This window comes from Mesorhizobium sp. M4B.F.Ca.ET.203.01.1.1, assembly GCF_004791025.1.
Classification (GTDB): Bacteria; Pseudomonadota; Alphaproteobacteria; order Rhizobiales; family Rhizobiaceae; genus Mesorhizobium; species Mesorhizobium abyssinicae.
This window is the reverse complement of the sequence record NZ_SRUO01000019.1, coordinates 1-57,671: the sequence shown is the minus strand read 5'-3', so window position 1 is coordinate 57,671 and position 57,671 is coordinate 1. Positions and strand designations below refer to the sequence as shown.

Annotated in this window: 48 protein-coding genes and 5 pseudogenes (1 of these 53 running past the window's edge); 40 read left to right on the top strand and 13 right to left on the bottom strand. The window is 60.5% G+C overall.

What is annotated here, in order from left to right; translation table 11 throughout:
• From EN846_RS28700 to EN846_RS28685, 4 genes and pseudogenes are all read left to right on the top strand, one after another.
• A protein-coding gene (locus tag EN846_RS28700) for a lytic transglycosylase domain-containing protein (RefSeq protein WP_024505647.1) crosses the window boundary here: on the top strand, positions 1-659 show its 3' portion. Its footprint begins 25 nt before the window's first position; 659 of the gene's 684 nt are visible here — the last part of the coding sequence; the start codon falls outside the window, past its left edge; it ends in the stop codon at positions 657-659.
• Positions 660-838: 179 nt separating this feature from the next.
• Complete coding sequence (gene rlxS, locus EN846_RS28695) at positions 839-2,809, top strand: relaxase/mobilization nuclease RlxS (RefSeq protein WP_095521267.1); 1,971 nt, start codon at positions 839-841, stop codon at positions 2,807-2,809.
• A gap of 356 nt (positions 2,810-3,165) precedes the next feature.
• Positions 3,166-4,152 carry an ATP-binding protein gene (locus EN846_RS28690; RefSeq protein WP_095488552.1) on the top strand — a complete coding sequence of 329 codons (987 nt, stop codon included), beginning with the start codon at positions 3,166-3,168 and terminating at the stop codon, positions 4,150-4,152.
• Positions 4,153-4,169: 17 nt separating this feature from the next.
• Positions 4,170-6,637: pseudogene (locus tag EN846_RS28685) on the top strand (S8 family peptidase).
• Between the two features lie 214 nt (positions 6,638-6,851).
• On the opposite strand, the gene EN846_RS28680 reads toward EN846_RS28685, so the two are convergent.
• The 4 genes from EN846_RS28680 to EN846_RS28665 are packed head-to-tail and all read right to left on the bottom strand — an operon-like array spanning position 6,852 to position 9,806.
• On the bottom strand, positions 6,852-8,411 hold the full coding sequence (locus EN846_RS28680; protein WP_091595803.1) for an E2 ligase fold family C protein: 1,560 nt from the start codon (positions 8,409-8,411) through the stop codon (positions 6,852-6,854).
• A gap of 3 nt (positions 8,412-8,414) precedes the next feature.
• Positions 8,415-8,903 (bottom strand): Mov34/MPN/PAD-1 family protein, encoded by a 489-nt coding sequence (locus tag EN846_RS28675; RefSeq protein WP_091595801.1) that lies wholly within the window; start codon positions 8,901-8,903, stop codon positions 8,415-8,417.
• Positions 8,900-9,517, bottom strand: coding sequence for a putative metal-binding protein (locus EN846_RS28670; protein ID WP_091595799.1), 618 nt, complete (start codon positions 9,515-9,517; stop codon positions 8,900-8,902). Before EN846_RS28670 ends, EN846_RS28675 begins: the two co-directional genes overlap by 4 nt.
• Positions 9,510-9,806: a DUF2604 domain-containing protein gene (locus tag EN846_RS28665; RefSeq protein WP_024505654.1), complete on the bottom strand. Its 297-nt coding sequence runs from the start codon at positions 9,804-9,806 to the stop codon at positions 9,510-9,512. The genes EN846_RS28670 and EN846_RS28665 overlap by 8 nt, the downstream gene beginning before the upstream one ends.
• Before the next feature lie 922 nt (positions 9,807-10,728).
• On the opposite strand from EN846_RS28665, the gene EN846_RS28660 reads away from it, so the two are divergent.
• The 13 genes from EN846_RS28660 to EN846_RS28600 all read left to right on the top strand — a co-directional run bounded on the left by EN846_RS28660 (position 10,729) and on the right by EN846_RS28600 (position 26,274).
• Positions 10,729-14,193 carry a Ulp1 family isopeptidase gene (locus tag EN846_RS28660; protein WP_236370632.1) on the top strand — a complete coding sequence of 1,155 codons (3,465 nt, stop codon included), beginning with the start codon at positions 10,729-10,731 and terminating at the stop codon, positions 14,191-14,193.
• A 218-nt stretch (positions 14,194-14,411) separates the two neighbouring features.
• The gene (locus EN846_RS28655) at positions 14,412-16,436 is read left to right on the top strand and encodes a conjugal transfer protein TraG (RefSeq protein ID WP_095520376.1); all 2,025 of its coding nucleotides are present in this window, start codon (positions 14,412-14,414) and stop codon (positions 16,434-16,436) included.
• Between the two features lie 116 nt (positions 16,437-16,552).
• Entirely contained in the window at positions 16,553-16,966 is a 414-nt protein-coding gene (locus EN846_RS28650) for a CopG family transcriptional regulator (RefSeq protein ID WP_095488561.1), read from the top strand.
• Positions 16,963-17,931 (top strand): P-type conjugative transfer ATPase TrbB, encoded by a 969-nt coding sequence (gene trbB, locus EN846_RS28645; RefSeq protein ID WP_095520373.1) that lies wholly within the window; start codon positions 16,963-16,965, stop codon positions 17,929-17,931. Before EN846_RS28650 ends, trbB begins: the two co-directional genes overlap by 4 nt.
• A 12-nt stretch (positions 17,932-17,943) precedes the next feature.
• Positions 17,944-18,252: a TrbC/VirB2 family protein gene (locus tag EN846_RS28640; protein WP_024502851.1), complete on the top strand. Its 309-nt coding sequence runs from the start codon at positions 17,944-17,946 to the stop codon at positions 18,250-18,252.
• On the top strand, positions 18,252-18,524 hold the full coding sequence (locus tag EN846_RS28635; protein WP_024502852.1) for a VirB3 family type IV secretion system protein: 273 nt from the start codon (positions 18,252-18,254) through the stop codon (positions 18,522-18,524). Before EN846_RS28640 ends, EN846_RS28635 begins: the two co-directional genes overlap by 1 nt.
• Positions 18,518-20,968 carry a conjugal transfer protein TrbE gene (trbE, locus tag EN846_RS28630; protein WP_095520372.1) on the top strand — a complete coding sequence of 817 codons (2,451 nt, stop codon included), beginning with the start codon at positions 18,518-18,520 and terminating at the stop codon, positions 20,966-20,968. Before EN846_RS28635 ends, trbE begins: the two co-directional genes overlap by 7 nt.
• Positions 20,965-21,690: a P-type conjugative transfer protein TrbJ gene (gene trbJ / locus EN846_RS28625; RefSeq protein WP_095520371.1), complete on the top strand. Its 726-nt coding sequence runs from the start codon at positions 20,965-20,967 to the stop codon at positions 21,688-21,690. Before trbE ends, trbJ begins: the two co-directional genes overlap by 4 nt.
• 33 nt (positions 21,691-21,723) lie before the next feature.
• Positions 21,724-23,046 (top strand): P-type conjugative transfer protein TrbL, encoded by a 1,323-nt coding sequence (gene trbL / locus EN846_RS28620; RefSeq protein ID WP_135913939.1) that lies wholly within the window; start codon positions 21,724-21,726, stop codon positions 23,044-23,046.
• Positions 23,047-23,778 (top strand): conjugal transfer protein TrbF, encoded by a 732-nt coding sequence (gene trbF, locus EN846_RS28615; RefSeq protein ID WP_095520370.1) that lies wholly within the window; start codon positions 23,047-23,049, stop codon positions 23,776-23,778.
• Positions 23,768-24,793, top strand: a complete 1,026-nt coding sequence (trbG, locus tag EN846_RS28610; protein ID WP_029354945.1) for a P-type conjugative transfer protein TrbG — start codon at positions 23,768-23,770, stop codon at positions 24,791-24,793. Before trbF ends, trbG begins: the two co-directional genes overlap by 11 nt.
• An 11-nt stretch (positions 24,794-24,804) precedes the next feature.
• Positions 24,805-26,019 (top strand): TrbI/VirB10 family protein, encoded by a 1,215-nt coding sequence (locus EN846_RS28605; protein WP_091595787.1) that lies wholly within the window; start codon positions 24,805-24,807, stop codon positions 26,017-26,019.
• Between the two features lie 12 nt (positions 26,020-26,031).
• Entirely contained in the window at positions 26,032-26,274 is a 243-nt protein-coding gene (locus EN846_RS28600; protein ID WP_029354949.1) for a DUF2274 domain-containing protein, read from the top strand.
• A gap of 236 nt (positions 26,275-26,510) precedes the next feature.
• On the opposite strand, the gene hemN is transcribed toward EN846_RS28600, so the two are convergent.
• On the bottom strand, positions 26,511-27,860 hold the full coding sequence (gene hemN / locus EN846_RS28595) for an oxygen-independent coproporphyrinogen III oxidase (protein WP_091595897.1): 1,350 nt from the start codon (positions 27,858-27,860) through the stop codon (positions 26,511-26,513).
• Between the two features lie 151 nt (positions 27,861-28,011).
• On the opposite strand from hemN, the gene EN846_RS28590 reads away from it, so the two are divergent.
• From EN846_RS28590 to EN846_RS28530, 14 genes are all read left to right on the top strand, one after another.
• Entirely contained in the window at positions 28,012-28,755 is a 744-nt protein-coding gene (locus EN846_RS28590; RefSeq protein ID WP_091595785.1) for a Crp/Fnr family transcriptional regulator, read from the top strand.
• Between the two features lie 499 nt (positions 28,756-29,254).
• Positions 29,255-30,874: a cytochrome-c oxidase, cbb3-type subunit I gene (gene ccoN, locus EN846_RS28585; protein ID WP_095520369.1), complete on the top strand. Its 1,620-nt coding sequence runs from the start codon at positions 29,255-29,257 to the stop codon at positions 30,872-30,874.
• Positions 30,874-31,605: a cytochrome-c oxidase, cbb3-type subunit II gene (ccoO, locus tag EN846_RS28580; RefSeq protein ID WP_091595781.1), complete on the top strand. Its 732-nt coding sequence runs from the start codon at positions 30,874-30,876 to the stop codon at positions 31,603-31,605. Before ccoN ends, ccoO begins: the two co-directional genes overlap by 1 nt.
• Positions 31,606-31,616: 11 nt before the next feature.
• Positions 31,617-31,766, top strand: a complete 150-nt coding sequence (locus EN846_RS28575; protein WP_024502864.1) for a cbb3-type cytochrome c oxidase subunit 3 — start codon at positions 31,617-31,619, stop codon at positions 31,764-31,766.
• A gap of 2 nt (positions 31,767-31,768) precedes the next feature.
• Positions 31,769-32,632 (top strand): cytochrome-c oxidase, cbb3-type subunit III, encoded by an 864-nt coding sequence (gene ccoP / locus EN846_RS28570; RefSeq protein ID WP_029354960.1) that lies wholly within the window; start codon positions 31,769-31,771, stop codon positions 32,630-32,632.
• 166 nt (positions 32,633-32,798) lie between these two features.
• A complete protein-coding gene (gene ccoG / locus EN846_RS28565) occupies positions 32,799-34,358 on the top strand; it encodes a cytochrome c oxidase accessory protein CcoG (protein ID WP_135913940.1) in 1,560 nt (519 codons plus the stop codon).
• On the top strand, positions 34,355-34,852 hold the full coding sequence (locus tag EN846_RS28560; protein ID WP_091595779.1) for a FixH family protein: 498 nt from the start codon (positions 34,355-34,357) through the stop codon (positions 34,850-34,852). The genes ccoG and EN846_RS28560 overlap by 4 nt, the downstream gene beginning before the upstream one ends.
• Positions 34,849-37,137 (top strand): cation-translocating P-type ATPase, encoded by a 2,289-nt coding sequence (locus tag EN846_RS28555; protein ID WP_095520368.1) that lies wholly within the window; start codon positions 34,849-34,851, stop codon positions 37,135-37,137. Before EN846_RS28560 ends, EN846_RS28555 begins: the two co-directional genes overlap by 4 nt.
• On the top strand, positions 37,134-37,289 hold the full coding sequence (gene ccoS / locus EN846_RS28550; protein WP_084831491.1) for a cbb3-type cytochrome oxidase assembly protein CcoS: 156 nt from the start codon (positions 37,134-37,136) through the stop codon (positions 37,287-37,289). The genes EN846_RS28555 and ccoS overlap by 4 nt, the downstream gene beginning before the upstream one ends.
• 238 nt (positions 37,290-37,527) lie before the next feature.
• Positions 37,528-38,256: a hypothetical protein gene (locus EN846_RS35370; protein WP_128344425.1), complete on the top strand. Its 729-nt coding sequence runs from the start codon at positions 37,528-37,530 to the stop codon at positions 38,254-38,256.
• Positions 38,253-39,434, top strand: coding sequence for a 5-demethoxyubiquinol-8 5-hydroxylase UbiM (ubiM, locus tag EN846_RS28545; protein ID WP_189350574.1), 1,182 nt, complete (start codon positions 38,253-38,255; stop codon positions 39,432-39,434). The genes EN846_RS35370 and ubiM overlap by 4 nt, the downstream gene beginning before the upstream one ends.
• 646 nt (positions 39,435-40,080) lie before the next feature.
• A complete protein-coding gene (locus EN846_RS28540; RefSeq protein ID WP_245518752.1) occupies positions 40,081-41,511 on the top strand; it encodes an EAL domain-containing protein in 1,431 nt (476 codons plus the stop codon).
• Positions 41,417-41,899 (top strand): transposase, encoded by a 483-nt coding sequence (locus tag EN846_RS35365; RefSeq protein WP_329609615.1) that lies wholly within the window; start codon positions 41,417-41,419, stop codon positions 41,897-41,899. The genes EN846_RS28540 and EN846_RS35365 overlap by 95 nt, the downstream gene beginning before the upstream one ends.
• 933 nt (positions 41,900-42,832) lie before the next feature.
• Complete coding sequence (locus EN846_RS28530) at positions 42,833-44,089, top strand: site-specific integrase (protein WP_128346188.1); 1,257 nt, start codon at positions 42,833-42,835, stop codon at positions 44,087-44,089.
• On the opposite strand, the gene EN846_RS28525 is transcribed toward EN846_RS28530, so the two are convergent.
• Positions 44,043-44,339 carry an AlpA family phage regulatory protein gene (locus tag EN846_RS28525; RefSeq protein WP_127399894.1) on the bottom strand — a complete coding sequence of 99 codons (297 nt, stop codon included), beginning with the start codon at positions 44,337-44,339 and terminating at the stop codon, positions 44,043-44,045. The two genes, EN846_RS28530 and EN846_RS28525, sit on opposite strands and share 47 nt — an antisense overlap.
• Positions 44,340-44,846: 507 nt before the next feature.
• Between EN846_RS28525 and EN846_RS28520 the strand changes: the two genes are divergently transcribed.
• From EN846_RS28520 to EN846_RS35360, 5 genes and pseudogenes are all read left to right on the top strand, one after another.
• Positions 44,847-46,037 (top strand): DUF932 domain-containing protein, encoded by a 1,191-nt coding sequence (locus EN846_RS28520; protein ID WP_128346187.1) that lies wholly within the window; start codon positions 44,847-44,849, stop codon positions 46,035-46,037.
• 166 nt (positions 46,038-46,203) lie between these two features.
• A complete protein-coding gene (locus tag EN846_RS28515; RefSeq protein WP_128346186.1) occupies positions 46,204-48,300 on the top strand; it encodes a ParB/RepB/Spo0J family partition protein in 2,097 nt (698 codons plus the stop codon).
• A gap of 60 nt (positions 48,301-48,360) precedes the next feature.
• Positions 48,361-49,410, top strand: a complete 1,050-nt coding sequence (locus EN846_RS28510) for a toprim domain-containing protein (protein ID WP_128346185.1) — start codon at positions 48,361-48,363, stop codon at positions 49,408-49,410.
• A gap of 354 nt (positions 49,411-49,764) precedes the next feature.
• A pseudogene (locus tag EN846_RS28505) lies at positions 49,765-50,687 on the top strand (DUF2493 domain-containing protein).
• A gap of 356 nt (positions 50,688-51,043) precedes the next feature.
• Positions 51,044-51,211 (top strand): hypothetical protein, encoded by a 168-nt coding sequence (locus EN846_RS35360; RefSeq protein WP_187331533.1) that lies wholly within the window; start codon positions 51,044-51,046, stop codon positions 51,209-51,211.
• A gap of 259 nt (positions 51,212-51,470) precedes the next feature.
• Here the strand turns inward: EN846_RS35360 and EN846_RS28500 are convergent, their stop codons facing one another.
• The 3 genes from EN846_RS28500 to EN846_RS28490 all read right to left on the bottom strand — a co-directional run bounded on the left by EN846_RS28500 (position 51,471) and on the right by EN846_RS28490 (position 53,000).
• Entirely contained in the window at positions 51,471-51,779 is a 309-nt protein-coding gene (locus EN846_RS28500; protein ID WP_127282183.1) for a hypothetical protein, read from the bottom strand.
• A gap of 640 nt (positions 51,780-52,419) precedes the next feature.
• On the bottom strand, positions 52,420-52,638 hold the full coding sequence (locus EN846_RS28495; RefSeq protein WP_127282182.1) for a hypothetical protein: 219 nt from the start codon (positions 52,636-52,638) through the stop codon (positions 52,420-52,422).
• 53 nt (positions 52,639-52,691) lie between these two features.
• Positions 52,692-53,000, bottom strand: coding sequence for a hypothetical protein (locus tag EN846_RS28490; RefSeq protein WP_128346184.1), 309 nt, complete (start codon positions 52,998-53,000; stop codon positions 52,692-52,694).
• Between the two features lie 249 nt (positions 53,001-53,249).
• On the opposite strand from EN846_RS28490, the pseudogene EN846_RS36055 reads away from it, so the two are divergent.
• From EN846_RS36055 to EN846_RS28475, 3 genes and pseudogenes are all read left to right on the top strand, one after another.
• Positions 53,250-53,481: pseudogene (locus EN846_RS36055) on the top strand (hypothetical protein).
• A 123-nt stretch (positions 53,482-53,604) separates the two neighbouring features.
• Entirely contained in the window at positions 53,605-53,802 is a 198-nt protein-coding gene (locus EN846_RS28480) for a hypothetical protein (protein ID WP_135859638.1), read from the top strand.
• A gap of 47 nt (positions 53,803-53,849) precedes the next feature.
• Positions 53,850-54,070 (top strand): annotated as a pseudogene (locus EN846_RS28475) (hypothetical protein).
• A 1,027-nt stretch (positions 54,071-55,097) separates the two neighbouring features.
• On the opposite strand, the gene EN846_RS36050 reads toward EN846_RS28475, so the two are convergent.
• The 3 genes from EN846_RS36050 to EN846_RS28455 form a co-directional block, all read right to left on the bottom strand.
• Positions 55,098-55,331 (bottom strand): SgcJ/EcaC family oxidoreductase, encoded by a 234-nt coding sequence (locus EN846_RS36050; RefSeq protein WP_245493329.1) that lies wholly within the window; start codon positions 55,329-55,331, stop codon positions 55,098-55,100.
• Positions 55,332-56,005: 674 nt separating this feature from the next.
• Positions 56,006-56,194, bottom strand: coding sequence for a DUF3606 domain-containing protein (locus tag EN846_RS28460; RefSeq protein WP_128346228.1), 189 nt, complete (start codon positions 56,192-56,194; stop codon positions 56,006-56,008).
• A 34-nt stretch (positions 56,195-56,228) separates the two neighbouring features.
• Positions 56,229-56,525: a helix-turn-helix transcriptional regulator gene (locus EN846_RS28455; RefSeq protein ID WP_281015769.1), complete on the bottom strand. Its 297-nt coding sequence runs from the start codon at positions 56,523-56,525 to the stop codon at positions 56,229-56,231.
• A gap of 295 nt (positions 56,526-56,820) precedes the next feature.
• Here EN846_RS28455 and EN846_RS28450 point away from each other — a divergent pair, with 295 nt between their 5' ends.
• Positions 56,821-57,255, top strand: coding sequence for a hypothetical protein (locus tag EN846_RS28450; RefSeq protein ID WP_135859639.1), 435 nt, complete (start codon positions 56,821-56,823; stop codon positions 57,253-57,255).
• 183 nt (positions 57,256-57,438) lie between these two features.
• On the opposite strand, the pseudogene EN846_RS28440 reads toward EN846_RS28450, so the two are convergent.
• Positions 57,439-57,671: pseudogene (locus tag EN846_RS28440) on the bottom strand (hypothetical protein); the annotation flags it as partial.

Below are 57,671 nucleotides of genomic sequence, written 5' to 3'. Positions count from 1 at the left end.
TGGGCATGATCGCCATTGCGCCATGCGCCTGTTCCGCCTCGACCGGCGCTGAGCCGGTCGCCATCTCCCAAAGTCCGCAGCTGCGAAAGTGGCAGACGTTGGTATCGGAAGCAAGCCGGCGCTTCCATATTCCCCAAGCCTGGATCTATGCCGTCATGGCTGCCGAAAGCGGCGGCAAGACAATGCGCGGCGGCCGCCCCATCACCTCCCCCGCTGGCGCCATGGGCCTCATGCAGGTGATGCCCGGCACCTATGAGGAGATGCGGGTCGAACACGGCCTTGGGCCTAACCCCCACGATCCGCGCGACAATATCCTGGCCGGCACGGCCTATCTCAGCGCCATGTATGACCGCTTCGGATTTCCTGGCCTGTTTGGCGCCTACAATGCCGGTCCCGAGCGCTACGACGAGCATTTGAAGCGTGGCAAACCGCTGCCAGAAGAGACCGTCGAGTACCTCGACCAACTCAAGGCGGCCGGAGTTTCGGCGGCCGACATCGAGGCGTTCGAAAGCCAATCTGTCGCTCCAAAGGCGCAAATCGCTCCTCTCGGACGGTCGCTGTTCTTCATTCATGACGGTGTTCACTCAGGCGTGCGAAACGGCGATCTCTTCGTGCCGCTCGGCAAGGACGGCGCGCAGCCGAAGGAGCCGGTGCGTTAGCCATGGGCGGACGGGGGCGCGTCTGGCGGGGCTGGGCGCGTAAGGCAAGATAAAGGTACCGCCTCCAGGAGGCGGTTAAATCTTTGTCTGCACATCGTTTTTCCAGGAGGCTGCCGCCGGTGCCAAGAGGGTTGGACGTGTAAGTGTCTGATTTTGCTTGATATGTCTGGGAGGCTCGCATGAAGGATGACGAGTTCAGGCCGAAGCTCGGCAAAATCGGGTCGCGCGGCTCGAAGGCAGGCAAACGCTATGCCGGTCAAGTCCGGGCAGCCGTCAACCGAGCCGGCGGCCAGCCCCAGCCCGGCGGTCGCTTCACGGGCAGCCGGACAGGGCGCGGCGGGGCGGCTGCGGCGCTGCTGAAATCGCGCGACCGGTATGCCGCCTTCCGCCAGCGCCGGGTGATCGTCAAGGCGCGGATCGTCAAGCTCGCCGGCAAGGGCGCGGACGGGGCGCGTGCCCATCTACGCTATCTTCAGCGCGACGGCGTCACCCGAGAAGGTGCGCCTGGCGAGCTCTACGGCGCCGACAGCGACCGCGTCGACGGCAAGGCGTTCATCGATCGCGCGGACGGCGACCGCCACCAATTCCGCTTCATCGTCGCTGCCGAAGACGGCATCGAGTATGAAGACCTGAAGGCGCTGACGCGGCGGCTCATGGCGCAGATGCAGGAAGACCTCGGCACGAAGCTCGACTGGGTCGCGGTTGATCATTTCAACACCGGCCACCCGCACAGCCACATCATCGTCCGAGGCAGGGACGACCGTGGCGAGAACCTGGTCATCGCGCGCGAATATATCTCATCTGGCATCCGCGAGCGGGCGGCCGAGCTGGTCAGCCTCGATCTCGGTCCGCGAACCGACCGCGAGATTGAGCTTCGCCTGCGCCGGGAAATGGAGCAGGAACGCTTCACCAGCATCGACCGTCGGCTGCTCAGCATGCGTGATGATGACGGGCTGGTCTCGCCGGGCGGTCCCGACGCCATTCGCCAGACGCTGCACCAGGGACGGCTGCGCAAGCTCGAGCGGATGGGTCTGGCCGCGGAGGTCGGCGCTGGCTCCTGGCGCCTCGACGATGAGCTCGAAGCCACGCTGCGCCGCACCGGCGAACGCGGCGACATCATCAAGACCATCCACCGCGAACTGGCCGGCAAGGGGCTTGCACGCAGTGCCGCCGACTGGGTGATCCACGATCGAGCCGGCGAGCCCGTCCAGTCTCTCGTCGGTCGCGTTGTCGCGCGTGGACTGGCCGACGAGATCAATGACCGCCACTACATGATCGTCGACGCCGTCGACGGTAAGAGCCATTGGATCGACATCGGTAGAGGCGAGGCGATGGAAACGATGCCTAATGGCTGCATCGTGCGTGTCGCGCCAAGGAACACCGAGCCGAGGCGGGTCGATCGTACCATCGCCGAAATCGCCGCCGCGAATGGCGGCCGTTACGACGTCGATATCCACCTGAAGCATGACCCATCCGCCACCGAGAGCTTTGCGCGAACGCATGTGCGGCGGCTGGAGGCGATCCGCCGCGCGACCGGCGGCGTTGAGCGAGAGCCGAACGGCACCTGGCTCATCGCGCCGGACCATCTCGATCGCGTCGCGAATTATGAGGGCCAGCGGGCCAGGGCCGAGCCTGTCGTTGTCGACAAGCTCTCCTCAATGGCGCTGGAGCGACAGGTCAGCTTCAACGGCGCCACCTGGCTCGACCGGGAGCTGGTTGCCGATAGACCCGAGCCTTTGCACGGATCCGGCTTCGGCTGCGACGTGAGAGAGGCGCAAGCTCGCCGGCGGGAGTGGCTGATCGCGCAAGGCCTCGCGCATGAAGAACAGGATCGGATCGTCTATCGAGCCAACATGCTTTCGATCCTGCGCCAGCGAGAACTGAACCGTGTTGCTGGCCAACTGTCGGAGGAACTTGGCCTGCCCTATGCCGAAGCGCGATCCGGAGGACGAGTAGAGGGTACGCTCCGCCGCTCCGTCGAGCTTGCCAGCGGAAAATATGCCGTCGTTGAGAAGTCGCGCGAGTTCACGCTGGTGCCATGGCGGCCGGTGCTTGAGCGCCATGTGGGCAAGGAGGTCTCCGGTGTCGTGAGTGGGGAGGGGATTTCATGGACCGTCGGCCGGCAAAGGAGCGGACCTGGTGTTTCGTGAGATGGTGTACAGCTTTTTTAGCCAGCGGCGCGGGCAGCCATGCGAGCCCGCGTAGACCTTATGGCCGCACGCCCGCAATCGGTCGCATGGACCTGCCAGGCGGGGCGGCTTTGGAGCGTTCGGACCCGACACGCTGCGTGAGTGGCCAGACTTCGAGCGCTCGAAGATGCGGACTGTTGTCTGCTGGCCGGCGTTATTCCGGCTGGCCTATGACCGCGGCGCAACAGTTCACCGCTGAAGTTGCCACGGGCGAACATCGACAAGAGAAAAAACACCATTGCGCGATACAAATCGCCGTTGAAAGCGTTTAGGTTGCATGCGCTTCGCCAAGTAAACGGATACCCCAGAAGAGAGCCATGACCACGGCCCGCCATATCGTGACGCTGCTTAAAAGCCACATTGCCGGCGACGAGGATCGTTTCCTCTCTATCGCGATGCAGCTTGCTGCGCATGAGGCACGTCAAGGCCATGGCAAGCTTGCTCAGGAGCTCAAGGATCTGGTCGACGCAGCCAAGAGCAGGGACGCCCGGATTGCCAAGAGCAGTCGGCCGGTTCCCCTTTTTCAGCCAAAGGGCGAGCTCGCAGGGCTCCTGCATGTGCGCTATCCGGACCTGCGACTGACCGACATGATTTTGCCGGACAGTCTGCGCTCGCGCCTGCACCGCGTGCTGGGAGAGCAGCGCCAACAAGCAAGCTTGCGCGAGCACGGGCTTGTTCCCCGTCGCAAACTGCTTCTGGTCGGCCCGCCAGGATCAGGCAAGACGATGACCGCATCGGCATTGGCCGGGGAGCTTCATCTGCCCCTTTTCACGATCGTCCTCGATGGTTTGATCACCAAGTTCATGGGAGAGACTGCCGGAAAGCTGCGGCTTGTTTTTGATGCAATGCAGGCGACGCGGGGCGTCTACTTCTTTGACGAATTCGATGCCATCGGCGCGCGTCGAGGCGAACGCCAGGATGTTGGCGAGATTCGGCGCGTGCTGAATTCGTTTCTGCAGTTTCTCGAGCAAGACGACAGCCACAGCCTGATTATTGCGGCAACAAATCATCCCGAGCTGCTCGACAGAGCTTTGTTCCGCCGTTTCGACGATGTCATCGAATACGCCGTGCCCGATCGGCCGATTATCGAGGCGCTGCTTCGGGCTCGACTCGACCGCTTCGACACCAGAGGGCTCGCCTGGAACGAGGCGATCTCTCAGGCAGAGAGACTGTCGCAGGCCGAGATCACCCGCGCGGCCGACGACGCTGCAAAAACCATCATATTGCGGGGGGGGAAGCGGATCACCTCGGAAGCGCTCATCGACGCTCTGAAGGAACGCCGGCAGGCTTCGCTGTCTGAGTAGCGACAGCACAGATCATAATGGCAGACGATTTTCCGCGCGACCGCGCCCATATCCACCTTCGCAACAACGGCATTCGGGAAGCCTATCGGCGGCCCAACCAACTTATACATGCACCGCCGCTGCCGGCGCGTGATCGGGCGTCGCATGCTGCGGCCTTGACGCAATCCATCGAACAAGCGGTCGAAAGTGCACGCCAGCAGATTGCGGCGCGTGACCCCCAGCTGTCGGTCGGCACGCCTGGCTTTTATCTCGAGATCGATCTGCCCATGTCCGGACGGGCGGCCCTCGACCAGTTGGCCGATCGTCGCCAGCACATGGAGCTGGTCGCCGTCCATGAGCCAACTCAACCCGGTGCTCCCATCACAGCGTCGGTGTTCCTGCCGCAAAGCGCGCAAGCCTATTATTTGCGGAAAGTCGAGGCGTATCGAGACGTTGACACTGACCGCGGCAGACCGCGCAACGAGCCGCTCGTCTCCCGCATGGAGACAGTCAGGCTGGCGACTGCACGATCGTTGTTTACCGACCACGACGACCTCTTCCCCCAGGCCGCTGACGAGCAGGTGTGGTGGGAAGTCTGGCTGCGCGACGGTCGCCGCGAGAACTTCGAGCACATTGCCGAAGCCCTGAACATCACTTTGCGCACGCATGCGGTCAGGTTTCCGGAGCGGGTGGTCATGCTGGCACTCGCCAGCACGGCAATGCTCGACCGCATGATTGCGCACAGCGATGTCGTCGCCGAGCTGCGGCGCGCGAAGGATACGCCGTCCTTCTTCATGGGCCTTGGCGGCGCGGAGCAAAGGGACTGGAGCGACGAGCTTCTCGGGCGCGTCAGACCGCCTCAACCGATATTGCGGTCTGCATTCTCGACAGCGGCGTGCGTCGCACCCACCCGTTGATCGAACCCGCACTTGCCGTTGAAGACTGGCACACCGTCAAACCGGCATGGGGCAGCGACGACACACCTGCGTGGAGCGGCCACGGGACGCGAATGGCAGGTGTCGGCCTGTACGGTGATCTGGTCCCGCTCCTGGTCGGAGGCGATCCAGTTCCATTGCCCTTTCGGCTGGAGAGTGTTCGTATCCTTCCGCCAGAAGACGAGGCAAACGATCCAGAACTCTATGGCGCGATCACCGCGGAAGCGATCGCCCGCGCCGAGGTGCAGGCGCCGGAGCGCCGCCGCGCGATCGCAATGGCTGTGACAAGCGCCAGTCCGGCGCGTGGAAGGCCCACATCGTGGTCTGCCGCTATCGACCAACTCTGTTTCGAAGAGGAACAGCGACGCTTGATCGTTCTCTCTGCCGGCAACATCGGCGATGACCTCATGCCGGCCGAGCATTTGACGCGCAACGATCTGGAAGCAGTCGATGATCCTTCTCAGGCCTGGAATGCGCTGACGGTCGGCGCTTTCACAGAAAAGGTCGATATCATTGACACCGACTTTGCGGGCTACGCTCCGATCGCGCCGGTCGGCGAGCTCTCGCCGCGCAGTCGCACTTCGGTCGTTTGGGACAGGCAGTGGCCGGTGAAGCCCGAGGTCGTCTTCGAAGGCGGCAATCTCGCCCATGACGGTGTGTTGCCTGGCGAGCCGATCGACGATCTGCAGATATTGACCACTTTCTATCGACCCGAACTGCGCCACTTCACCACCCTCGGAGATACGAGCGCGGCAACGGCCCATGCCGCACGGATGGCGGGACTAATTCTATCAGCGCGCCCCGAGCTGTGGCCTGAAACGGTTCGCGCCCTGATCGTCCACTCGGCCGAATGGACTCCGGCGATGCGCGCACGCATCGATGCGTGCAACGGAGCGAAGGGCGAGATCCAGGCGCTCGTGCGGCGCTATGGTTATGGCGTGCCAGATCTTGGGCGCGCGCTTCTGTCAACGGTGAACGACCTCACGCTTATCGTTGAAGATGAGCTTCAGCCTTTCCAGCGCGAGGGCGGCGCGGCTGCCAAAACGCGTGACATGAAGCTGCATCGCCTGCCTTGGCCGAAGGAGCAGCTCGCGGCGCTCGGCGCTGCCCAGGTCGAGCTCCGCGTCACGCTGTCCTATTTCATCGAACCCAACCCCGGTGAACGCGGATGGACCCGCCGGCATCGTTACGCGTCCCATGGTCTTCGGTTCAGAGTAAAGTCAGCGACCGAGACAGTCGACGAATTCCGAGCCCGCATCAATCAGGCCGCTCGGGACGAGGAGGAAGGGGCGCCTGCTGGAGGCGGAGAAGAGTGGCTGCTCGGCACCTTCCGCGATCGCGGCTCGTTGCACGCCGATTTCTGGTCGGGCAGCGCCGCCGATCTCGCCGAGCGTGACGCGATCGGCGTGTTCCCGGTCGGGGGCTGGTGGAAGGAGAAGCCTTACCTGGAACGCGTCGACGCTCTGGCTCGGTACGCCCTGATTGTGACGATTCGGGCGCCTGGGGTCGATGTTGACATCTTCACACCCGTCGAAGCAGCCCTGACTGTCGAGACGTCGGTCGAGACCTGATGCAGCACTGTCCAAACCGGCCAACAACGGAGGTTTGACCAGCCTCTGGTGCCATGGCGGCTGGTGCTGGATCATCACGTCGGCAAGGAGGTGTCAGGGATCATGCGCGGAGGACGATAGGCGGGCAAAGGAGCGGGCCAAGCGTGTCATAATGGCGCCCATGGTCACGCCCACAAGCCGCGCCCCCTGCGTCCACGGAGAGGTGCGCGTCTGCTTAGGCGGCCGAGACATCGCTTACCTGATCAACGGGCTCGCCGTATTTGCGCCTGTAAGCGGCAATGAAATCGTCGTCGCTACAGATGCAGCGGCCGCTGGAGTCCTTGGCCTTCGGATCGTGCAAGTGAGAGCCAAGGGGGCGCAGAAGATTCACCCGAGTGCTCGTCGTCGGGCTCATGGGAAACCCCGCACTATGTTTGACCAAATCCGCGGCAAGCATAATCCCGGCAAGCACCGACTGAAAGGCCATCGGAACGACAGTTCGAACGCGGCGACTTCCTTCGCTAAGCTGGAACACCAGACCGCCGCAGATAGCCTGCTGATAAAAGGAGCGCAGGGGCTGGCCGACAAACGGGGCTAGCGGTTCAAACGGCACAGCCATCGCTGTAGCCACGCGAACTACAAAGTCGTTGGGAACTCCGGCATTGGTCTGCAGGAGCGTTTTCACCTGCTCGTGTGCTTCCGGTATTCCGAGTTCCTCGGCAATCAGCTGGTGCTCGTCCTTGGATTTTCCGGATGGCAGGTACATGCAACAAAGGCAAGCCTGGCCGTCATCGAAACCATGCCGGGAGATACCGAGATCGTGCTCCTGCGTCCAAGCGTTTGCGATCCATCGCGGCAGTGCACCTTGGACAGCCAGACGGTCGGCGGCGGTGTCAAGCGCCACACCCACTTGGTCGAAGACCCAATTGCCCCGGCGCGCAACATATTCTGCCCACGTCAGAGGGTGCGCCTCGACCTCAAGGGCAGTCGATCTAAGGGCGGTGGCTGCAAGAACCGCCTTGGACATACCGATCTCCGCCTGGCCGGCCAATGCGTAGCGCTGCAGGTTTGAGAGTTCGATCGCTTCGTGATCGATTACATGCAGACGACCCTTGAGATCGGGTTGTCTCGCTAGCGCCCAAAGCGAGCCATGGCCTATCGCACCGAGCCCAACGAGGTGGGTTTCGCCAAGGTCGACTGGAAAGTCGATCGGGCCAGCCTCCCCGGCTTTGGTCTTGTCGTAGCTGCATAGCGAGAGGTCGATGGTTTCGTCCAACTCGGCGCCGGTCAACTGGGCGGCGAAGATAGTTCGAAAGACGTTGGCGGCGCCGAAGCAACTGGCGGCGCCAGCTCCATAAGGCAGCAGACTTGGGCCAGAGCCCACCGGGTCCGTACGCGACAGCTTTGCCGCCCAACCGTCCGATCCCACGAAAAAGATCGGGCACCGGAGTGATGGGCGCGTTACCCCTGCAACGACGCAGACGGTGGCAGACTTGCCGGAACGCCGGATGCCGACTTTTGGATTGATCGACTTTGCCAAGCGCTCCAGCGCTTGGGCTTGAGAGCTCGCCGCGCTGTCCAGCGGGAGTATCGCCAGAACCGGGTAGAGCCTAGCGAGCAATCTCACCGCAAGATCTAATGTCGCCTGGCCTTCGGCGCAGGAAGCGGCCTGATGGTCGAAGGCGACTGCCACGACCTGCTTTTCAAGAGCTGCTTTGAAGTCTCCCAGATGAAAATCGGCCAGGACCTGAGATGCCGCCGTGGCGGCGCGATCGATGAAGTTAGCGAATGCCATTGTTCAACTCGATATCATGATCATTCGCGACAGTGCCGCGGGAGGGAGCGCATTCCATTTGGCCTTTTCGTCAAGCCGATAGGCGGCGACCCGAGCAAAATCGAAAGGCTCGCGGGCGAAATTCGGCACCACCAGCGACAGACACCCAACCGTGGTAGCAACCGCATAAGCGTCGTCCGTCGTCGAATGGTAGGCGCGGCCCGGATGGCTGTGAATCTGGGCCAAGAGTTTCAGGCCGCTTTTGTAGAGCCAGACATTGAGCCGGTGCAGTTCTTCGGCCGCAACGATCACGCAAACGCCATCGTTTGTTCGAATGTGACGCTGCGCCGGGATAACCGTCTCTGTTACGGCAAAGTGCCGGTCTTCCTGAACGCCGACCCAAAGTGCCATCCCCTCATTGCCCTCGCGACCAACTGAGCGCAGATGCCCATGCGTGGTCGAGATGCAGCCGCGCGGGAGAGTCACGATCGTTACATCTCTCAAACCAGTCATTCTTGTATCGCCTGAGGGGATACCACCATTCCTACGATTGTCGGTTGGAGTTGAATCTGCAACTGCTCTATAGGAACGATTCCGTACTTGATGATCTTGTCCAGGATGAAGGCCAAACAGCCTTCGCCAGAACCCCGATGAAGTAGCCATGGATCACCTGAATGGGCTGGATTGTCGTGGTATTCCCGGACGCCCGCCATGCACAGGAATGGTTCGTCCTCGGGACTGTTGGCCTGGATGAAGTCCGTCAGCGGCACGGCGTTCTGCTGGATGAGAGCTCCTATCATCTCCGGCGGCGTTCCGGGCAGCGGCGGACGTCTAAGCATTTTCAGGTATAGATCTTTCCGGGCAATCGGATCACGCGTAAACGGATCGACGAAGACCACGGACGGTGGTCTTAAGTCGTAGTCGGTGAAGTCGACCTCGCTCGCTGCGCTGACCACCCGTGGCTTTAACTTGGGGCTGGCGAAAATGAAGAAAGCGCGCGGAAAAGTCGCCTCGATCAAGAAGCAGCCCTGAGCCCGATAGACATCAGCATATGGCCGGAACCGGCCGATCTCCCGATCAAACTTCGCTCGGGAGACCTCCGGATCCACACTTTGGGGTTTAGGCACCTGCGACGCCCGCCTTCAGGCTGAGGAACAGGGTCACAGTATTCGGGAAACCGAAATCGCCAAGCTTCTTGTCGACGTCGAGCAAGTTGCCGGCCTCATCCTTGAATTCCCAATTCTCGGCTGGTTGGGCGACATTCTGCGTGTTCTCAAGGGCTTTGGTACGAATGACGTGAAGCGGCTGGTTGGGATTGGCTTCGACCTGCGTGGGCTGGCCGTTCACCACCACCGTGATCTCGATCTTGCCCGGTCCGCCGCCGTGATTATCGCCCTTACCCGAATCCTTCGACATTGTCCTACTCCTGTGGCTTGCCAACCGCCCCACGCCCTGGCACCCACCTGCGAGTGAGACCGGCGGTCTTCAATCGTTCACCCGGCGCCACGGCCGCGAGTACGCGAAAGACAGGGGATAAGCTACCGAATCGGTGCTTGCCTTCTTTTATGGGTGACTTGAGCCGCAAGTAAATGGTCTCAAATTGCTCCTCACAACTATAATCGATTAGAGCAATGCGAAAATATTGGCGACACGCCTATTCATCTGCTCTCTCACTCGCCTGCTCCGTGCTCGGCAAGGGGAGCTTTGATCTGCGTCACGCGTCCCCAAGCAGCTGATTGCGCCGGCAGCGCCATAGGAACCGTCGTTCAGAGTCTTCACCACTCAAGCACCCGCATGGATGCATGCCGACGCTCGTCTCCACAAAACAGCGCAAGTGGTGCCTTGTTGGATAAGGTCGCCTCGTACCTGGTGCAGCATCTCTCGGAACGCATGCCGCTGCGAGACCAGGCCTCATCATCGCGTCACATAGGAGCTGAAGCTTTCCGGATCGGGTATCCAATCGGCATCCAGTTGCTCGGCGATATGGTTGAATTCTGCCCTCAGGACAAGAGTGAGTAGAGCAGCCCCGCTACGAAAATCCCATCCTGGTTCGTTTGACGCATCGACTATTCAGATTGATTGGCGTGATACCCGGCGCGGCCGCAACACGCGAGGCCGTCAACCGCTGAGCAGAAAACCAGCCTTCGCCTTCCGCGGCGGCGGACCTCGTCAGCCTCTCGAAAGCTTGCCTGAGTAGGTTGCTCATGTGATCTGTGGAAGTGAGGATAGCGTGCACCCGTACAAACTAGACATTCATCGTGGCAGCTTGGCTGCAGGTGCAGCACGCCGTACCGCACGAGCAAGCGGACAGGCCGGCCAAGCCGGTTTTGAGCAGCACTTGGGCGAACTGCAGGCGGCGGACGAGTTGATGGGTGCGCCAGGCGAGGAGGTCCTCGTCAATGGCTCGCATGGTAAAGGTGAGTTGAGACCAACGAAGAGGCAGAGGATCCAAAGCAATCTGCAGCATGCTGTCACTGAGCGGCAACCAGGTGAGGTTGGCAACTCAGGCGCTCGCGTGATGATGCAACTCCCCACCCATCAGGTGGGTACATCGGAACGGGAGGCGCAACTTGTGATGCAGGGGGACGAGCACGAATACACCCCAGCACCGCATCTCGACGGGTCGATGCCCTCGACAGTGCAGCCGGATCGTCCAATTGTGGTCCCCGACGGTGCCGACAAGCGTCCTGTTTATTCCAACGATGCCACCGCCATCGAAGGGCTGAAGTCAGCACTCCTTGCGGGTAAAGCCAGGCCGGACACGGTCACTCGCAGCACAAATTCTCTTTTCGGCTTTAGTCGTTGGCTCTTTCAAAACAACAAGCCAGGGCTTGCTGCTCGGCTTTACCATCCGTCGCTGAGCCAGGATCTCGAGGAGTACGAGAGTAGGGGTGGTTCCTCCACCGTGGCTGGCGCACTGCGTCAATTGATGAAGTCGATGGGCGGAGCCGGCCCGATTGTGGGTCGCGCTGTCCTGAACCCCCATCCTGACGACGCCGCGCTCACCAGACATTTCAGATCCGCGAGCGGCTACGCAACTGCTCTTAACCATTTCAGTCATTACCTACGTCAAAATGACAAGCTCGGAATTGCGGGTCGCATTTACGATAAATCGCTGGATAAAGATGTTGAGAGCTACAAGGCCGCCTCCTCTAATGGTGGAGCTCCGATCGAATCTGCGCTGGTTTATCTCCGCAAGAACCCGCCGCGCGTTATACTCGGGAATCATCTGGAAAACGCGGTCAGCATGGAGGCTCGTCCCCGTGGCGACGCTGCTCAGCATACCGCACCACAGCAGGGATTCGATTGGCCAGAGGAGCTCCTGCCGGTAGGTTATAAGGAGGGCACCGATCTACCATTGTCTCTCGCCCCAACCGCGCACCAACACCAAGCGCCCGACTTTGGAGAGGCCGTCCCTCACTTGAACTGGCGCCACGGCGACCAGGGCGCCCCGGAGGAGCTGGTAGCTGCACGGGACAGGAGCAGCCCGCTGCCAAGCGAGGCGGTGCCACATAAATCTGGACGGGGACTCGCTACGCAGCCCAGATTGTGGGCGGAGAAATCCGCCTCGCCAGAGCTCTTTCGACGGCGGGCGGAGCAGGCTCTGCCGGCGTCCGCCAGAGGTGTGGAGACATCCTCCGCGGTTGATGAAGCCGCGCAGGCCGCTCGCCAAGCTTTGGCTTGGTTGCAGCAGGAGATGGAGGGGATCGAACCGATGCAGGATCCTCATAAGGTGGCTACACCGGAATGTGAGGCGCAGCTCGTCAGGCAGAGGGATGAGCACGAATCCACCCCAGCACCGCATCCCGGAGGTGGTGGGTCGATGCCCTCGACAGTGCAGCCGGATCGTCCAATTGTAGTCCCCGACGGTGCCGACAAGCGTCCTGTCTATTCCAACGATGCGACCGCTATCGAAGGGCTGAGGGCAGCATTCCACGCGGGTAAGGCCAAAGCGAACACGGTCACTTACAATGTAAATTCTCTTTTCGGCTTTAGTCGGTGGCTCCTTCAAAACAACAAGCCAGGGTTTGCTGCTCGGCTTTACCATTCGTCGCTGGATCAGGATCTCAAGGAGTACGAGAGTACGGGTGGTTCCTCCACCGTGGCTGGCGCACTGCGTTACCTCAAGAAGTCGACAGGCGGAGCCCAGATTATGGCTCGCCCTGTCGTGATCCCCTATCCTGACGATGCCGAGCTCATTAGAAATTACAGAGCCGCTTCGACCAAGGAGTACCTGGCAGCGCCTGCGACCGGACGGAATCCAGATACCGTGGGCGGCTATACAAATTTTCTTAGACATTTTAGTCAGTACCTGCGTCAAAATAACAAGCTTGGGATTGCGGCTCGGATTCACGACAAATCGCTGGATAAAGATGTTGAGAGCTTCAAGGCTGTCTCCTATGGTAATAGGCTAAGTATCAGTTCTGCATTGGCTCACCTCCGGGATATCCTGCCGCGCATTGTGCTCGGGCGCGAAACTGTCCTTTCTGCTCATCCGGCAGACGCAGTCACCAGGCGCGTTGGGGCCGCTGCTGAAGCTGGGCCAGCGGCACCGGCAAGAGCTCCCCAACCCGCCTCGCCAGCAACCGCTAGGCTGCCAGGCACCTACCGCGGCCTTCCACTGGTTGATGTGACCACACTGACTACCAGTTCCTCTGGGGCTCAGATCGGGGCGCTCGATCCGACAGCCCCGTCCAACGTTGCAACGGGGCGGGTGCTCGGCGCCGCCGAATGGCTGAGCGACGCCCATATCCAGAGAGATTACAATTTGCTGGAGGGGCAACTGCAGGGGATCAATCCGGCGCTCGCTGCCCGGACTCGGCTGGTGGATCCTTCCGTATCCCATCTACTGCGACACACGTCGCCGCAAGACGCTCGAGGCATATTGCAGTCCATCTATAATCAAAACAACGCCACAGCCGACTTCCTGTTCTTGCCAGTGAATAATGGCACGGCTACTAGCCCCGGCACCCATTGGTCGCTGCTGCTCGTTGATCGCCGCGACCCGGAAAGGCGGTTCGCCTATCACTACGACTCCCTCCAGCGAGAGGGATATAACGACGTGCCTGCAAAACAGCTCGCAGGACTGCTGAATGCCACCTTGGCGCCAGCCCCCATGGCCAGACAGACGAACCATTATGATTGCGGCGTATTTGTCCTGGAGGGCACGTGGGCGCTGGTTGAACGATTGGTGAAAGGGCAGCGGCCAGACCACGAGCCGCTGCCCCTCGACAACCTCGTTGCCGATCGGCAGGCGCTGCAAGACCGGCTAAGGAGGCGCTTGCCGCACGAGGAAGAGCCGCGGCAGCTGCTGGAGGATGAACCCGCCTCCCCACCGATGATGGCATTCGAGCCAGGGGAACTGCGGCAACTGTTGGAAGACGAGCCTGCCTCCCCACCAATGATGGCGTTCGAGCCAGGGGAACTGCGGCAACTGTTGGAGGACGAACCTGCCTCCCCACCAATGATGGCGTTCGAGCCAGGGGAACTGCGGCAACTGTTGGAGGACGAGCCTGCCTCCCCACCAATGATGGCGTTCGAGCCAGGGGAACTGCGGCAGCTGTTGGAGGATGAACCCGCTTCCCCACCGATGATGGCGTTCGAGCCAGGGGAACTGCGGCAACTGTTGGAGGATGAACCCGCTTCCCCACCGATGATGGCGTTCGAGCCAGGGGAACTGCGGCAACTGTTGGAAGACGAGCCTGCCTCCACTTGGGCACAAATCAATTCGACCCCACATGCGCGAGCGGACGGTGTTCATCAGCCAGCCCAGGCGCCGTGGCTCCCTGAACGCAGAAGATAACTTTGCGGAGGAGCGGTCACGCAACTGTCGGCGGCGCCGGGCCTCAGGGTGAATGGAAAGGATGGAGTGGCGGATGGTGTCGCGTGAAGGCGCAACACGCGTGCTGACCGACCTGATACGTAGGAAGTCGTTCATTGCTCCCAAATCGTATGTGAGGAACATTCCTGTCCCGGCTGCGCCGCGCGATGCTAGGTCGCGTTGTTCAGCGGGCCAAGCCGATGACACCTACGAAGCTACTGATCGGGCAGATCGCCGTTGTGTGCGCAATTGTCATTATCGGCGTATGGACGGCAACCCAATGGTGCGCTCAAATGCTGACCTACCAGACGCCTCTCGGCGCACCATGGTTTCTCTTCGCCGGCTGGCCAATCTACAAGCCGTGGAAGCTGTTTGAATGGTGGTTCCACTTCGATGCTTATGCGCCGGAGGTCTTCGACAAAGCCGGTACGCTTGCAGGCGCCAGCGGATTCCTGGGCTGTGCCGCCGCAATCGCTGGCTCGCTTTTGCGCGCGCGACAGCGCGGGTCGGTTACGACCTATGGGTCTTCACGGTGGGCCACGACTCATGAGGTCGAGACGGCAGGGTTGTTACGGCCGGCGGGCGTTTTCCTCGGTAGGCTGAACGATCGCTATCTGCGCCATGACGGCCCGGAGCACGTCATGGCATTTGCGCCGACGCGTTCGGGCAAGGGCGTGGGGCTGGTTGTTCCAACGCTACTTTCCTGGACCGGGTCTGCCATCATTCATGATATAAAAGGCGAAAATTGGCAGTTGACCTCCGGCTGGCGGTCGAAATTCTCGTACTGCCTTCTGTTCAATCCGACCGACCCGAGATCGGCACGCTACAACCCGCTGCTGGAGGTGCGCAAAGGCCCAGATGAGATCCGGGACGTTCAAAACATCGCCGACATCCTCGTCGATCCCGAGGGCGCGCTGGAGCGACGGAACCACTGGGAGAAGACCAGCCATTCACTCCTAGTTGGCGCCATTTTGCACGTGCTCTACGCTGAAGAGGACAAGACGCTGGCCCGCGTCGCCACCTTCCTGTCGGACCCGCAACGCTCGTTTGCCGCAACGCTACGGCGGATGATGACGACAAACCATCTCGGGACGGGGCATAACCCTCAGGTCCATCCCGTAGTGGCCTCGGCGGCTCGCGAACTCCTGAACAAGTCGGAAAACGAGCGCTCAGGCGTCCTCTCGACCGCCATGTCCTTTCTCGGGCTTTATCGTGATCCAACGGTCGCGGCGGCCACTTCGTCCTGCGACTGGCGCATCGCTGACCTAGTGGGTGGAGAGCGACCGCTGTCGCTCTATCTGGTCGTGCCGCCTTCGGATATCTCGCGCACCAAGCCTTTGGTGCGACTGATCTTGAACCAGATCGGCAGGCGGTTGACGGAGCGTCTGGAGGGGGACCCGAAGAAGAGCCGTAAGCATCAGCTGCTCATGATGCTGGACGAGTTTCCGGCGCTCGGTCGCCTCGACTTCTTCGAAACGGCGCTCGCCTTCATGGCAGGTTATGGCATTCGCTCCTATCTGATCGCACAATCTTTGAACCAGGTTTCAAAGGCCTATGGCGAGAACAATGCTATTCTCGACAATTGCCACGTGCGAATTGCCTTTTCCTCCAATGACGAACGCACGGCCAAGCGCATCTCGGATGCCCTCGGCACCGCAACCGAACTTAGGTCGATGCGCAACTATGCGGGCCATCGGCTTGCGCCCTGGCTTTCACATGTCATGGTGAGCCGCCAGGAAACCGCGCGCCCGCTCCTGACGCCAGGCGAGGTGATGCAATTGCCGCCGTCAGACGAATTGGTCCTGGTTTCTGGGTTGCCGCCGATCCGCGCCAAGAAGCTGCGCTATTATCAGGATCAGAATTTCACAGATCGGGTGCTGCCTGCGCCGGTGCTGCACGACGGGCCCTATGCGGACTGCCCTGCATCACGCCCGGACGGCTGGACTGGACAAGTGTGCAGCGTCGATAGCCGACTTGCTGCGGACGAGGAAAGCGCCGACGCGCCAGTTGAAGACGAGGGAGGCGTTCAGCAGCAACGCCATCCAAGCCTGCCCGAAGAAGACGTTGTTGTCTCTCAAGAGCCCGATCAGGCCGATCTGTACAAGCCCGCAGACGATGACAGCGAAGCGCTCGCGGACAAGCGTGTCATGGATCGGATTTCCACTGCGGCCCGCGCCTACGGTATCAACGAGGGCAGGGGCGACGATGTCATTCCCGGCTTCTGAAGTCCGCTGAGTTGCAGAGCGCACCTCAGCGTAGATAACGGCCATAAGCAATTTTGAGCGTCTGGCCGATGCTTCTCCCGTCGCCGGCGCAACGCCGGGCCGTCGGAACGAGCCGCATGAAGCCGCACCGCATTCGCCATCAGTTTCTGCTTGAGCCGGAGCTCAGCGAGAAACTGGACAACCTCAGTCGCGATCCGTCAACGACCAAATCAGCGATCGTGGCGAAGGCGATCGAGGCGTTCATCGAGCGGCGTGGCGAGAGCGAGTTCGATCGGCGCTACGGCGTAAGGCTTGACCGGCTCTCCCGCGATCTTGCCCACGTCAGGCGCGATTCCGAGGTGATCCTGGAGAGCCTGGCGCTCTTCATCCGCTTTTCGATCACCCTTCATGCCCACACGCCGGTCCCGGATCGGGCAACGCAGGCTATTGCCCAAGAGCGTTTCGAGAAATTCGTTGAGAAGGTCGGCCGCCAGATCGCTTCCGGCAAAAAGTCGCTTAGCAAAGACAATGGTGGGGGAGGGGAAGGATGAGCTCTCATCCCGAGGCCGACCACCGGCGGCGTGTCATGCTACGCACCGCCATGGGTCCGGCAATCACCGAAGCCCTGGCCGATCCGTCCGTCATCGAGGTGATGGTCAATCCCGACGGCGCGCTGCGACTCGACCGGTTAGGCGAAGGTCGGGTCGATACCGACGTTCACATGCACCCGTCCGAGGCAGAACGTATCATCCGCCTGGTTGCTTCGCACGTGCGCGCCGAGGCGCACGCCGACAACCCGATCGTCAGTGCCGAATTGCCGTCTGGCGAACGCTTCGAAGGCCTGCTGCCACCTGTGGTGTTGGCGCCATGTTTTGCCATCCGCAAGCCCGCCGCGAAAGTCTACACCCTGGCCGACTATGTTGCCGAACGCATCATGCTGCCGCTGCAGGCCGATGCGCTGAAAAAGGCCGTCCGCGAGCGGCGCAACATGCTGATCGCCGGCGGCACTTCCTCGGGGAAGACAACACTCGCCAACACTCTGCTGGCTGAAGTCGCCGAATGCGACGATCGGGTGATCCTGATCGAGGACACACGCGAACTGCAGTGCGCGGCCAGGGACTGCGTTGCCCTGAGAACGAGGCGGGGCTCGGTCACCCTTGCCGATCTCGTGCGCTCGACGCTGAGGCTCAGGCCGGACCGCATCATCGTGGGCGAGGTGAGGGGCGCGGAAGCGCTCGACATGCTGAAGGCATGGAACACCGGGCACCCAGGCGGCATCGCTACCGTACACGCCAATTCCGCGCGCTCGGCTCTCTATCGCATTGAGCAACTCGCCCAGGAAGCGGTGGTCACCGTTCCCCGCCGGCTCATCGCTGAGGCGATAGATCTGATCGTCTTTATAGCGGGACGCGGCTCGTCGCGCCACATCGACGCAATCGCCGAGGTCACCGGTCTCGACGGCAGCGGCGATTACGCCGTTGCCCCGCTCACGCTTTCGCAACTCCAGCAGCTTTGAAAGGCCTTCCTCATGCGCAAGAAGCTTCGCTTTCTTTCGTCCACAGCGCTCGCGTTTCTTATCACGGCCCCCGTTTATGCGGCCGGCTCCGGCATGCCGTGGGAGCAGCCGCTGCAGCAGATCCTGGAGTCGGTGCAGGGACCGGTCGCCAAGATCGTTGCGGTGATCATCATTATCACCACCGGCCTGACGCTTGCCTTCGGCGACACCGCCGGTGGTTTTCGGCGCCTGATTCAGATCGTCTTCGGTCTGTCGATCGCCTTCGCGGCATCGAGCTTCTTCCTCTCCTTCTTCTCCTTCGGTGGTGGGGCGCTCGTCTGATGGCCGCCGGGGAGCAGCATATCGAGGGCTTCGCAGTACCGGTCCACCGGGCGCTGACCGAGCCGATCCTGCTCGGCGGGGCTCCGCGCGCGGTGGCGATCCTCAACGGTACAGTGGCCGCGGCCATTGGCTTCGGCTTGCAGCAATGGATTGCTGGTCTGGTGCTTTGGATCGCGGGCCACTCGTTAGCGGTCTTTGCCGCAAGACGCGATCCGGACTTCGCCAGCGTGCTTGTGCGCCACCTTCGTCTGAAGGGGTGGCTTGCATGCTGAACCTTTCGGAATATCGAAGCAAAGCCGACCGGCTTGCCGACCATCTGCCCTGGGCTGCCTTGGTGGCGCCCGGCATCATGCTCAACAAGGACGGCAGCTTTCAGCGGACGTTGCGGTTCCGCGGCCCGGATCTCGAAAGTGCGACGGAGGCTGAACTCGTCGGCATTTGCGGCCGGGCGAACAATGCTCTCAGACGCCTTGGCTCTGGCTGGGCATTGTTCTTTGAGGCCGAGCGCATAGAAGCGCTGGGCTATCCGAACTCGCATTTTCCTGACGCCGCGTCGTGGCTGGTCGACGAAGAACGCCGCGCTGCTTTCGAGGGGAAGGTAGCGCACTACGAGAGCCGCTATCATGTGACCTTAGTGTTTATGCCACCGCCCGACGCCCAGGCGCGCGCGGAAAGCGCGCTCGTCGACTCTCATTATTCCCAAGGAGAAAGAGACTGGCGCCAGGATCTGGCGAGGTTCCGTGACGAGACCAACCGCGTGCTCGATCTCTTCTCGGGTTTCATGCCCGAAGTACGCGTCCTCGATGATGCTCAGACGTTGACCTATCTCCACGGCACGATTTCGCCTCGACGCCATCCTATCATCGTCCCGGAAACGCCGATATATCTGGATGCCATCCTGGTCGATGCGCCGCTTGCCGGTGGCCTGGAGCCGATGCTGGGTGAGCAGCATCTTCGCACACTGACCATCCTCGGCTTTCCGAACCTCACCCGGCCCGGGATTCTCGATGCCCTCAATCATCAGGATTTCGCCTATCGCTGGATGACGCGCTTCATTCCGCTCGAGAAAACGGAAGCCACGAAGACGCTGACGCGGTTGCGCCGGCAGTGGTTTGCCAAGCGCAAATCGATCGTGGCAATCCTACGCGAGGTCATTACCAACGAGCCGGTCCCGCTTGTCGACAGCGATGCCGACAACAAGGCGCTCGATGCCGACGAAGCCCTTCAGGCATTGGGCGGCGATCATGTGAGCTTCGGCTATCTCACCACGACCGTGACGGTGTGGGGCGAGGATCGCCAAGCCGCTGCAGAGAAGCTTCGCGCGGTCGAGCGCATCATCAATGGGATCGGTTTCACCACGATCCGAGAAGGCGTCAATGCGGTCGAGGCTTGGCTCGGCTCATTGCCTGGCCATGTCTACGCTAACGTTCGCCAACCGCTCGTTCATACTTTGAACCTTGCCCATCTCATGCCGCTGTCGTCGGTTTGGGCCGGTCCTGCGACAAACGAGTATCTCGCGAAAGTCACCCAAACCGAAGCGCCACCGCTTCTCGTTGCCGAGACCAGCGGGTCGACACCGTTTCGGCTTTCCACCCACGTCGAAGATGTCGGCCACATGCTGGCTGTTGGTCCGACCGGCGCCGGCAAGTCGGTTCTGCTTGCTCTGATTGCTCTGCAGTTCAGGCGCTATGCCGGCGCCCAGGTTTATGTCTTCGACAAAGGCAATTCGGCCCGTGCTGCAACACTTGCCATGGGTGGAGAACACCACGCGCTAGGAGCGGACAGTTCCCTTGCCTTTCAGCCACTGCGCAGCATCAACGACCAGGCTAGCCGAAGCTGGGCGGCCGAATGGATCGCCAGCCTTATTGCCTACGAGAACGTCACCGTCACGCCGGAGGTGAAGGAGGCTATCTGGTCAGCGCTGGCCAGCCTTGCCACCGCGCCGGCGCAGGAACGCACACTGACCGGCCTTTCGGTCCTGCTTCAATCCAATGCGCTGAAGTCCGCATTGATGCCCTACACGCTCGACGGTCCCTTCGGCCGCCTGCTCGATGCCGATCATGATGGGCTGGCCTTGTCGGATGTGCAGTGTTTCGAGACCGAGGAGCTGATGCACAGCCAAGGCGCTTTGCTGCCGGTGCTTACCTATCTGTTCCAGCGACTTGAGGAACGGTTCGACGGACGGCCCACGCTGATCATGCTCGACGAGGCGTGGGTCTATCTCGACAATCCGCTGTTCGCCGCCCGCATCCGCGAATGGCTGAAGGTGCTGCGAAAGAAGAACGTGTCGGTTGTCTTCGCTACGCAGTCGCTGGCTGATATCGCGGGCTCTGCCATAGCGCCGGCAATCATCGAAAGCTGCCCGCAGCGCATTTTCCTTCCCAATGATCGTGCCGTGGAACCCCAGGCGCGCACAGCCTACGAACGCTTCGGTTTAAGCGAGCGGCAGATCGAATTGATCGCCCGCGCCACGCCGAAGCGTCAGTATTATCTGCAATCGCGCCGCGGCAACCGTCTGTTCGAGCTCGGGCTTGGCCCCATCGCTCTTGCGCTTTGCGGTGCTTCCGATCCGGCCACGCAGACTCTGATCGACAGGATCCTGTCCGAAGACGGGCAAGGCAGCTTTGCCTCGCAGTTCCTGATCGCGCGCGGCCTCGATTGGGCCGGCGAACTTCTCAAGCAATTCCCTCAACCAGACAAGGAGCAATTAGCATGATGCGGCGACGCCTTCTCTCCGGCCTGATCACCGTTTCCCTGATCGCCAAGCCTATGGCCGACTATGTGCAGCCCGCCTACGCCCTTATCGTGTTCGATCCGTCCAATTATGCGCAGAACGTGCTGACGGCCGCGCGCGCCCTGGAGCAGATCAACAACCAGATCCAGTCGCTGCAGAATCAGGCGACCATGCTGCAGAACATGGCGCGCAATCTTCACCGTCTGGATTTCTCTTCCGTTGGCCAACTCACCGGTTCGCTCCATCGCATCGACGGCTTGATGGACCAGGCGAGTGGCCTCAGCTTTGATCTGGGCAAGCTTCAAGACCAGTGGCGCAGCCAATATCCGGAAAGCTACGACGCCACGATCAAGGTCAGCGATGTGGCGAGTGCTGCGCGCGAGCGTTGGCAAAGCGCCATGCAGGCGTTCCGCCAGACCATGGGGGTCCAGTCGCAAATCGTCGAGAACGTCCGCGCCGACGGCGATCTGCTCGCCGATCTCGTCAACCGCAGCCAAGGGGCGGCCGGTGCGCTTCAGGCAAGCCAGGCCACCAACCAGCTGATGGCGCTTTCGACAAAGCAGCAGATGCAGATCCAGACGCTGCTCGCAACGCAGTTTCGAGCTGAGGCCGAGGATGCCGCCCGCAAGGCCCAGTCAGAGGAAGCCGCCCGCGAGATGACGAAGCGATTCTTGGGTACCGGCTCGGCTTATCCCGGCAATTAATCACGAGTTCATCACGACGAGGAAGGCAGCGGCATGAACGACCTTGGCGTCATCGATCGCTTCATGGAGACCTTCATCCGCTACATCGACAGCGGGTTCGGTCTGCTCTCGGGCGACGTCGCCTTCCTCACTACCATTCTGATCGGCATTGACATCACACTTGCCGGCCTGGCGTGGGCGCTCGGCGAGGAGACCAGCGTTCTCGGCCGGCTTGTCCGCAAGGTGCTCTATGTTGGCGTCTTCGCCTTCATCCTGAACAATTTCAAGAACCTCGCCGATATCATTTATCGTTCTTTTGCCGGTCTCGGGATTAATGCGTCGGCCGGCAATCTGTCGGCAGACAATCTCCTGCGCCCGGGCCGCATTGCCGCGACCGGTTTCGAAGGTGCTTGGCCAATGCTTGACCAAGCCAGTCAGTTCCTGGGCTTCCCGGAAATCTTCGGCAACGCACTGACCATCTTCGTGCTGCTGATGGCCTGGTTCCTGGTCATCATCGCCTTCTTCATCCTTTCCATCCAGCTTTTCATCACCATCCTTGAGTTCAAGCTCACCACGCTGGCAGGTTTTGTTTTGGTTCCATTCGCACTTTGGAACCGTTCAGCGTTCCTGGCCGAACGCGTGCTCGGCCATGTTATCTCGTCAGGCATCAAGGTGATGGTGCTCGCCGTCATTGTCGGCATCGGCTCCACGCTCTTCGGGGAGTTCGCTTCCGCATTGCAAGGCAAGGAGCCGGATCTGGCCGCTGCCATGTCCCAGGTACTGGGCGCACTGGCACTGCTTGGCCTTGGCATTTTTGGGCCGGGGATCGCGTCGGGTCTTGTCTCAGGCGCACCGCAGCTTGGCGCGGGCGCCGCCCTCGGCACGACCGCGGCGGCAGCGGGTGTATCACTCGTTGCTGGAGGCACGGCATTTTCTGGCGCGCGTATGGCAACCAGCGGCGGTCTCGCCGCCATCCGCGCCGGCACAACAATGGGATCGGCTGCTTCCACGTCCTGGCAGATCGGGCGCGCAACCTCGCCCGACGTTGGCTTCTCCGGTGTGGCTGCTGGAATGCATGGTGTAACCAGTGCCGCTGGCGGCGCCGCTATACGCGTAGCGCGATCCGCCACTGCAAGTGTTGGGCGCAACGCCGATGCCGGGCGCGATGCCGCGTGGACCGCGACCGGCGGCACGCCGACCGCGTCAATGACCGAGCGCTCTGCCGGTTCGGCCACTGTTTCGGCGCCGACGTGGGCAAGGCGCCTACGTTCTGAACAGACCGCCCGTGCACATCGCCACGCTGCCATGCAAGCTGTCCGAGACGGAGACCGGCCGGGAGGCAGCGCCAACCCCTCTCTCAACGACAAGGATGACTAGATGCTCTTCAAGCGACCCGTGCACCGTTACGGCAAAACACCCGAACCGGTCACGCCGTATCAAAAAGCCGCCCAGCTGTGGGACGAGCGCATCGGCTCATCTCGACTGCAGGCCAGGAACTGGCGGCTCATGGCCCTTGGGTGCCTGGCCTTGGCGACCGGACTTTCCGGCGGACTCGTATGGCAGTCGATGCAAAGCCGTGTCGTGCCTTACGTCGTCGAGGTCGATGGCTTCGGCGAGACGCGCGCCGTCGCGCCGGCAATCCGGAATTATGAGCCCTCGGATGCTCAGATCGCCTGGCATCTCGGCCGCTTCATCCAGAATGTCCGTTCCGTTTCCACCGATCCGGTTTTGGTACGGCAGAACTGGTTCGCAGCTTACGACTTTGCTAGCGATCGCGCAGCGCTCTTCCTCAACGAATACGCCAAGGCGAACGACCCCTTCGGTCAGATCGGAACGCGCAGTGTCTCGGTACAGGTCACCAGCGTGGTCAGGGCCTCCGAAAGTTCATTCCAGGTCAAATGGACCGAGCAGGTGTTTGAGCGCGGAAGCCTTGCCAGCACGATGCGCTGGACTGCGATCCTCACGATCGTGATCCGCTCGCCAAGCAATACGGATCAGCTGCGCAAGAATCCGCTCGGCGTCTTCATCAACGCCATTGACTGGTCACGCGAGCTCGACAGCGCCGTCCCACCCCCCCTTTCTCCGACGGAGTCCACCAATGAAAGATAAAATGTCACCGATTCGTGCCGTGCTGATCCTATCGGTGTCGGCAGCGGTAGTTTCCGCTTGTGCATCGAAGAAGGTGCCGCCGCCTGAGATTTCCTATGACGCTGCTGACTTCAAACCGGCCGCGATCGAGAAGGCGCCGGAGAGGCCGATTAGAATTGTCGAGGTGCCAAAACCACTGCCGCTGCCTGGCCAATTGCAGCCCGAGTCCGGCAAGGCCGAGGACAAGCGCCCCCCTGAAGAACGCGTCGCTGATGCCAACAAAGCCGCGACCCAGCAACCCACCAAGTACGGGTATGTTAATGCCGTGCAAGTCTACCCCTTCACCGATGGCGCGCTTTATCAGCTCTATGCCGCGCCGGAGCGCGTGACCGACATCGCTCTGCAGCCGGGCGAGAAACTAACCGCCGTGTCGGCTGGCGACACCGTGCGCTGGGTCATAGGCGATACCGCAAGCGGCACCGGTGACAATCAGCGCACCCATGTTCTGGTGAAACCCTTCGCGCCGGGTCTTGCCACCAATGTCGTCATTACGACGGACCGGCGGACCTATCATTTGCAGCTTCAAAGCACCGAGAAGACAGCAATGGCGGCAATCTCCTGGACCTACAGCCAAGACCAGATCATCGCGCTTCGCCAGCGCAATGCTCAAGCCGAGGCAGTTACACCGGTCGCGTCGAATATCGCGCTCGAAAACCTTCGCTTTCGCTACTCGATCAGTGGCGACACACCGCCCTGGAGACCGACGCGAGCCTTCGACGACGGCAGCAAGGTCTATATTGAGTTCCCTCGTCGCATAGATCAGGGCGAGGCGCCACCACTCTTCATCGTCGGCGCAGATGGGAGCAGCGAGCTCGTCAACTATCGCGTGCGCGGCAACTATTACATCGTCGATCGGCTCTTCGCCGCGGCCGAACTTCGCCTCGGCACCAAGCAGCAGCAGGTGATCCGCATCAGCAGGATTGACGACAGGCAACCGCTACGGCGGATCTCGCTCTTTTCGCGTTCCAGCCGGTGAGGTGAGGGCTCATGATCGAAAATTCCCGCTCTGGCATCCCGCCGAAACTGGATCCCGAGGAACTGCAGCTTCGGGCCTCTCCCCGCCGCGTGGTGCGGTTCAGGCGCGGTGTGATCATCGCGATCGCAGCGCTCGGATCCGGCGCTGTGTTCGGCGTTGCCATGATGGCGCTCCAGGGGCCGGCCCTTCGCATCAGGGATCAGGCGGAAGATCCCTACAGCACTGAGCGCAAACCAACCGTCGAGGGACTCGATACGCTTCCCCATGACTATTCCGGCATGAAGCCGAAGCCTCCCGTCCTTGGGCCACCTTTGCCGGGCGACCTCGGTCGCCCCATCCTCGAGCGGCAGCGCCAGCTCGGCATCGTGCCGGGTCAAGACATCTCGGCCGAGGAGCAGCGTCTAGCGCAGCAGGCGATCGAAGCGCGTGAATCGCAGGTGCTTTTCCGCGTCGAAAATCGAGCTCAACAGACAGATGTCGGTGAGAGCGTGCAAACTGCTCAGCATCCATTTGAGGCACTTCCCCAATCCGAAGCAGCACGCGCGTCTGCCTCGGTGGCGCCGGCGGAAGGCGACCAGAACAATCAGCAGCGAAAGCTTGATTTCCTCAGCCAGCGGAGCACTGGCGGGATCTACAATCCGCATGCGCTGCAGACGCCGATCTCGCCGTATCAACTGATGGCTGGCAGCGTGATTGCCGCCAGCCTGATCACCGGCATCAATTCCGATTTGCCGGGCCTTGTCGTCGCGCAAGTCACCGAGAATGTGCACGACACGGTCACGGGCAACATATTGCTGATTCCGCAGGGCTCACGTCTTATCGGCGTCTACGACAGCGTCGTCGCGTTCGGGCAAAAGCGAGCGCTGCTGGTCTGGCAGCGCATTCTGCTGCCCGACGGCTCGTCGGTCGAAATCGACAATCTGCCCGCGAGCGACACCGCCGGCTACGCAGGGCTGGAAGACAAAGTCGATTTCCACACCTGGCAGCTGATCAAGGGGGTGGCGCTTGCCACATTGCTCGGTGTCGGCACGGAATTCAGCCTCGGCGAAAACGAGAGCGATCTGGTCAAGGCGATCCGGGAATCAGCCCAGCAGAACGCCAGTCGAGCCGGCCAGCGCATCACCGAAAAAAACCTCAATATCCAGCCCACCATCATCGTCCGCCCAGGTTGGCCACTGCGCGTCATCGTGCACAAGGACATCGTGCTGCGGCCATACGCGAGTTGAGCAGGAGTTACCATGGCTGACCTGAAACTTGGAAAGCTTCCAGACCGAACAGCTTCGAAGATCACCATTACCGTCAGCGCGGAGCTGGGCCAAACACTCAAGGAGTATGCTGCACTTTACCGTCAGACCTATCGTCAGTCTGAAACCGTGGCAGAACTCATCCCTTTCATGCTGGCGGCGTTTCTGGAAGGCGACCGAGCCTTTGCCAAGGCCCGAAAAGAAGGTCTGCCGACGGAGCTTGCCGAAAAATCGTGACTCCTCCGCTAGAGGCAGCTGGAACATTGCCTAGCTGTCGCGGCCTACCTGCTCCTCGCGAAGCATAGGATCAAACACCTTGGAATGCAGGTATGCGTAAGAGAGGATGTGGAAGGAAATACCGCGCAACAGCCTAAGTTTGCATTTTCGATTGGATGCGGTAGTCGCCTATGAGCGGTCAAAATGAAACGCAGCTGGTTCGCGATCGACCAAACGGCGAGCGCACTGTGCTTTGCTCAGACCGCCACCGAGTGCCTCGCCGTTCCCCCTTTGAAATATGTATCGAACTTGGCCGCGATGGTTCGAACGAAGGGGCGACTTTCAGCCCGTACGACGAAACTGTCGCCATCGAATTCAAGCGCTCGGGCAGGATCGTGGAGGGCGATGGACCTCGAGCGATGAAGGAGCTTCTCGCCGGCTTTGCCGAACCGCTCCACCAGATCGACTGCCGAGAAGGCAAAATCACACATCAGCCGCTCGATTATCCAGCCACGGACGCGATCGTCGTCGGAAAGGGCAACGCCCCGGACGGCAGCCAACCCGCCATCCGCAACCATGCGCCCGTACCCGGCAGTCGAAGCCATGTTCTGCACGTAGCCTTGGCGAAAACGACCGATGGACGAAGGGCCAAGTCCGATCAGTGTCGGGCAGCGATCCTCGGTGTAGCCCTGAAAATTGCGATGCAAAACCCCTGCGCGGGCCGCTATGGCCAGCGCATCGTCGGGCTTCGCGAAATGATCGAGTCCTATTGCCTCATATCCCTTGGCGACAATTGCCCGCGCCGCGAGCTGAGATTGGGCGAAACGCTCGGTGGGACTCGGCAGCCATGCCTCGTCGATCATCGTCTGATGCTTCTTGAACCAGGGCACATGTGCGTAGCCGAACAGAGCCATCCGGTCTGGTTCCAAGGTCAGTGCCTGCGCCACCGTGGAACAGATCGTCTCGCGTGTCTGATTCGGGAGCCCGTAGAGCAGGTCCAGATTGACCGATTCAACGCCCCGCGAACGAACCCCGTCGACGACTGCCTTGGTCTGCAAAAAACTTTGCTCACGATTAATTGCTTTTTGCACTTGCGGATCGAAATCCTGCACGCCGAGGCTCGCCCGCGTTACGCCGATTTGAGCAAGCGCATCAAGGCGCGCCTTGTCCATGTCGTTGGTTCCGATTTCGATGCTGACCGTAGCATCCGGGAGAAGGTCGAAGCTGTCCCGCAAGGCCGCTCCAAGAGCAACCATGTCATCGGGCCTCAGCATCGTTGGCGAACCGCCACCGAAGTGGATTGCACGGACATGTGCCTTGCCGCTCACCAGACCGGCAATCGTGACGATTTCGGCATTCAGCGAGCGCAGATAAGCGGCCACCGGCTCATATTGGTGCGTCTGCTTGGTGTGACAGGCGCAGAACCAGCAGAGCTTGTCGCAGTAAGGAATGTGCAAATACAGCGAGATTTCGTCGCCACTTTCCAGCGCCTCCAACCAGCCACGGTAAATGGCAGCATCGACCCCGGAATGGAAATGCGGCGCCGTCGGATAGCTTGTGTAGCGTGGGACGTTCTCGCTGAGTTTGACAGCTATTTCCGATTGCATCTCGCGTTCACCGTGTTGCCCGCCGAACACTGCACGCATCGCTGAAGCAGACCCTGATCTCGATCAGCCGCGCGCATGGACAAACCGCCGCAGGACTTCTCTACCCTGGATGGGTATCCTGCCGGCAGTTAGGATCGGGTAAAGCGAACGCATGACCTTTCGGCAAGACATTCATACTTCCGGCATTCCTGTTCTTTGCCTCCCTTGCGAGGCACGGCGTCGCGGTGTCTGCGGTGCGCTCGATCCAGACAATTTGGTTGGGCTCGCCAAGACTTGCTCGCGTCGCCGGATCGAGTCAGGAATGGAGTTGACCGGCGAGGCACAGAACGTCGACAGCTACTCGAACGTGCTTTCAGGCGTGGTAAAGCTATCAAAGAGCCTGTCGGATGGGCGCCAGCAGATCGTCGGTCTCCAGTTTGCACCGAATTTTCTGGGACGTCCTTTCAAGGTGGAAAGCTCGATCAATGCGGAAGCGGCAACAGCAGTCACGCTGTGCTCGTTTCCGCGAGCGGCCGTCGAACGGATGATGAAGGCGTCACGGGAATTCGAGCATCGCCTGCTCAAACAGACGCTGAATGAACTCGATGAGGCGCGCGAGTGGATGGTGACGCTGGGGCGCAAGACAGCTCCGGAAAAGGTGGCGAGTTTTCTCCTCATGATGGCCCGGAATATCGATTCCAGTCTCGACGCGGCTTCCAGGTCAGCGTCCTTCGATCTGCCGCTGACGCGTGCCGAAATCTCTGATTTCCTTGGAATTACCAACGAAACCGTGAGCCGCCAACTGACGCGATTGCGGGCTGACGGGGTGATTCGGATTGAGAACGCACGCCATGTGACGGTGGACAGCATAAGCCGTCTGGAGAAGCGCTGTGGCGGCGGACGCGAGCGGCCCTAAGCGGCGAGGCCCATGTCGCATGGCTCCGGGGCGGGCCGTGCTTGCCTTCTAATGCGATGTCGCCGCGCCTTCGAAGAAGCGGCGTCACGGTCGAGACAGACAGCTTTCGGGCTTTGATAGGGACGACGACCAATCGCCAGGTGTGTTTCGGCACATACCGGCGAAGCACGGTCCTTAAGCTGCCACGGCTCGGCCGAACGATCGCGTTCGTTTCCAATGGGATCCGAACAACGTTTGGCAGGGCATCGGCAATAGCATCCAACGCGTCGCAGAGCCTCAGCTTTCGCCTCAATCGATCGCGTCTGCGCCCGCCCAACCCAGGGAACGCCTTCCATGAGGGGGTGAGCCCGCGCTGCGTTCCTCGTTCATTCGCCACCTGCTGATTGCGCCGCCGACACAAAATCGTGCGGCCTGACATAGATCAGGGCGAGGGGGCGGCGGCTGCGCAATTAGTGCGCTGCGGATTTGGCATCCACCAGATTCGAGATCGGGATCTGCAATGAAATTCGGCACAGAGATCGTCCTTCTAAGCGTGTTCGCTTTTGCGGCCCTGGTGGCCGCCGGCTTCGGCGTGGATGAACCTTTCCGCCGACATATGTGGGTGTTGTTCTTCGCAGTGGCTGGTTCCACTGCGATCCTGTTGCGCAACACGGAGTTCAAGCCAGCAGCTCCGATTGACCCATCCGCTTACATGGATGGTCCGATCCGCTACGGCGCGATCGCCACCGTGTTCTGGGGTGTCGTCGGGATGCTGGTCGGCGTGGTGATCGCGCTTCAGCTCGCCTATCCCGATCTCAACATCCAGCCCTGGTTCAATTTCGGCCGTTTGCGGCCGCTGCATACATCCGGTGTCGTCTTCGCCTTCGGTGGCAACGCGCTGCTTTGCACGTCTCTGTATGTCGTGCAGCGCACCTGCCGCGCCCGCCTCTTCGGCGGTGATCTCGCCTGGTTCGTCTTCTGGGGCTACCAGCTGTTCATCGTCATGGCCGCGACCGGCTATCTGCTCGGCATCACCGAGGGCCGCGAGTACGCCGAACCCGAATGGTATGTGGATGTCTGGCTGACCATCGTCTGGGTCGCCTACCTCATTCTGTTCCTTGGCACGATCCTGAAGCGCAAGGAACCGCATATCTACGTCGCCAACTGGTTCTACCTGTCGTTCATCGTGACCATCGCGATGCTGCATGTGGTCAACAACCTGTCGATGCCAGTCTCGTTCCTGGGCTCCAAGAGCTACTCCGCCTTTTCCGGGGTCCAGGACGCGCTGACCCAATGGTGGTACGGCCACAACGCGGTCGGCTTCTTTCTCACCGCCGGCTTCCTTGGCATGATGTATTATTTCGTGCCCAAGCAGGCGAACCGGCCAGTCTATTCGTACCGGCTGTCGATCGTCCATTTCTGGGCGATCATCTTTCTCTACATCTGGGCTGGCCCGCATCACCTGCACTACACCGCCTTGCCAGATTGGGCGCAGACGCTCGGCATGGCGTTCTCGATCATGCTGTGGATGCCGTCCTGGGGCGGCATGATCAACGGCCTGATGACGCTGTCCGGCGCCTGGGACAAGCTGCGCACCGATCCGATCATCCGCATGATGGTGATGGCCGTCGCCTTCTATGGCATGTCGACCTTCGAAGGCCCGATCATGGCGATCAGGGCGGTCAATTCGCTGTCGCATTATACCGACTGGACCATCGGCCACGTCCATTCGGGCGCGCTCGGCTGGGTTGGCATGATCTCGTTCGGCGCAATCTACTACATGGTGCCGAAGCTCTGGAACCGTCACCGGCTCTACTCGCTGCGGCTCGTCACTTGGCACTTCTGGCTGGCGACACTCGGGATCGTCGTCTACGCCTCGGTCATGTGGGTGTCAGGCATCATGCAGGGCCTGATGTGGCGTGAATACGACCAGCAGGGCTTCCTGGTCTATTCCTTCGCCGAAACCGTCGCTGCCATGCACCCATACTACGTCATGCGCGCCATCGGTGGGGCCATGTACCTCTCCGGCGCCCTTATCATGGCCTGGAACATCACCATGACCATCCTCGGCCACCAGCGCGAGGAGGAGCCGATGCCGAGCCCCGTCGCCATCCGACCTGCGCGATCAGGAGCCAGGTAATGGGCTTGATGGACAAACACGCAATCATCGAGAAGAACGCCACGCTTCTTCTCGTTGGCTCGCTGCTCGTGGTGACGGTCGGCGGTATCGTCGAGATAGCGCCTCTCTTCTATCTCGACAATACGATCGAGAAGGTGGAAGGCATGCGCCCCTATTCGCCGCTCGAACTTGTCGGGCGCAACATCTATATGCGCGAGGGCTGCTTTCTCTGCCATAGCCAGATGATCAGGCCGTTCCGCGACGAAGTTGAGCGCTATGGCCACTACAGCCTGGCTGCCGAGTCCATGTACGATCACCCCTTCCAGTGGGGATCGAAGCGCACCGGGCCGGATCTCGCCAGAGTTGGCGACCGCTACTCGAATGCATGGCATGTCGCGCATCTTACCGACCCGCGCTCGGTGGTGCCGGAATCGATCATGCCGAGCTATGGGTTCCTGAAAGACACGCCGATCGACGTGAAGGATTTCTCGACGCATCTGGTCGCCAACAGGCGTGTAGCCGTCCCTTACACCGATGACATGATCGCGCACGCCAATGCGGATCTGGCGGCGCAGGCCGATCCCAATGCCGACACATCAGGCCTTGAGGCGCGTTACCCCAAAGTCAAGATCGGCGACTTCGACGGCAACCCGCAACAGGTCACCGAAATGGATGCCCTGCTCGCCTACCTGCAGATGCTTGGCACACTGGTCGACTTCAAAAATTACGACGAAGCCGCCGGCTACCGCTGAGGAGAACGCTGATGACCTACAATTTGATGCGGGCGTTTGCCGACAGCTGGGGCCTGGTTGCGATGGCGCTGTTCTTCGTCGGGTGCATCGCCTTTGCCCTACGCCCCGGCAGCCGAAGGCTGGCCGACGAAGCTGCCCGCATTCCGCTCGAGGACGAGTGATCATGAGCGACGAGCACATCGATGAGGTCTCCGGCGTCTCAACCACCGGCCATGAATGGGACGGCATCAGGGAGCTCAACAATCCTCTGCCGCGATGGTGGGTGATTACCTTCTACGTCACCATAGCGTGGGCGCTCGTCTATACGACCGCATACCCGGCATGGCCGATGCTGACCTCGGCAACCAAGGGCATGCTCGGCTATTCAAGCCGTAAGGACGTCAAGAACGACCTTGCCGCGGCCGAGGCCGCCAAGGGCAAGTATGTTGCAGCCATCCAGGCAAAGAGCGTCTCGGAGATCTTGACCGACGATGCCTTGCGCGAATTCGCGGTCGCTGCCGGGGCTGCCGCGTTCAAGGTCAACTGTACGCAATGCCACGGCTCCGGCGCTCAGGGGTCGAAGGGCTTTCCCAACCTGAATGACGATGACTGGCTCTGGGGCGGCAGCCCCGACCAGATCAAGCAGACGATCACGCACGGCCTCCGCTTTGCTTCCGATCCGGACACGCGACTGTCAGAAATGCCGGCCTTCGGCGACATCATCACCGCCGACCAGATCGCACAAGTCAGCGCCTACGTGGCCAGCCTTTCCGGCAAGGTCCGCGATGCAAGTCTGATCCAACCCGGCGCCAAGGTCTTTGCCGAGAACTGCGTCGCTTGTCACGGCGACAATGCAAAAGGCAACAGGGAATTCGGCGCCCCCGACCTGACTGACGCGATCTGGCTTTACGGGTCCGGCGAGACGGCCATCGCCGCCCAGGTTCGTGCGCCAAAGCAGGGCGTCATGCCGGCCTGGGTTGGCCGTCTCGGCGAGATCAAGGTCAAGGAACTTGCAGTTTATGTCCATTCGCTTGGCGGCGGAGAATAGGAATGGAAGCCCTATTCTTCGGTCACCCCTGCCAAGCGGACGAGGCCCGGCGCGAGCCGGGCCTCGACACCATTCCTAATGCGATCTGCACAACCCGGCAAGGCTGTCCTACCGCGAGGCTTTTCGACAGGTGCCCCTGACATTGGCTGGGAAAGTGGAGTTGCACGTGCGTGACAAGACGCAGTTGACACGGCTCGAAACAGAAACTGTCAATGCCGCCAAAACCCGCAAGCCCCTTTATGCCGCGCGTCAAAAGATCTTTCCGAAGCGCGCCTCGGGCAACTTTCGCCGCTTCAAATGGCTGGTGATGACGATCACACTTGGCATCTATTACCTGACTGCGTGGCTGCATTGGGATCGTGGCCCATTTGCCCCGGACCAGGCCGTGCTGCTCGATCTCACCAATCGGCGCTTCTACTTTTTCTTCATCGAGATCTGGCCGCAGGAATTCTTCTATGTGGCCGGCCTCCTGGTCATGGCCGGTGTTGGACTTTTCCTGATTACCTCTGCTGTCGGCCGTGCCTGGTGCGGCTATGCATGTCCGCAGACCGTGTGGGTCGATCTGTTCCTTGTCGTCGAGCGTGCGATTGAGGGGGACCGCAACGCCCGCATGAAACTCGATGCCGGCCCCTGGACCGCCCGCAAGCTGATGCTGCGGGTCTCGAAACACGCCATCTGGCTTGTCATAGGGGCGGCGACCGGTGGCGCCTGGATTTTCTATTTCGCTGATGCACCAACACTTGTGGGCGAGCTTTTCACCGGTACCGCCGCACCTGTCGCCTACATCACCATCGCCGTGCTGACGGCGACGACCTACACCTTCGGCGGCCTGATGCGCGAACAGGTCTGCACCTATATGTGCCCATGGCCGCGCATCCAGGCAGCCATGCTCGATGAGAATTCGCTCACCGTCACCTACAATGACTGGCGCGGCGAGCCGCGATCGCGCCACGCCAAGAAGGTGCAAGCCTCGGGGCAGTCCGTCGGCGACTGCGTCGACTGCAATGCCTGCGTCGCGGTCTGCCCAATGGGAATCGACATTCGCGACGGCCAGCAGCTCGAATGCATTACCTGCGCGCTGTGTATCGACGCCTGCGACGGCGTCATGGACAAGCTCGGCAAGGAGCGCGGGCTGATCTCCTACGCGACGCTCTCCGACTACAACGCCAACATGATGCTGGCGACCGCAGGCGGCTCCAGTTCAATCAATCCGTCGCTGGTCAGGACTGCTGTCGGCACCTTCTCCGATCAGGTGGCGCATTTTCACATTCGCAAGATCTTCCGGCCGCGCACCTACGTCTACATGGGCTTGTGGTCGCTGATCGGGCTGGGCCTGCTCTATTCGCTGCTGACGCGCGATCGGCTCGAACTGAACGTGCTGCATGACCGCAATCCGCAATTCGTCACACTATCCGATGGCTCCATCCGCAATGGCTATAGCGTCAAGCTGCTCAACATGATCCCTGAGCCAAGGACAATCGTCGTCACCATGCAGGGTCTGGAGGGTGCCGACATGGTCGTCGTCGGCGACGACATCCCGGCCGGCCGGTCTTTCGCCATCCCGGTCGAACCCGACCGCCTGAAAACGTTGAAGGTCTTCGTTCGCCAACCGGCGGACCAGATCCACGCCCCGGCACAGACCTTCAAGTTCCGTGCCGAGGATAAGGCGAGCTTCGAGTCGAACGAGTACGCCGCCACATTCAACGCGCCAGAGGCCGCCAAATGACCGCCAATGCCCAAAAGCCTCGCGAATTCACCGGCAGGCACATGCTGGCCATCATTCTCACCTTCTTCGGGGTGGTCATCGCGGTCAACCTGACCATGGCCACGCTCGCCAATACGAGTTGGACCGGCCTCGTCGTCGAGAACACCTATGTGGCCAGCCAGCAATTCAACAAGGAGGCCGAGGCCGGCCGCGCTCAAGCAGCGCTCGGTTGGACCGGCAAGCTGACCATCGCATGGGGCGAAGTCCGCTACAGCCTCTCCGACGCTGCAGGCAAGCCGGTTCCTCTGCACGGCGTCAAGGTGCTGTTTCGTCATCCCGCCTACGAGAAAGAGGACAAGTCCGTCACGCTCGCCCTCGCCTCCGGCCAGGAGTTCGCCGCCCAGCATATGCCGAAGGACGGCGTCTGGATCGTCGAAGTCGACACCGATGCCGGCCTGACACGACCCTATCGCGACGTCCGCAGGATTATGATTTCTCATGGAGCGCTGCAATGAGCTGTTGTGCACCGGGCGCTGAAATGGCGCTGGATCTGAACGGCGCCACGTCGGTCCTGCCATCCAGCCAGGAGATCAGGTTGGCGAGCCGATCGCTTGGCGATGATCTTCGGCAGACCGATCTTTCAGTGCCGACGGTTCATTGCGCCGCCTGTATCCAGACGATCGAGGCGGCACTTGGAAAGCTCGATCACGTCGAAAGCGCGCGCGTCAACCTGTCGACGAAGCGGGTCGCGGTCCGGTGGCGAGGAGACGAGGTGCCACCCTTCGTCGCCGCGCTTGGCAGGCTGGGCTACAAGGCGCATCTGTTCACACCCGAGGTCGATGACAAGGACAAGACGCTTGCCGAACTGATCCGCGCTGTCGCTGTTGCCGGCTTTGCGGCGGGGAACATCATGCTGCTTTCGGTCTCTGTCTGGTCCGGCGCCGAAGGTGCTACCCGCGACCTGTTTCACTGGGTCTCGGCGCTGATCGCCATTCCTGCCCTCGCCTTCGCCGGCGGAATCTTCTTCCGTTCGGCCTGGAATGCTTTGCGCCATGGTCGCATGAATATGGACGTGCCCATCGCGGTCGGTGTTTCGCTCGCCTATGCCATGAGCCTCTATGAGACGATCAATCATGGCGACCACGCCTATTTCGACGCGTCGGTATCGCTGCTGTTCTTCCTTTTGATCGGGCGCACGCTGGATCATGTGATGCGGGAGCGTGCCCGGACTGCCGTGAAGGGCCTGTCTCAGATGGCCGCGCGTGGCGCCATGGTGATGCGCGGCGACGGCGCGCGCGACTATCTGCCGGTCGGCGAGATCGAACCAGGCATGCGGTTGTTGATCGCGGCCGGTGAGAGGATCCCCGTCGACGGCAAGATCATCCAGGGAACGTCGGATCTCGACTGCTCGCTGGCCTCAGGCGAAAGCACGCCGAAAAACGTGGCGCCGGGCGAAGCAGTACAGGCCGGCGTGCTCAATCTTACCGGCCCGCTGACGATCCAGGCGACAGCCGCCGCAAAGGATTCGTTCCTGGCGGAGATGGTTCGGCTGATGGAATCCGCCGAGGGCGGTCGCGCGCACTATCGCCGCATCGCTGATCGCGTGTCGGCACTCTACGCGCCCCTGGTTCATCTCACCGCCTTCGTGACATTCCTGGGCTGGATGGCGGCGACCGGCGACTGGCACCGGGCGATGACGATCGCCATCGCTGTTCTCATCATCACATGCCCCTGCGCGCTCGGCCTCGCCGTGCCGATCGTCCAAGTGGTCGCGGCGCGGCGGCTTTTCGAGAGCGGTATCATGGTCAAGGACGGTTCGGCCATGGAGCGCCTCGCGGCGATCGATACTGCCGTGTTCGACAAGACCGGCACGCTCACGCTCGGCCAGCCCCGGCTGGTCAATGCGGACTCGATTGATCCGGGCATGCTGGCAATCGCCGCCGACATGGCCGCGCATTCGCGTCACCCGTTTTCAAAGGCCATGACCGGCTTTGCCGCTCCTGGCGGGCAACACAAATTCGATGCCGTCACAGAGCATCCGGGGTTCGGGATCGAAGCCACTGTCGCCGGAAGCACTTGGCGGCTGGGTCGACGCGGATGGGCTGGATGGAAGGCCCGGACCGGAGGTGAAGGCAAACATGGCTATGGTGGAACGGCCCTGACAAAAGACGGGTTCATTGTCGCGACCTTCGATTTCGAGAATGCGCTGCGCGCCGACGCGGCGGCGGCGATCAAGCGATTGAACGATGCCGGGGTGTCGATGCAAATGCTGTCGGGCGATACCGCCGCAGCCTGCGCCGAAGTGGCAAAGCTGCTGGATATCGACGACTTCGTTCCGTGCCTGCTGCCATCGGGCAAGCTCGAACGCATCGAAACCCTCGCGAAAGTTGGGCACAAGGTTCTGATGGTTGGCGACGGCCTCAACGATACGCCGGCCCTGAGCGCGGCGCATGTCTCGATCGCACCGGCCACCGCCGTCGACATTGGCCGCAACGCGGCAGACTTCGTCTTCCTGCGCGAAAGCCTCCTGGCGGTGCCGCTCGCCCTGGGCGTCTCGCGCAAGGCAGGAAACCTGATCCGGCAGAACATCGCAATCGCAATCGTCTACAATGCGGTGGCAGTACCAATCGCCATCCTCGGGCACGTCACGCCTTTGATAGCGGCGATTGCCATGTCTGCCTCATCGCTGCTTGTTATTGGAAACGCATTGCGCTTGCACGGCTTCATGGCGAATGCGACGGTGCAAGTTATTCAAAAAGTCAGACGCTCCGCAGTCGGCTATTCGGCACAATCCTCGTGACGACCTTGCTCTATCTCATACCAGTGGCCCTTTTTCTGGGTGCACTGGGCCTGTCCGGCTTCGTCTGGGCATTGCGAAGCGGTCAATACGAAGATCTCGACGGAGCCGCCGAGCGGATACTAATTGATCGGGACGACAAACCGGGACGCTGATTTCAATCCGCTGTGCATAAGATGCGCGGATCCCGCTCGTCAGTCGAGCCGGCTCGGTCGGGAACAAGCTGTCCATGCTCCATGACCAGCTTGACCTAAGCTGGGCACTACATTGATTTGTGAAAATCCACTGTCGTGCGAAGGACTGCCTTCCCATGCACCCAGTATGAGGCGGCTGATGCCGCGAGAGTACCTCGCGCGGCCGGACGAGCTTCGCACTGTGCGCACGGGTAACAAGTTGAGCGTCGCGATCGATCACCCGAGCGTGAACTACCAGTGCCGGTTGATCGTGCCCTGGCTGATCCAGATCAGGGTCATATTCGCATCAGTGGTGCTTTATAGGCCAGTCTTCGAAGGAGAATGCATGACTTATGTATCGCGGCCAGACGCGTCCACCTCTGATGGGGTTGCATGCTTCATTGCCGATCCATGCCAATTTCCGGCCCTGCGCCTTGCAGCAATGCGGTCACCGAAACTCAGCGCAGATCACGGTGTTCCGCACGTGGTATCCACTCGTCACGACGATAATAATAGGCAGAATCCCATGAGCGCCGTTCACATCATCGACTGCCACAACGCGAATGACTACTTCGCCGACAGGGCGGACGGACCGATCACACAGAAGATGCTAAAGACTGTCAACATCCGCGCGGAGCTCCACATTGCTTTGGACCGAAAGCATTTTCGTGAGGCTGTAGTCCAAGCGAACAAGGCGAAGTGCGACGTGCTTCACATCGCTGGGCACGGCAATGGAGACGGGATCGCTTCGTCCAGTGGGCGAGGTAGCCTTCTTTGGGCTGACTTCGTAGAAATGTTCCAAGGCTCGGATCCAGCGCCGAAGATCCTCGTGATGTCAATGTGCTGCGGAGCATCATACGCGTTGGCGGCGGGCACGGAGCTCAGCGGATGTCAGTCGGCTCAGTTCCACCGTTACACGAGGATAGCCGACGGGATGGCGGCACGCTGATGGGCTCTGACGACAATTTTGACATCGTTGTCGTTGGAGCCGGGCCGGTCGGCCTTTCGTTCGCTGCGTCGCTTGCCCAAAGCGAACTCAAGGTGGCAGTTGTTGAACAGAACACATTCGATAGTCTGGCGAATCCGGCTTTCGATGGTCGCGAAATCGCGCTGACCAACGCTTCGATCAGAACCCTTCGCGAGCTCGGCGCCTGGGATGTCATCCCGGCTTCGGACAAATCAGCAATTCAAGGCGCGCGCGTGCTCAACGGCTCGAGCGCATTCGCTCTTCGTTTCGATCCTCCCAGCAACTCTGGAGAACCGCTGGGGGTTTTGGTTCCAAATTGCCGGATCCGCGAGGCGCTGTTCAAAATCGTCCGCTTGCAGGATCGCGCCCGGCTGTTGTGCGGCCACTCGGTCGTCGATGCAACAAACAGCCAAGAAGGAGCAGTCGTAACGCTCTCTAATGGCGCGCGTTTAACTGCTCGGCTTGTTGTTGCCGCGGATTCGCGTTTGTCCGCCACGCGTGATCTGCTGGGCATCGGCGCCGATATCAACCGGCTTGGCCACTCGATGCTGATTTGCCGAGTGAGGCACGAGCGCGCCCACCACCAGATCGCCATCGAATGGTTCGATCACCATCAGACGATAGCGATATTGCCCCTCGCGGAGGGCGTGTCGTCGCTGCTGCTCACATTGCGCTCAAACGAGGCCTATAGACTGCTTGCCTTCGATGACGATTTGTTCCTGTCGGAGTTGACGAAACTGTGTCGAGGGCGCCTTGGAAAAATGACCTTGGCAAGCAAGCGCCATACCTATCCGCTGGTCACGACCTGGGCGCACAAATTCCGGGCCCCGAGCGCCGCACTCATCGGCGACGCTGCCATCGGCATGCACCCGGTGACCGCTCACGGATTCAACATCGGTCTCAGCAGCCAGAAGCAACTCGCCCGTGGAATCATGACTGCGTGCCGCGACGGCCGCAATGTTGGCGACCCCGACATGCTGCACATATACGAAAGGCGGCTGCGCCTGTCGGCGGCGCCGCTCTACCATGCAACGAACATACTGGTTGGACTCTACTCCAGAGACCACCTGGCGGCACGGCTTGCAAGGCATCTGGGGCTTCGCTTTGCCCAACATGTTCCCCTTGTCCGGCATGGGATTTCGGCGGAGCTCCAGCGGTGATACTGCACCAGCAGTTGCATTTTGCGCGATGTGCTGGGCGAGCGATGGGAGAGAGTGCATCATGCGCCGGAGTAATCCTGCTCCCGACGCTGATCTCCGATTGAAGAATTAACCCGTCCTTCAGGGGGGCTGCATAGGCTGCGGACAAGCAGGAGTAAGCAAGCTGACCCGTCCAGCCCTGGAAAAAGAAGATCCGCTGGAGGCGAGAATCCTTCAGGACCAGCTCGCTGATCTGAGGGCAGGCCTTTTCGTCTCAATGCCGATAAGCATTGTGCTGTCCGGGCTGATTTTGACCGTGCAGGCCCTTTCCGGGAACGGTCTTGCTGGCGCGGCCTAGTTTTCGGTCGTTAATGCGATAAATGCCGCCCGCCTTGCACTCGCCCCTCATCAGCTGAAGGAACCCGGAGTCCAGGATGATCTGACACGGGTTTGGCTGCGGCTTCGCTGGTTTGGCAGGCTTGCTCTTCTGGCGGGATTCACCTGGTCATTCCTTGCCGTCCTAACGGCTGGGTACACGACGTCTCAAGCATCGCTGCATCTAATAATTCTGGCGGGCATTTCAGCTGGCGCGGTCACGTACGGCAGCTCATATGCTGCGGCAGCGATATACTTCATCACACCGCCACTCCTCATTGCCGCCGCATGCTTGCTGACGAAGGGAACCCTGGAAAACTACATTCTGGCTTTTGCCGTCCTGCTTTTCGAGGGCGGCCTGGCTCGAGCCTCGTTCGTTGGACAAGCGCGCTTCCGTGACGCGAGCCGCCTGAGACATCAAGCCGAGCGGCTTGCCGCGGAAATGGAGCGCAATTCCAGGGAGGACCATCTTACCGCGCTCCTCAACAGGCGCGGCCTCGAACATGCAATCGATCAGTTTGAGAACACTGATGGGCCCTTTGTGGCCATGCTGATTGATCTGGATGGGTTCAAATCTGTCAACGATACCTACGGTCACAGAACGGGTGACGAGCTGCTTGCCAGGATCGCCCGCCGAATAGAGGAAGAAGCACCGGAGGGCTCAACGCTCGCCCGCATCGGTGGCGATGAATTCGTGCTGGTTTTTTCCTCGCTTAGAAATTCGCCTTCTCCCAGCAATCTCGCATCCAATCTCATATCCAAGCTTGCTCGCCCCTATCCTGGCGTCGCCTCCGTCCGGATCGGGGCATCCATAGGAATATACTCGGCTAAAAACCCGGGGCTGACGGAAATGTTGTTGCGGGCGGACATCGCCCTTTACACAGCTAAGCGCCGTGGCAGGAACGAATTTTGCCTGTTCGATGCCGAGCTCGACCGGGAACTGCAACGCCGCCAGTCCATCGAACGCGATCTTCATTCGGCGATAAAGACGAGAAGCTTGGGCCCTTGGTTCCAGCCAATCGTAAGACTCGACACCGAAGCTGTGATCGGTTTTGAAGGGTTGCTAAGGTGGTCCCATCCGATTCACGGTTCCATCTCTCCGCCCGAAATCATGACAGCGGCACGCGAAACCGGAATGCTCCAGCTGCTAACTCAAGCTGTATTTTCCGAATGTTGCGCTTTTATCGACGCCTTGGTGAAAGCTGGCTGTCGTGATGTTCGTGTGACGATGAACGTTTCACCGCGCGAATTGGAGGCCGGCGATATCGACGAAATGGTTCTGAATGGTCTGGCGGCAAAGGACCTCCCTGCAACGATGTTCGAAATTGAGATAACAGAAGAATCGCCCGTGGACCCGGACAGGGTCGATGAAAAGCTCGGACGGCTTTCACATGCCGGCATTTCCATCGCGCTCGATGTCTTCGGCACCGGCTTTTCCACGTTGGCATCGCTCAAGGACAGTCGGATAAGGAAGGTGAAAATAGACCAGGGCTTCATTCGCGGTTTAGCCAAATCGCGGGAGGATCGGCTGCTTGTCAAAACCGTGATCGATCTTGGTCGGACGCTCGGGATCGAGGTCATGGCCGAGGGCGTCGAGACAGAGGCGGATCGGCAAACTCTGCACAAACTTGGCTGCAAAACCGCTCAGGGCTTCCTGTTCTCCAAGGCGGTGCCACTCAGCCAAGCGCTTGGTTTGGCAGTTAAAGAGCGCCAGGAGTTGTGACCGGCATCCGCCATTCGCTCACGCGCGCCACCTCGCCGGGTTCAGCGGTATCCTGCAAGTGGATGGCTACTCGGCCTATACCAACCTGGTCAAGGCACGGGACAAAGCCGGCAGCAATGAAACAATCCGGCTCGCCGGGTGCTGGGCTCACCTGCGGCGCAAATTCTACGACCTGCACATCAGCGGGATCTCGCAGGGCCGCGACGGGTTCGATCACCGCCATGACCGAATTGTGGAAGGTCGAGACAAGGTTCGTGGCAAGGATGCTGGAAGCCGCGCCGCGCTGCGTCAGGAAAAGTCCGTGGCCATTGTCGCGAGCCCCTTCGATCTATGGGAAGCGGAACTGGGCAAGGTCTCGGGGAAATCCAAAACCGCCTTGCGGGGCTGACCTTCCATCTGGTCCGTGGTTAGCTGATAGGCGGTTTATTTGTCGTGCAACGTGCTCTTTCAGCCTAAGCTGCTCCACGCGTGGGGTACCAAATGTCAGACTTTCACCACTAGGAAATCGCGAACGGGCGCGGCGCTTACTGGCCGCATTGCCGCAAAATAGCGTCGGAAGGTGGGATCGGCGTGACGTTGTTACTCAGAGTGAGTGGTCCCGAGAGTTGAGGGCAGAATCGAAATTCGCGTGTTCCTATAGCGCATCTCCGATCGGGGGCCATCGCCACGAGCAGCAGATGAGGCAATGCGAAGCTTGGTCGATCGACAGAGTGATGCGGCACGACATCCATTTCCTACCAGCCCATTCCCCCCGATACAGCCGCGCGTCTACTCGAACCTAGAGCTGTCGAGCATGAGCAAACACCGTCCTTGTTGTGTTCTGAGAACTCCAGCTTTACCTCGCCGAATGGCAGCTCGCAAATGATGCAATCAAAAGTGTGCATACCGCGGCAGCGACCACATTGTTTCAGTCTTTTCAACAGCGTAAGAATCTGACGGTATTTTTGACGGTACTCACTGGTTGTGTGACTTAAATTAAGTAATTGAAACAATCAGGTACGGCCTTAATTGATGATTGAGTGGGAATGATTCAGGTCTATCCGAACGTCGCCGAAATTACGCCAGAAATCGATCTAACTAACTGAAATTAAAAATAGTTTTTGCCGGCAGCTTTCGCTGCCTATCGGCGTGCATTGTTCGGCCTTGCCGGACTGGCTGCCGGACCTCCGACATATTGCCACGATGAATTTTCAACAGTACCGTCACCTCATAGAGGTCTGATGACGGTACTTTTTTCAGGCTAAGGCTATGAAAATTAAGAAGAAGTTCCGCCAAAAGCCCTCAAAAAACCCGTGACGGTACTTTTGGAAAGGCAGTCGGGATGCTGACGGACGCCGCAATCAAGGCATTGAAAATAAAGCAGAAAATGTACAAGGTGGCGGATCGTGACGGGATGTATGTCCGCGTCATGCCTAGCGGCACGATCTCGTTTCGTCTGGACTACAGGCTCAATGGCCGGAGGGAGACCGTCTACCTCGGCAAGTACGGGCGCGATGGGATCTCCCTGCTCCAAGCGCGCGAGAAATGCCTCGATGCGCGTCGAGCTATCAGAGAAGGCCGCTCTCCTGCCATCGAAAAGCAACGAGACAAACGGCGACTGAAAGAAGCCAAGAGCTTTGGCCAATTCGGAGAGAAGTGGCTGACTTTGGCGCCGATGGCGGACAGCACTCGATCGATGCGCCGGTCAATTTACGAACGCGAACTCCTGCCGGTTTGGCGCAATAGGCTGCTGACCGAAATCACACCGGACGATCTTCGCGCCCAATGTGCCAAGATCGTCGAGCGTGGAGCGCCGGCAACGGCGATCCACGTCCGTGATATCCTCAAGCAAATTTACGGCTTCGCCATTCTCCATGGCGAGAAGGTGTCCAATCCGGCCGACGACGTAGGGCCGGCATCGATTGCTCACTTTGTCCCGAGAGATCGCTCGCTCTCCCCAACTGAAATCCGCGTCATGCTCAAGATACTGGAGAACGTCGCAACACTGCCCACCATTCGCCTTGGCCTTCGCCTCATCCTGTTCACGATGGTTCGAAAAAGCGAACTTCAGGACGCAACCTGGGACGAGGTTGACTTCGAGCATGCGGTCTGGACCATTCCAAAGGAACGGATGAAGCGATCGAAGGCCCACAACGTCTATCTATCACGCCAGGCGCTCGACATCTTTGTTGCGCTCAAGACCTGCTCGGGGAACTCTCGTTTCGTGCTGCCATCCCGCTACGACGCGGACGCGCCAATGGCGCGCGCAACCTTCAATCGTGTGACCTATGCGGTGGCCGAACTGGCGAAGAAGGAAGGCCTGCCGCTTGAGCCATTCACCGTGCACGATCTCCGGCGCACGGGCTCTACACTTTTGAACGAACTAGGGTTCAACAGCGACTGGATCGAAAAATGCCTGGCTCACGAGGACGGTCGCTCCTCCCGCGGCGTCTACAACAAGGCGGAATACGAAGTTCAGCGCCGCCACATGATGCAAGAATGGTCCGATGCAGTGGAAGCCTGGGTCGAGGGAAGGAAGCGGCCCGTCGTCCTTATGCCCCCGATGATGACGGTCTTTGAGCCCGATCCAGCGCTTTGACAGGAGCGGTCTTTCTCAAACGCACATCTGGAGGGCTGGCTCGGGGAATTGGTGCTGCCCTGCGCGCATGGAGCCAGGCTTCAACCTCGGCCAAATCCCACACGACGCAACGGGGGGTAAGAGCGAAACGTCGCGGAAATTGCCCGCGCTGCTCCATTTCATAGATTGTGCTGTCAGCCAGAGGGACGATTTCACGTAGCTCCTTACGGCGGATCGTCCGCTTTATTGTAGCCTCCCTGGGATCAGTCATGGCGGCCTACCTTTCCTCGTGTCGCAGAACGATTGCTGCCGATAGCTGGCGAGGATGGAAAGGGCGAAAGTCGATAAGCGTATGTTGGGCGGTGTTTTCGCATATATCGGTCAGTCAGGGTCGCCATGACCCGGACCGAAGAAACGGTTATTCGACCTGACGCGCCTCGACGGATCGCATGCCGCTCCGAGGTCAAGCTTACCGAGGAAGCATCATATAGCGCCCTTCGCCGGGGGCTGTCGGTCCCGCATCCCGCCTTACGGCGGCGCTATGCTGATGCTCCTACGGCCGCCCTGTTGAACCGGTCTCAGGGCCACGAACCTGCTCCAGCACCGAACTGACTTACTCCCTCCGACGGGCTTTTCGGTGCTTCCGCCTTGTACGCCCTTTTTTGTGTTTGTCGGGAGAGCGGGGGCTCTCCCGACAAAGAGTCAGAGAAGGGCCGGGTTTTCGGCGACGGGTTGAGGCGGAAGGAGAGGCCTTCGGCGCCCGTCATGGAGACGACCCATGACACAAGTTCTGAACGCCACCCGTGATCTTTCCGGCGGCTTCAAGGTGGATTTGAGCCGCGGCGAGCGGATTGGTCGCGTGTCCTCGGAATGGTTTTCGCGGCCGGCCGACGAGCGCTACTTGTCCTTATCGGAGCTATTCGAGGCGGTGCAGACGCGGACCGAGCGCAGCCGGACGAGAACCGTGGAAAGCGCGGCTATTCGTGTAGAGGCAAGCCGCAACGATGCCGAGCGCCTGACGCTGGTGCTGCCGGGCTCCGATATTCCAATCGCCCCAACTCATTGGAGTTTTGGCCAACTGGCGAGTCTTGTTGGCGCGCCGGCGGCCTATTTGCGCCAACTTCCAGCGCCGCTCGCCGGCATCAATCTACAATATGGCCTGACGTCTCACCGCTCCGAACAGGTGAAGACACTGGAAATCGAGGATGGTCGTGTTAAGTTGCGTGCGGTCACCGGCCCGGACTACGGCCGCATCTTCGATCGCGAACTGGTCGCCGCCGTGCAGCGCATCGCCGGCAACGGCACAGGTGACACCCGGTGGAAGGTGCCGGGCGTCCTTGACTGGTCGACCAGCATTTATAATCCGCGAGCCGACATCACTAAGGACACCACGACGCTCTACGCCTCTGACCGCGACGTGTTCCTTTTCCTGGTCGACGATCTCAATCCGATCGAGGCTGGCCGGCTACGGGACGGCTCAGCCGATCTTTATTTCCGTGGCTTTTACTGTTGGAATTCGGAGGTCGGCGCCAAGACGCTCGGCATCGCAAGCTTCTATCTTCGCGCCGTTTGCCAGAATCGCAATCTCTGGGGTGTTGAGGACTTCGAGGAGATTACCATTCGTCATTCGAAATACGCAGCTTCACGTTTTGCGCGTGAGGCCGCGCCGGCGCTTGCACGCTTTGCCAATTCGTCGCCCATGCCCTTCATCAACGGCATCAAGGCGGCGCGCGAGCGGATCGTTGCCCGTACCGATGACGATCGCGGCGACTTCCTGCGCAAGCGTGGCTTCTCAAAGGCGGAGGCGACCAGGATCATTGAGACAGTGCTGACCGAGGAAGGTCGCAAGCCTGAAAGTGTTTTCGACTTCGTGCAGGGCATCACGGCGGTGGCTCGCGACAAGACCCATCAGGATGCCCGGCTTGATCTGGAGGCGCGGGCGAAGAAGCTGTTCGACAAGGCGGTCTGACATTCTGGAAGCCAGGAGATGCACCGGTCTCCAGTTCTGTCCGCTTCGCGTCTTCTTTTTCTCGTGCTGCGGCGTCGTCCTCAAGAGTAAGAGGGCGGCGCTGCGCTTTGTGACGGGTTGGAGGTCGAGAGAGTGGCTTTCGGCTGCCCGTCGCGGAGTAACATCGATGGCTGCTATTGCCAAAAAGATAACCCTGTCGTCTTCGCGCGACATCCCTTTCAACAAGCTTGTGCTCAGTCAGGCAAATGTCAGGCGCGTGAAAGCCGGCGTCTCGGTTGAGGAACTGGCCGAGGACGTTGCCCGCCGCGGCCTGTTGCAGGGGCTCAGCGTCCGGCCAGTCAGGGATGAAGCCGGCGTGGAAACCGGCATGTTCGAGATTCCGGCAGGTGGCCGCCGTTATCGGGCGTTGGACCTTCTGGTGAGGCAAAAGCGCCTCAGCAAAACCGCGCCGGTTCCCTGCATCGTGCGAGAGGAGGGTATTGCCGAGGAAGACTCGCTGGCGGAAAATGTCCAGCGCGCGCCCCTTCATCCGCTCGACCAGTTCCGGGCCTTCCTTGCCCTTCGCGAGAAGGGGCAGTCAGAGGAGGATATCGCTGCCGCGTTCTTCGTCTCGACCGGTGTGGTCAAGCAACGCCTGAAGCTGGCTTCGGTGTCACCGGCACTGCTTGAGATTTATGCCGAAGATGGTCTGACGCTCGACCAACTCATGGCGTTCACTGTATCCGGCGATCATGAACGCCAGCAGCAGGTATTCGAACGCCTGAAGCCCTCCTATGACAAGCAGCCCTATGCCATTCGGCGCATGCTGACGGAGGGCTCGGTGCGTGCGTCAGACAAGCGGGTGCAGTTCATCGGCATCGACGCCTATGTCGAGGCCGGAGGCATAGTCATGCGCGACCTGTTCCAGGGCGACGACGGTGGCTGGCTGCAGGACGTCGTCCTGGTAGACCGGCTGGTCGCGGATGAGTTGGAACGACGCGCGGAGGCGGTTCGCGCAGAAGGCTGGAAGTGGATCGAAATCGCGCCCGACTTCGCCTACGGCCACGCCTTCGGTCTCCGCCAACTGCGCGGAGAACCGTCGCCTCTTAGCGCCGAGGAGGAGTCGACGCGTAAGGCCTTGCAGCTCGAGTTCGACCGTCTGTCGGAGGAATATGACAGCGTCGAGGACCTCCCGGACGAAATCGATCAGCGTCTCGCTGAATTGGAGACTGGACTTCAGTCCTTCGAAAACCGGCCACTCACCTTCGACCCGCTCGAGGTTGCCCGCGCCGGTGGCTTCATCAGCATCGCGCCAGACGGGTGTCTCCGCGTCGAGCGCGGCTTCGTCCGTCCCGAGGACGAGTTGCCCATCGGAACGCAGCAAAGCGAAGAGGGGGAGGAATCCCTGACAGCTTCTGCCGTCCGAGACGGGGAAAGCGTTTCGGCCGATCGTGAGCCGCTGGCCGAGCCCGAGGAGGCCGATGGCATCTCGCCGATTTCTGACCGGCTCATGACGGAACTGACGGCACATCGAACCCTTGGCCTGCGCGAGGCGCTCGGTGGAAATCCAGACGTCGCCTTCCTCGCCGCCTTGCACGCGTTCACGCTGAAGATCTTCTACCAATATGGATCAGATAGCTGCCTGGAGTTGGACTTGAAGAGCGTCGGTTTCGGCGCTCAAGCCTCAGGATTGAACGACAGCACCTGCGCACAGGCGATCCGTGTGCGACACGACCTGTGGGCTAACGCGCTGCCGAAGGAAGCTGCCGACCTTTGGGATGCCCTTCGCGACTGGGATCGCGATCGCCAGGCTGCGCTTTTCGCACATGCCGTCAGCATGTCGGTCAACGCCGTGCATGAAACATGGAACAGGCGCCCGCGCGCTCTCGCCCATGCCGACCGGCTGGCACAGGCCATCACCCTCGACATGACGGCGGCCGGCTGGCGGCCGTCTGTCGACAACTTCTTCGGACGTGTCACAAAGGCGCGCATTCTCCAGGCACTCACTGAAGCGAAGGGGCAGGAAGCCGCTGACCGAATAGCGCACCTCAAGAAGGGCGACATGGCGAGCGAGGCGGAGAAGCTGATCGGCAGCAGCGGTTGGCTACCTGAGCCCCTGCGCACCCCGGGAAACGGGAATACAGAAACGAATGAGACAGGATCGCCGCAAACGGTGGTCGAAGCGACGGCAGGGAACGACGGCGAATTGTCCGTGGCCGACACCGAGAGCTTCGCTGAAAATGACGAAGCCGCGAATGAGCCTCACACGATCGCTGCTGAATGATCAGCCGCAAGTCTTCATCTGGCCCGCCGGAGACGGCGGGCATTTTTCTGGAGGCGGACCGTGTCTAGAAGCCCGAACGACCTCGCCGGCCGTCTCAGCCGGCAGGCGGAGGCGGTATGTCGGAACTATCTTTCAAACGGCCGGCGCCATGGCAACTATTGGCTGGTAGGCGACGCCCGAAACACGCCTGGGCGATCGATGTATGTAAGGCTGAACGACACTCCCAAAGGTCCCGCCGGCAAATGGACTGATGCTGCTACCGGCGAGCACGGCGACCTGCTGGACGTGATCCGCGAGAGCTGCGGCCTGATCGACTTTATCGATATCAGCGCGGAAGCCTGCAACTTTCTGAGCTTGCCGCGCTCCGAACAGCAGCCGACGGTATCGAAGCAGACCAGGGCGCTGGCCCCTTCCGGTTCGGCAGGAGCAGCGCGGCGGTTGGTCTCAATGTCGCGGTCGATACCAGGAACGCTTGTGGAGACCTATCTTCGTGGACGCGCGATCTCAGCCTTGCACGAGACCGGGAGCCTTCGGTTTCATCCGAGCTGCTATTACCGTCCGGAACGCGGCCCGACCGAAACATGGCCGGCAATGATCGCAACCGTCACCGACCTCAAAGGCAAACTCACCGGCGCCCACCGCACCTGGCTCGATCCGGGCGGATTTAGCGAGGCTCACCTTGGCCGCGCTCCGATTGAGACGCCGAGACGCGCCATGGGCCAACTGCTCGGACACGCCGTCCGCGTCGGCTGCTGTTGCGATGTCATGGCTGCCGGCGAAGGCATCGAGACCATGTTATCGCAACGCACTGTCCTGCCCGCCATGCCGGCACTCGCGGCACTGTCGGCGGCGCATCTGTCCGCAATCCTGTTTCCTGACACATTGCGGCGGCTCTATATCGCCCGTGACAATGATCCGGCCGGTGACGGAGCAGTGGCAACTCTCATCGAACGCACCAATGCGGCCGGTATCGAGGCGATGGTCCTGGTGCCGCAGCTCGGCGACTTCAATGAGGACCTGCGCCTGCTCGGTGCCGACGCCTTGAGGGCGATGCTGCGGGTCCAACTCGCGCCGCAGGATGTCGAACGCTTCATGACGTCCGCGGCCTGACTGGAAAGGGAAGGGGAGCGGCGTGCCGGCGTTTTCGTGGCTCGGGTGCGCAAGGGACCTCCGTTGAGGAGAGGGCCGGCCCAAGGCCTTCAAGAGGGCGATAGGGCGCCGGCCGATCCAGACAGGCAATGGCTGCGCCCGGCTATTTTCCGGCGGCCCTTGCCAACCCAGGCGGCAAGTCACGGGGAGCCCCCCTTCGGGCCTTTCCATCGCCAGACAAAATATCCGGGCTTCGCCATCCTCCACCTCCTTTCCGGCCCTACGCTGACGCTTCGGGTGCAAGTCCGGGTCGTCCATCGCCTTCGACGCCATGAAGGCCGCGATGGGCGCGGCGATCCCACGAAGGCAAGCCCCATGAGCACCGAGCACGATGCCGACTTCCAGCCTCACCCCTCATCATCACCAACAGATCATGTCCTTCAGGAGCTTCAGCTTTACGGCTTCCGTCCCTTTGACGAAGAACCCGACCCGCGCCCGCTTCCCGAAGGCAAGGTGGTCGCAGCCAGCATCGCCGATATCTTCGACGCTCTCGTGGTGGCAATGGCCGACACACGCCTTGAACCCGATCTCGAGGAACTCCTGTGGGGAACGGTCAATCTGTTCCATCGCGCGACCAGGCGGATCGAGCGGGAGCTCGATGAAAACGAGCTTAGCCAGCTGCGGCTGCAGCGCGAACAGGACGGATCCGAGGTCAAGTCGGTCGAGCTCGAGCGCCTCATCGCGCAAGGTCAGACCCTGCTCGAACGCCGCAGCGCTTGATGCGCGACCAGGCCGCCGAGCACTACGAGCGTAACACCCACTCGATCTGGCGCCCGCGTTCCGGTTCTGTCGTCAACCATCGCCACCTGACCGCGGCAATGATCGACAGCAGGGACTTCGTTGCCGCGAGAAAGCATGCGGACAGCCAGGTGCTGTTGCCACCCGGACCGAAAGTCGCTTTCACCGGCGGGCTCGATTTCAACGATCACAGGCTGATCTGGGCCAAGCTCGACCAGGTCCATGGCAAGCATCCTGACATGGTTCTTCTGCACGGCGGATCACCGAAGGGTGCGGAGTTGATCGCCGCCAAATGGGCTCGCAGCCGCAAGGTGCCACAGATCGCCTTCAAGCCGGACTGGACCAGGCATGCCAAGGCCGCGCCGTTTAAACGCAACGATGCCATGCTCGACACATTGCCGATAGGCGTCATTCACTTCCCCGGCTCTGGCATTCAGGACAACCTCGCCGACAAGGCCCGCAAGCTTGGCATTCCGGTGATGAAGTTCGGGCCCGCGTGAAGGGGCTACCAGTCCACTCGCCTCAAGTCATTCGCTCTGATTTCCGTCGCTCCCCGCGCGTTCATCGAATGACCGCTCAAGCCGCTCTGGCGTCGATCAAGGCAAGGCAGCAAACCACCAGGTTCACATCTGTCTCGTCCTGGAAGCAGAGACAGGGGACCGATCTCCGCGTTTGTCGGCGCAATTCCTTGGTCCGGTCCGAGGACCTGATGCCATCAACCCGTAAAGGGTCGGACTACGCAAATCGTGCCGCCATTGCGGCTTCGCCTCCACGGTGATTGCGGCCCTCGGCCGGACACATCGGGCGCCTGTCACGCGGGGATCGATCCCCGCTTCCAAGCAGGAGAGCCGGATCAATGTCCCTCATAGAAGCAAACGCCTTTGCCTTCAGCCTCGCCACCAGCTTGATGGTCAGCATCGTCATCTTTCGTGCCGGCGATGGCACGCTCGCGGTCATGCCGGCAGACGAGTACGATGGTGACCCGTCCGAGATCGTCGGTGAGATAGACCCCCACGCCTCATGAATCGTCGCGGCTTTGCCGACGCCCCGGGTGGCGCGGCTGCCTCTCGAACACAGGTGCCGGCAGTATCGTCAGCCTGTATCTTTGCGTGGCGTCGTTCGCGCCGCTTTGAGGGTGCCCGGCGAAGGCGCGGGGCCATCGCCTAACATTTGTTAGCGCGGAATACCTGCCTGCCGTGCGAGCATAGTTGCGGCTCGACCCTCGCGGGCTCTAGGGTCGTGACCACCGCTTGCCCGCTGGCTTCGGCCGGCGGGCTTTTTGTTTACGTCGCCTTATCGACCAGCGGCGTCTTCCGTTTCGGCGCCACGTAGCTGGTGACAAGCCGCACCGTGTTGAGCTTGACCGTGACTGGACCGCCAAGGTTCACCGTCACTCTGTCCTCGTCGACATGCGTGACGTCGCCCACCAACTCGACCTTCTGCCCGCTGCTCACGTTTGGCGACCGGTCTACGATCGAATGCGGCTGGTGGTAGGAAGGGATCAACACGGCGACCCGATCCTCAGTCACGCGCTTGCGCACGGTCGCGGTGATCGCGACCTCGTCGCCGACTTTGATGCTGCCCTTCGCCATGAAGGAGACTCTGGGGCGCAGGGCGGCATAGTCAAGCAGTTGCTAAAATAGACCATTGCAGGAGGCTCATTCGGACCTCAGTCCACATCGCATGATGAGGCCTGATCGGATACGTTTTGCTCCTCGCCGGCTGTTGAAACCACTCCTCCCCGGATTGGAAGATGTCGGCGGCCAGCCCGGCTCGCAAGTCCTGTGTCACCTCGACCAGCGAGCCGGGCTTGGCAAACAGCAACCCGATGGTCGGGGATAAGCGCTTGTTGACCGCCGGGCCTAGCCGGCAAGGCTACCGGCTGGCGACGTTATCGGCCCTTCCATCTTCTGCTATTTGGCAAAAAAGCGGTGGGTGTCGGGTTCCTCTATCCGCAAATCGGATGAGCCCGGAGTCGCGACCCACTCGAAACAAACGCCAACTTCAGCGGTTCCTGTCATTGGAGGAACCGTTATGTGCTCGGCAATCCACAATGAAGATGAGCGCATCGCCCATCTAAAGCTGTTGGCGGAGCGACTGATGAGAGAGACTGGCATCGGGCAGGAAGAGGCGAAGCGACTGGTCGAGTTGATTGGAACTGATTGGAATTCGCTGCTTCGCGAGGCTAGGTTCCTGAAAGGTCGACACTAGCGGGTTGCGGGCCGGCCGGCACTAGCGGATCCGCTGGATGCGGCCTTTGTCGAGTCGAAACACCCCGTTCTGGCCGCCCTGCTTCTCAAAGTCGGTTTGTATCTCATCCCAGGTGCCAAGGTACTTTCCGCAATCATCGCAAAAAATGGGCGTATCCGGACGAGCGTCATCGGGAATCCTGAGCCTGATGGTGAGGCAGTATGGGCATTCCAACCGATGATCGAGATATTTCGGGGCCATCGACCAGTTCACCATCTGCTCTGATTTGCGCTGGATCCCGCGCTGGCCAAGCGTTAGAAGCTCGCTCGCCAAAAGACGCGGTGGTTGGTCGTGGAGGGAAGTCGCAAATCGTCCAGCCTGGTTTCCGCTTCGTGCGCAGCAAAAATGGCGCTCGCACCATCGAATTCCATCGGGATGTGAAACATTTGAGCCGTGTCCAGGACTATCTCCTCAATGTCCTCAAGGGCGATATTCTCCGAGGGATGGCGACGCCTGACTTGTTCCGCCACGACCGGAACGTTGACAATGCCGAGCCTCTGGAACGCCTCAGTGACACTCGCCGTGACGTCGTCCAGTAGGGTTTGTGAATAATGGTAGCGCATGGTGACCTCTTGTCCTCCGGGACCGGGTTACCCTCACCTTCACCATGCGCGCTCGCGAAGCGGAGGGCAAGTCACAAAGCATTAAATAAACTAATATTTTCAATAAGTTAGTACTTGCGGTAGAAGCAGCCCTAAATGCATTCACCTCATCGAGCGTACAGACCCAAGAGGATGGTCATGCAACCTTTGGAGTGTTATGCTCATTATAAGCCAACTACTCATTCGACGCTTTATGGGTGAGGTCGTAAAATGCCACAAATCGAGAGACCTGTACGTCTTCAAATAATGTTGTCGCAAAGGGAAATTGATGCGCTGGAGGACTGGCGCTTTGAAAGACGAATGCCAAGCCGAGCGTCAGCGGTGCGTGAGCTGTTGAGGCGGGGCCCTGGCTGCTGAGGGCTTTCTCTTGGCGGATGGAAATATCAAATCCCAGGATTTTGGCATTGTCGGTAGCAGCAACGGACAGGGGGATGCCAATTAGGACGCTTCATCGACAAGGTGACCTTTGATGCCGAAACAGGCCCAGGACCAGCATGCCTCGATGCAGGATTTGGGGAAGAATTAGCCTAGTGCGCAGTTGGACCTATATGCTAAAATCTCATCAATGGACCAACGAACCATTGATAGCGCGCTCGTCCTGCTCAGGCAGTATCGCGACATCCTTGTAATGAGCTACGCGCCAATAGGGCCTAGTGGCGTTCCTGAGACACGCACGCCAGCACAGGCCGCTGATCCGATCGAAATAGCCGCGCTGGAAGATATCGCCTCGCTCGATGCGGTCATCAAAGAGATGTCGACCTAACGTCTCCGACGAAAGGAACCTAATGCCGGGCCGGCGCTTGTCGCGAGATGAGTATGCGCGGCATCAACTTTCTGGACAAATGGATTTCCAACAACATCCCGGAGACGGTCGGCGCCGACGTCATCTCCGTGGCTGAATTGGCCCAACAGCTTTTTGCTGACGCCAAGGCACTCGGGATCGACAGCACGGAGATCGAGGAAGAAATTGGGAGCGTCTATGAGTGATCATGGACGCAACCGTTCATCGCGAGGCCGGCGTCGCGGATTGAGCGTTCGGATGCGGTTGACCAATGCTGAACTCATAGACCTCGCCCAAATCCTCGTCAGTCACCCTGACCCAAATGAATTCGGCTGCTCGCGCTTTGACATCACATCCAGTACCTTCGCGAGCTGCCTCTCCCGGTGTCTCGGCCCTCACGACTCGCCATGTAGTAACCGTCTCACCCGTCATTTGTTCAACAAAATACTCTGGCATCGGGGCATTCCCTAGGCTGACTGGGATTCCAACTTCTGACGAAGCCCAATGTTCCGCGCGGTTTGCTGGCTGCCCCCTAGGCAAAGCAGCGCCTGCAGTTGCGAATGCTTAGACTGTCTGGAACTCCTCACGCCCCTCGTGCATTGTGTGCTGTAGCGGTCGATTTCTCAGGAATGTAGCCGCTCCCAAACCAATAGGCCTTCCGCCCTCTCCCTCTGGCGGAAGGCCTATTTGGTTCAAGCGCTACGTCGCGTCGAAAGCGCTTGCCATAACTTCGTTTCGTCCGTCATTCCATTTTGGAAAAGGTCGAGCACCTCATCTGCGAGAGCTTCCCTCTGTTCCCTGTCTTTCTTGGCAAGGTAGCGCTCGTCGCACAGTTGGTTGAACACCCGCTGGAGCAAGTCCAGATCAGCGGGATCAAATATTGCCGCTGTGGCGATGCCATGGCATTGCCGTCCTCAAAGCGGTTCCGGGTCAAGGCTGGCGGCCCAGCGGCCGGGTCGGCCGCTAGGCCTAACCAGCAAAACGGGGTAGGTTTGCCGGCTGACTGCGCATTATAGCACCGCTCATTAGCGGATGCTAATCTATTCAAATTGTCTGCACCACTCAAACCCTGCCGCAAGTTCCTCACTTTGCGTTGGAGTGGGGAGCAATGGCCCCTGGAACATTGTCGGTGTTCTGGGCCACCTTTATCCGCCAGCCCGACTTTTCTTATTTCACAATCAGAAGCAGGATGCCCTGCCGTGGTCCGGCCGGTGAGCCGTCCGGAGCGGATGCACCGGTCAGCGTCCACGAATAGTGCACCGCTGCAACGCCGGGAGTTAGTTCGACAATGACGAGACAACACCCTCCAATCGGCTGTCACGAAACATCGTTTCATGAGTTGCGCGGTGCGCCGCTTCGATCTCGCTGCGGTTCTTCCACCACATGCCCACGACATTAACGAAGTTGGCGTCCTCGGAGAACAAAGCACCAAAGTCCTCCATATCGTGTCTATTCCAAGCGTCGGCAAAGGCGATGGCGGCATCTTCAGGTTTGCTAACCGCGATTGTCACGAGAAATCTCCTTTTCTCTCCCGTGGGCCATGCGATCGGAATGGTAGCGGCGTCGGCGGGCGCTGTCACCGGAACGGCTCTTGGGAGGTAGCGGCTTAGGTTCTGGTGCGTTTTGAAAGCGATCGCCACAGCTCGGTCTCGTCGGTAGATCCGTTGTCGAAAACTTCGAAGATTTGAGAGGCAAGATGTTCCCTCTGGTCCCTGTCCTTGAGGGCGAGCCGGCGTTCTTTGCACAGTCGGTCAAAGACCCGCTGCAGCAAGTCCAGATCAGCGGGTTCGTACACACCACTGTTGCGCGACAATGACATCGTTGCCGCCCTAAAACCCTGGTCGGAATTATCTCACACTGCAGGGCTGGCGCGAAGAAAAATCAGCGGGTCTGTCGGCGGTGGATAGCGTCTCAGTCGAAAATTTCAGGGAACAGTTTCAGGTCTGGCGGATTTCTATCGCGAGCGGCCAGTCCCCTCCGCCGCTCCCCCAAGCAAGAGCCCGTCGTTCTCTCCCCGAGACGGCGGGCTTCGCGTACGCGCCACGTCGATGCTCGCCTACGGCAGGGATTGAGGCGCTTGTCGCGTCATGATCCGGGGCCGCTGTAGATAAGGTCTGGTGGTCGGCCCGGTGCTCAGGCCAAGGCGGCTCGCCTCATTGGTGGTCTCACGTCTGGGAATTTCTCGTTATCGTCCTGGCAATGCTTTGGCAGCCTTGGTCAGGGTCGCGCGACTATTGCCGTGCTTACGGATGAGTTCTCGAACTTGAGCGGGTGTGATGTTGTTCTGCAGGGCGAATAAATTCACCTCATACTCATCGTCAAGCGAGATTTGGCCTGCGGCCCGGAGGTCGGCTCTGCTTTTGTCCTTGGCCATTTGGGGACTCCCTCCGCCAGCTTCCAGGAGTCTTCTATTCGGCCGAGCAATGTGTCTGCCGACGGCGCCACGTTCTGTTGCCGGTGTGGCGACCTCCAGTCTGACCCTCAGAGCGCGCTAGTGATGGGCTCCCTTTGGCGGAAAAGACAATTCCCGCTCCTTCGAAAGCCTGCAGCACAGCGGCGACTTTGCGGGGATGCGGTTTCCTTAGCCCGTTCTCAAAATCGCTGATCGTCGTTTCGCTAAGATTGCACTTGGCGCCAAGCCGCACGCGCGACCACTTCAATAGCGTTCTTGCTGCTCGCGCATGCTCTGCTGTCAGGTTTCGCACTTCACGGACCTCCTGTTGACCAACAGCGGACTGAACGGAAGGTTCCGGAGCATTTTAGGGTTTGCTAACGGAACTGAAACGGCCATGCGATATTGAAACAATTCGATGTCGCGTGGGTCCCGATGCGTAGGCGTGCCGGGGACCAAGCCTTTCTCGTTATCGGATCCAAACGGCCCTCCCCAAACTCGCCACTTGCGCTTACCGATCGGGACTTCGGTCGCAAGCTCAACCGACCCGAATGCCGGCTTAGCCATTTAATTAGAAAGTGCTAAAGTCTCTTTATCGGAGCTATTTGATGGATGAGGCAGCCGTTTATCTAGAGGCGAAGCGACGGGCCGATTCGCTTGCGCCGCCGCCCAAATTTGACCCTTTCCGTGCAGGAATGAACGGGGCGGTTGTGACCGCAGGCGCGATGGCGATCTTCCACCGCCTTGCTGTTATCGACCACATGACGGGGGCAATCGGCGTCATCATCCTTTTCGGATTTGCGCTGCCATACTTCCATCTTCGAAGCGAGGATCGAAGGCACTCGGAGGCCTTTGAGGCTGAGTATGCCAGTCAGTTGGACCTGGAGAGGGCACGAGAAATGAGCCTGCCTGCTGTCAAGACAAGCTCATCTCCGCTGAGAAGAACCCGTCAGCCGATAAGAAAAACCCGCCTGCCGGCAAAACCCGCCCGGGGTGGCCGCGCCCGCTGGAGCACCCGTTGGCAGGGTCCTAAGTCAATTTAGCAAGTTGAGACAAAACGCGGGAGGTGGGGCAAGCGCGTCCAAGGAGGCTCCAGGAAGCCGGAAGGGTATGAAGCTGCCGGCGACGCAACGGGTGAAGCCGGGCTGATCGGCCGCGTCAATTTCTTGAAGGGTGAGGAGAAGCTCTGCCACCCGTCGCTGAAGGACTTTTGAGGGTCGTCAGTTTCAGGGCAGCGGGCTCGGCTTGTCGCTCAGAGTACGCAAGTAGGCAATCACGTTGACCCTTTCAGCCTCGTCCGGAACCCCAGGCATCTCCATGTAGACGCCCGGCGTAGTGACCATGGGCTCAAGCAGATATTTGTTCAGGTCCTCGTACGTCCACACGCCTTCCCAGCCCAGCAAAGTCTCGGAATAACGCATTTTCGTCATGGAGGCCTTGTCGCGGCCGACGACGCTCC

Bases quoted from the DNA above. Each gene is read 5' to 3' on its own strand.
- EN846_RS28490 (WP_128346184.1), bottom strand. From the start codon at position 53,000: ATGCGCTACCATTATTCACAAACCCTACTGGACGACGTCACGGCGAGT.
- EN846_RS28655 (WP_095520376.1), top strand. From the start codon at position 14,412: ATGACACCTACGAAGCTACTGATCGGGCAGATCGCCGTTGTGTGCGCA.
- EN846_RS28665 (WP_024505654.1), bottom strand. From the start codon at position 9,806: ATGTCGAAGGATTCGGGTAAGGGCGATAATCACGGCGGCGGACCGGGC.
- EN846_RS28675 (WP_091595801.1), bottom strand. From the start codon at position 8,903: ATGACTGGTTTGAGAGATGTAACGATCGTGACTCTCCCGCGCGGCTGC.
- EN846_RS28460 (WP_128346228.1), bottom strand. From the start codon at position 56,194: ATGGCCAAGGACAAAAGCAGAGCCGACCTCCGGGCCGCAGGCCAAATC.
- EN846_RS28450 (WP_135859639.1), top strand. From the start codon at position 56,821: ATGGATGAGGCAGCCGTTTATCTAGAGGCGAAGCGACGGGCCGATTCG.
- EN846_RS28480 (WP_135859638.1), top strand. From the start codon at position 53,605: ATGGACCAACGAACCATTGATAGCGCGCTCGTCCTGCTCAGGCAGTAT.
- trbB (WP_095520373.1), top strand. From the start codon at position 16,963: ATGAGCTCTCATCCCGAGGCCGACCACCGGCGGCGTGTCATGCTACGC.
- EN846_RS28680 (WP_091595803.1), bottom strand. From the start codon at position 8,411: ATGGCATTCGCTAACTTCATCGATCGCGCCGCCACGGCGGCATCTCAG.
- trbJ (WP_095520371.1), top strand. From the start codon at position 20,965: ATGATGCGGCGACGCCTTCTCTCCGGCCTGATCACCGTTTCCCTGATC.
- rlxS (WP_095521267.1), top strand. From the start codon at position 839: ATGAAGGATGACGAGTTCAGGCCGAAGCTCGGCAAAATCGGGTCGCGC.
- EN846_RS35360 (WP_187331533.1), top strand. From the start codon at position 51,044: ATGTCCCTCATAGAAGCAAACGCCTTTGCCTTCAGCCTCGCCACCAGC.
- EN846_RS28650 (WP_095488561.1), top strand. From the start codon at position 16,553: ATGAAGCCGCACCGCATTCGCCATCAGTTTCTGCTTGAGCCGGAGCTC.
- EN846_RS28590 (WP_091595785.1), top strand. From the start codon at position 28,012: ATGACCTTTCGGCAAGACATTCATACTTCCGGCATTCCTGTTCTTTGC.
- EN846_RS28575 (WP_024502864.1), top strand. From the start codon at position 31,617: ATGACCTACAATTTGATGCGGGCGTTTGCCGACAGCTGGGGCCTGGTT.
- EN846_RS28520 (WP_128346187.1), top strand. From the start codon at position 44,847: ATGACACAAGTTCTGAACGCCACCCGTGATCTTTCCGGCGGCTTCAAG.
- EN846_RS28530 (WP_128346188.1), top strand. From the start codon at position 42,833: ATGCTGACGGACGCCGCAATCAAGGCATTGAAAATAAAGCAGAAAATG.
- EN846_RS28690 (WP_095488552.1), top strand. From the start codon at position 3,166: ATGACCACGGCCCGCCATATCGTGACGCTGCTTAAAAGCCACATTGCC.
- ccoO (WP_091595781.1), top strand. From the start codon at position 30,874: ATGGGCTTGATGGACAAACACGCAATCATCGAGAAGAACGCCACGCTT.
- trbG (WP_029354945.1), top strand. From the start codon at position 23,768: ATGAAAGATAAAATGTCACCGATTCGTGCCGTGCTGATCCTATCGGTG.
- EN846_RS28500 (WP_127282183.1), bottom strand. From the start codon at position 51,779: ATGGCGAAGGGCAGCATCAAAGTCGGCGACGAGGTCGCGATCACCGCG.
- EN846_RS28525 (WP_127399894.1), bottom strand. From the start codon at position 44,339: ATGACTGATCCCAGGGAGGCTACAATAAAGCGGACGATCCGCCGTAAG.
- EN846_RS28605 (WP_091595787.1), top strand. From the start codon at position 24,805: ATGATCGAAAATTCCCGCTCTGGCATCCCGCCGAAACTGGATCCCGAG.
- ccoP (WP_029354960.1), top strand. From the start codon at position 31,769: ATGAGCGACGAGCACATCGATGAGGTCTCCGGCGTCTCAACCACCGGC.
- trbL (WP_135913939.1), top strand. From the start codon at position 21,724: ATGAACGACCTTGGCGTCATCGATCGCTTCATGGAGACCTTCATCCGC.
- EN846_RS28600 (WP_029354949.1), top strand. From the start codon at position 26,032: ATGGCTGACCTGAAACTTGGAAAGCTTCCAGACCGAACAGCTTCGAAG.
- EN846_RS28515 (WP_128346186.1), top strand. From the start codon at position 46,204: ATGGCTGCTATTGCCAAAAAGATAACCCTGTCGTCTTCGCGCGACATC.
- ccoN (WP_095520369.1), top strand. From the start codon at position 29,255: ATGAAATTCGGCACAGAGATCGTCCTTCTAAGCGTGTTCGCTTTTGCG.
- EN846_RS28560 (WP_091595779.1), top strand. From the start codon at position 34,355: ATGACCGCCAATGCCCAAAAGCCTCGCGAATTCACCGGCAGGCACATG.
- EN846_RS28635 (WP_024502852.1), top strand. From the start codon at position 18,252: ATGGCCGCCGGGGAGCAGCATATCGAGGGCTTCGCAGTACCGGTCCAC.
- trbF (WP_095520370.1), top strand. From the start codon at position 23,047: ATGCTCTTCAAGCGACCCGTGCACCGTTACGGCAAAACACCCGAACCG.
- hemN (WP_091595897.1), bottom strand. From the start codon at position 27,860: ATGCAATCGGAAATAGCTGTCAAACTCAGCGAGAACGTCCCACGCTAC.
- EN846_RS28640 (WP_024502851.1), top strand. From the start codon at position 17,944: ATGCGCAAGAAGCTTCGCTTTCTTTCGTCCACAGCGCTCGCGTTTCTT.
- trbE (WP_095520372.1), top strand. From the start codon at position 18,518: ATGCTGAACCTTTCGGAATATCGAAGCAAAGCCGACCGGCTTGCCGAC.
- EN846_RS28495 (WP_127282182.1), bottom strand. From the start codon at position 52,638: ATGGCCCCGAAATATCTCGATCATCGGTTGGAATGCCCATACTGCCTC.
- EN846_RS28555 (WP_095520368.1), top strand. From the start codon at position 34,849: ATGAGCTGTTGTGCACCGGGCGCTGAAATGGCGCTGGATCTGAACGGC.